This is a genomic window from Vibrio sp. 2433-A1, assembly GCF_056726085.1.
Window position 1 is genome coordinate 115,344 of record NZ_JBRESC010000012.1, and the last position, 47,689, is coordinate 163,032.

The window sequence follows — 47,689 nt, forward strand, 5'->3', positions numbered from 1 at the left end:
TTTAGTTTAGTTAATAACTCCTCACCTATAGCACTAAATATGTAACAAGTGGCTAATTACGTTTGCGTCTCCAGCCCAGTAAACCTAGAGCAGATAAAACCAGTACGCCCACAGAACCTCCGCCGCCACCGCCACCAGTGCTAGGGTTAAGAGCTGCATTACGCAGGCTGTCTGTTACCGTCACTTTTGGCGTTTCATTGCCATTAAGCACAGAGTTTATCCAAGCTTCATGGTGGGATACTTCAGTAAATATTGAGTTAGCCCTAATATTAACATCAGTGTCTCCACAGACCTGAGGACCAAAGCTCGTTATACCCACTTGTTTCGAATTCCAATATAACGGCCCACCGGAATCCCCCTGACACGTCGCATTTTCGTAAACAACTGTTGCTGCGCCGTTCATGCATAAGTTGTCACTGATATCTACATCTTGATAAATGCCGGCACAATCATCATTCGTAACATATCTAAGTAACGTTCTTTGCAGCTCTTCCGTTGAGTCAAGATTAGTTTCAGTATTACCATGCCCAACCGCATAAAAGTCTTGTACAGGGCTAGTTAGACGATAACTTGGTTCATCGGTAGGAACAGCACGTTCAGCATAACTTGATACTGCCGTGATTGGCTGAGCAAGTTTCAAGATAGCGATATCATTAGCCAGCGTCGTATTGTTGTAATCACTTGGATAATAGAACTCACTAACCATAACACGCTGTAACACTGAATTAGGAAAGTCGCTCTCGTTTTGTAATTGAGGCACCACAGAGGTAAACAATTGATAATTTGAATCACCGTAGATACAGTGGGCGGCGGTCAAAATGTAGTTTGCCGAAAGCAGCGTGCCACCACAATACGGCCCTTGACCGTACACCCCGTCATAATCAATGCGGTCATAAAAAAGGCTTACAAAGCTAGGATGTGTCGACGCACTGATATCCGTTCCGTTAACGATATAGGGGGTTACTTCTGCACTATGAGCACTAAATGCTAATAACAAAGAAGAAACTAAAACAGAAATACTTCTCATAATTACTACCTTTCACAAAATCCGTTTTATTGTACGAGAAAATTCATACAAAAAAACCTCTCCTAAGAGAGGTTTTAGCACACAAAGCAATGGTTCGTCACATTTGATTAACCGCGATAATATCTCTGCGGTACAAATGGCATTTTCTCAACTGTCATTGCGAGCTTTTTACCACGAACATCGGCAAAGACTTCTGTACCAATTGCCGCGAGATCTGCACGGACATAAGCCATTGAAACTGGTTTGCCGGCATTAGGGCCCGCAGTACCGCTGGTTACAACACCAATTTTGTTGTCATCAGCGTCAAATAGCTCAGCACCTTCTCGTACTGGCGCTTTAGTTTGGCCGACTAGACCAACACGCTTACGAGAAACATCTTTGGTTTCGATCTGCTTTAGAATGACATCTGCACCAGGGAAGCCACCTTCACGTTCACCGCCAATACGACGAATCTTTTGAATGCCCCAAAGTAGGCTCGCTTCAACGGGTGTTGTGGTGGTATCCAGATCGTGACCATATAGACAAAGACCACACTCTAGACGCAAAGAATCACGTGCTCCTAAGCCAATCCACTCAACTTCCTCTTCTGCAGTTAACTTTTGCGCTAGCTCTTCAGCGTGCGTGTTTGGTACAGAGATCTCATAGCCGTCTTCACCCGTGTAACCACTGCGGCTCACGATACATTCAACGCCAAGAATATTGAGCTTCTTCACATCCATAAAGACCATGTCAGCCACTTGAGCATTAAAGCGCTTAAGTACCTCTACCGCTTTAGGGCCTTGCAGTGCTAATAGCGCACGATCATCAATGATTTCCAGTTCCACACCTGAAGGCAAGTGCGCTTCTAAATGATTGATATCTTGCTCTTTACATGCCGCGTTAACCACCACAAACAAGTGATCATCAAGGTTAGCTACCATTAGGTCGTCCATTATGCCGCCCTCTTCATTAGTGAAGAACGCATAGCGCTGGTTGCCTTTTGGTAGATCAATAATGTCGACAGGAACTAATGATTCAAGAAACGCAGCCGCACCCTCACCGTGTAGACGAAGCTGACCCATGTGGGAAACGTCAAAAAGGCCCGCAGCATCACGAGTATGCAAGTGCTCCTTTTTCACGCCGAGTTTGTATTGAACAGGCATATCGTAGCCGGCAAATGGAACCATCTTTGCGCCAGCCTCTACATGAAGAGCATGTAAAGGTGTTTTCAGTAATTCTTGAGTCATCGTTGTCTCCGTTTAATCAGGTTCGTTTTCCATACAGGAAACCTTGTTTCCAATAATAAACACGAGTGGAGAGGTTTTGCACTATTAACAAGGGGAGAACAGTTTAAAATGTGACATTTAACATCATATTCACATCGGACAGATAAAGTAATAGCGCCTTCTTGAACGGTTAATCGTCAAGATGGCGCTATTGTACTCTTCTAAAAACCAAAAGCAAACGTTTGCTTTTGCTGTAAGGCATTTACATCATCATTCTTATTTGGCCGTAACCCAAAGGATATGAGCATCTTGTTCACTAGTTGAAATAAGCATATGACCCATATTGGCATCATAGTAAACGCTATCGCCTTCACTCAATTCAACTGGTTCATAGAACTCAGAATAGAACATCACCGAACCGGAAAGTATCAATAAGAACTCTTCACCGTCATGGCGCACCCAATCTCCATACTCTTCAAAATTACGCGCATGAACCTGGCTCTTGAACGGCATCATTTTCTTATTGGAAAGCTGAGTCGCTAAAAGTTCATGTTCATAAGTGGGCGTTGGGTGCGGTTTACCTTGATTGGCTTTAGTGATGTCACGACGCCCTGTCGCCACTTTTTTTCTAGGCGGTTCAAATAGTTGAGGCATATCTATTTGAAGTCCCATTGCCAACTTTTGCATCGCTTGGAAGGTTGGAGAGATCTGTTCGTTCTCGATTTTGCTTAGGGTTGAACGCGCTAACCCGGTACGCTGACTCGCTTCTTCGAGAGTGATCCCAAGCTTGCCACGAATGGTTTTAATTCGCTCGCCTAGCTTAAGTGGCTCAATATTTTCATCGACTGACTCTTTAGATAACGTCAGTGATGGATACTCATCATAGATATCTTCGGGCATGCTTCCCTCTTAGTGCATTTACTACTTCCTGTGTCATTTTTTATTGTGCCCGAAGCGTTTAATTGAGGAAAGGTGCGAACAAGAAATAAACCGTGCTCTTGTTAGCAAAAATAGAAACCTTGTTTCCAATAGGAAATTTTTGGTTGATTGTTCCTTCGACAACCGCTATGTTACCAGCTTGTTAGTTGTAGAGATGTTATTTCCGAATTCAACGATTGATAGTTTTAACAATTGAATTCGTTTTTCCCCACTATTTAGGGGTTGGAAATTCGCCCTGCTCTCACGTAAGAGAAGAGCAACAATAAATTAGAACTGATGAGAACAATTACCCTACTAAAAGTCTCGTCGGCACGAATGGAAGGTCATCTACCATGAACAAACCGTTTCAAAACCACAGCCTAGAGAACTTTTTCTCTACTAACCTTGCTGCTACAGACGATGCCGTATTTGCTGGAATCCAAGCAGAAAACACACGTCAAAACGAACAAATTGAGCTTATCGCTTCTGAGAACATCGTTTCTAAAGCGGTAATGCAGGCACAAGGCACTTGCCTAACCAACAAGTATGCAGAAGGCTATCCAGGTCGCCGTTACTACGGTGGTTGTGAACATGTTGATACAGTAGAGGCGATTGCTATCGAGCGTGCGAAACAATTGTTTAAGTGCGAATACGCAAACGTTCAACCCCATTCTGGCGCTCAGGCTAACGGCGCGGTTAAGCTGGCTCTACTTCAACCTGGCGATACCATTCTTGGTATGTCTCTTGATGCAGGTGGCCACCTTACTCACGGTGCTCGCCCAGCGCTTTCTGGTAAATGGTTCAACGCAGTTCAATACGGCGTTGATCGCGAAACACTCGAAATCAACTACGACGACGTTCGCGAACTAGCACTAGAACATAAGCCTAAAATGATCATTGCAGGCGGTAGCGCGATTCCACGTACTATCGATTTTGCTAAATTCCGTGAAATTGCGGATGAAGTCGACGCTATCCTAATGGTTGATATGGCGCACATTGCTGGCCTTATCGCAACAGGTGCACACCCTAGCCCACTACCACACGCACATGTCGTGACAACGACAACGCACAAAACACTACGTGGCCCACGTGGCGGTATGATCCTGACCAACCACGAAGAGATCATCAAGAAAATTAATTCAGCAGTATTCCCTGGCCTACAAGGTGGCCCGCTGATGCACGTAATCGCAGCGAAAGCGGTAGCATTTGGCGAAGCTTTAGGCCCAGAATTTTCAACTTATATCGATTCAGTGATCGATAACGCAAAAGTTCTAGCAGAAGTATTGCAAACTCGCGGTTGTGACATTGTGACTGGCGGTACTGATACGCACTTAATGCTGGTTGACCTTCGCCCTAAGGGCTTGAAAGGTAACAAAGCAGAAGAAGCTCTAGAACGTGCCGGCATCACATGTAACAAAAACGGCATCCCATTCGATTCAGAGAAGCCTATGATTACATCGGGCATCCGTTTGGGAACCCCTGCGGGGACAAGCCGCGGCTTTGGCGCAGAAGAATTCAAACTCATCGGTAATTGGATCGGCGATGTACTCGACGGGTTGGTTGAAAACCCAGAAGGTAACGCTGAAGTGGAACAACGTGTACGCAAAGAAGTGAAAGCACTTTGTGGCCGTTTCCCTCTTTACCAATAAACAATTTTTATCAAATTCATATTTGGAGATTAAGCAATGGATAAGACACTGAAGTTTGCAGAAAGCCACGAGTGGGTACGTGACAACGGTGACGGTACAGTAACTATCGGTATTTCTGACCACGCACAAGGTTTGCTAGGTGACGTAGTATTCGTAGACCTACCAGAAGTAGAAGCTGAAATCGAAGCAGGTGAATCTTTCTCTCTTGTTGAGTCTGTAAAAGCAGCGTCTGATATCTACGCGCCTATCACTGGTGAAATCGTTGAAATCAACGAAGAGCTAGAAGACAGCCCTGAGCTTATCAACGAAGAACCGTACGAAGGCGGTTGGATCGTGAAAGTGAAAATGTCTGACGCGTCAGAGCTAGAAAATCTGAAAGATGCAGAAGAGTACGAAAACTCAGTCGAAGACGAGTAATTAGGACACATTAAGAAGCTGCCTCCGCCTCGGATGGCAGCTTTTTTTCTAAGTTCGGGCATATAATTAAATGTATCAGTAATGGTACCCATTACCCGAACTCCGGAGTAGGTAAAGGACAATGACTGAATTACTTCAAAGCCTCAGCACACAAAATGAGTTCGTTGCACGCCACAACGGCCCAAACAAATCTGACCAACAAAAAATGTTGGGCGCAATCAATGTTGCAAACCTTGACGCATTGATCGACGAAACCGTTCCTGCGCAAATTCGCCTAGAACAGCCAATGACACTTGCGGAAGCGAAAAGCGAAGCAGATATGTTGGCTGCAATGCGCGAGTTCGCCAACCAAAACCAAGTAAAACGCACGTTCATCGGCCAAGGTTACTACAACACCTTCACGCCAAACGTCATCCTACGTAACGTGCTTGAAAATCCAGGTTGGTACACAGCGTACACACCTTACCAACCAGAAATCTCTCAAGGCCGCCTAGAAGCGCTGCTTAACTATCAACAGATGGTGATGGACCTGACAGCAATGGATATTGCTAACGCGTCACTACTGGATGAAGCAACCGCTGCCGGCGAAGCAATGACACTGTGTAAGCGTGCGGGTAAGAGCAAGAGCAAGGTCTTCTTTGTTGCTGACGATGTTCATCCACAAACACTAGAAGTGGTTAAGACTCGTGCAAAATACATCGGCTTTGATGTACAAGTTGGTTCTTTAGAGTCTCTACCTGAACAAGACGCATTTGGTGCACTAGTACAGTACCCTGGTACAACCGGTGAAGTACGTGATCTAACTGATATCATCGCTAAAGCGCAAGCAAACAAGACACTAGTAACGGTTGCTACAGACTTACTTGCGTCGACTCTACTTAAGCCAGCAGGCGAAATGGGCGCAGACGTTGTTATTGGCTCTGCTCAACGTTTCGGCGTTCCTATGGGTTACGGTGGCCCACACGCAGCATTTATGGCGACGCGTGACAAACACAAGCGTACTATGCCAGGCCGTGTGATCGGGGTATCTATCGATACCAACGGTAACCAAGCGCTTCGCATGGCAATGCAAACTCGTGAGCAGCACATCCGCCGTGAGAAAGCGACGTCAAACATCTGTACGGCTCAGGCTCTACTAGCAAACATGGCCTCTTTCTACGCTGTTTACCACGGTGCTGAAGGTCTACGCACGATTGCTCGTCGTACTCACCACATGACAGCGATCCTTGCTGCTGGTCTAACTAAATCTGGCTTCGAACTGGCTCACAATAGCTTCTTCGATACCATCACAATCAACACTGCTGGTAACACTGAAGAGCTATACGCAAAAGCACAAGCTGCTGACCTCAACCTACGTAAGCTAGATGGCAAACTAGGTATCAGCTGTGACGAAACAACAACAACTGCTGATATCGAAGCACTATTCGCAGTATTTGGCGTAAAAGATGAAGTGAACGCACTATCATCTGAAATCGCGGATAACGAATTTGCGGCAATTCCAGAAGCACTGCGTCGTACTTCTGAGTATCTGACTCACCCAGTATTCAACACGCACCACAGTGAAACGCAGATGATGCGTTACCTAAAGCAGCTGGAGAACAAAGACTTCTCACTGACTCACGGTATGATCCCATTAGGCAGCTGTACGATGAAGCTAAACGCAGCCGCTGAAATGATCCCTGTGACATGGCCAGAGTTTGGTTCTATCCACCCATTTGCTCCAGTAGAGCAAGCAGCGGGTTACGCAGCACTAGCGAAAGACTTAAAAGAGAAGCTATGTGAAATCACAGGCTACGACGCATTCTCACTACAGCCAAACTCTGGCGCATCGGGTGAGTACGCAGGTCTAATCGCAATTCAACGCTACCACGATAGCCGTGGTGAAGGTCACCGTAACGTATGTTTGATCCCAAGCTCAGCGCACGGTACTAACCCTGCAACAGCGTCAATGGTTTCAATGAAAGTGGTTGTGGTGAAGTGTGATGACGATGGCAACATCGACATGGCTGACCTAGCAGCGAAAATTGAAAAGCACGCTGAAAACCTATCAAGCATCATGATCACTTACCCTTCTACGCACGGCGTATATGAAGAGCAAGTAAAAGAAGTGTGTGAGATGGTACACGCAGCAGGCGGTCAGGTTTACCTAGACGGCGCGAACATGAACGCACAGGTTGGTCTAACGTCTCCAGGCTTTATTGGCTCTGACGTTTCTCACCTAAATCTACACAAAACGTTCTGCATCCCACACGGTGGCGGCGGTCCGGGTATGGGTCCTATCGGTGTTAAATCGCACCTAGCACCTTTCCTACCAGGTCACATTGAAAACGGTGTAGAAGGCGACGATTACGCTATCTCAGCAGCAGACCTAGGTAGTGCTTCTATCCTGCCAATCTCGTGGGCTTACATCGCGATGATGGGCGAAGCTGGCCTAACAGACGCAACAAAAGTCGCAATCCTAAACGCGAACTACGTGATGGAGCGTCTACGCCCGCACTACCCTGTTCTTTACCGTGGTACGAACGGCCGTGTAGCTCACGAATGTATTATCGATATTCGTCCACTGAAAGAAGAGACAGGCATCAGCGAAGAAGATATCGCGAAGCGTCTAATGGACTACGGTTTCCACGCACCAACCATGTCGTTCCCTGTTGCGGGTACGCTAATGGTTGAACCAACAGAATCTGAAGATTTAGAAGAGCTAGACCGCTTCTGTGATGCGATGATCGCAATCCGTGAAGAGATGGCTAAAGTGAAGAACGGTGAATGGCCACTAGAGAACAACCCTCTAGTCAACGCACCTCACACTCAAGTGGATCTTTCTGCGGCAGAGTGGGATCGTCCATACTCACGTGAGCTAGGTTGCTTCCCATCACCAGCAACTAAGTCTTGGAAATACTGGCCAACAGTAAACCGCGTAGACAACGTATACGGTGACCGTAACCTAATCTGTTCATGCCCAAGCATCGACAACTACGAAGATTAATTTTTGTAGGCTCTAAATAGAAAAAGGCGAACCAGTTGGTTCGCCTTTTTGTTTTTGGGGTTAGTTAGACTTAACTAGTTATTGGACAGAAATGAGTTTTGGAAAATCAAACATTAGCAAATGACTAATAACTTCAGGTATGACAAGTAGCTAAACCCGATAGAAAAACCGCCACCAAAAAGCAAAAGACAAGACCTGACCTTATTGGTTTTTACTCTGGAATATGCAACCACATTGACTTAAATTATTTTATATGAATCAGATGTATAGTAAGCTACAAAAAATTACAACAGATAAAACGGAAGCATGTCAGAGAATACCCCCGCTAGTCCTAGCATCTACAAGACAATCTTTTTTGTAAGCTTAATCACATGCTCACTTTTTTGCATTGTGCTACTGGCGTTACTCGTATGTTTACCTTCCCCATCACTGCTCTCTTACCTTGGCTATGCCGACTCAGTTGCACTTGCTAATGCTGATAATATCAACGATCCATTCACATCTCACATTATTGGTGAATTAGTCAAGAGTGGGACATTAATTAGTCTTAAAGATGTCTGGTCATTTCAAACTGGCTTTTATCAAACAATAATCACCGTCCTTATAGCTATTAACGGTTTGATCGCTGCAATATCCGTGATTTACATCAAAAGCACATCAGAAGAAAAAGCTGAAGAAATCACAAAAAAATATATGCATAGTGATACGTTCAATCACGTACTCAATGCAAAAGTCGAGAATGAAGCAGAATCACGGCTTCGAGTTGTACAAAGCGATCTAAATGCTACTGCTGGTGATTTTGAAAGGTCATTAGGAACTGTCGATGAAGCTCTAGAACGATTGCAACTTTTAGAAACAGAAAACCAAAGCCTACGCCAACAAATAAAGGTCATTTCGGAACGTGTAGCTCAGTTAGATATATCCGAATCTGAAGGCAAAGAATCCCTACTTGTCAAAAAGGAACAATAGATGGCATTCGTTAGAAAATCTGGTAGAAAAACTCAAACAACTACAGAATTTGAAGATTTGTCTACACCTGAACATCTAATAGCACTTGCTGAAGACAAGGGCTTAGAAACTGACCCTGTCAATGTATCTGAATTAGCCAAACATCTAGGGATTACCGTTAGATACGAGCCGATGCAAGATGAAGAATCAGGCTCGCTTAAAAAAGAGAAAAAGTCAGGTAGTTGGGTAATGACCGTTAATTCATTACACCATCCGCATAGGCAAAGGTTTACAATAGCCCACGAAATTGCACATCGCATTCGCCATGCTGCTAACAATGATTGCTTTGAAGATACAACTTTCTTTAGAAATGGGGAAACAAACTGGATGGAAGCTGAGGCCAATGATTTTGCAGCCTCACTATTGATGCCTAAAGATGCTTTCGATAATTTTATAGCCAACGTATCATCAAAGGTTGAAGATGTTGCTATGCACTTCCAAGTATCTTCTCATGCAGTTCGAATTAGAGCCAAAGTTCTTGGTTATGACGGACATAATCTATGAGTGAATTTGTCTATTTCCCGATCATAAAAACTAGAGATGGCGAACTCCGCTGTTTTGAACACATCAATGATGATGATTTTTCAAAGATTTTGCCAATTTACGAACTAACCAAATCGAGAAAAACAAAAAAAGCACCTGATGGTGATATATATCGCCGTATGAAGCAAATTGCTGAAATTCAGAAGAAGCGACCATTTATACTTGATTTGAGTACAAACGAAAAATATATCAACCCTCAGATTGAGCAATTGTTATCAGAACACAACGGCTTTAAAGAGTGGCAGTATTTTCTGTTTGATCTACATTGCGACTTAAACATCATCCCGATGGTTCACTTGTATGAAGATGATGACGGTAAGTTCGAAGACGTTGAAGAATTCGTAAGAAGTGCTTCTGCAAGAACTAATTGTCTTGCGGTTAGATTGCCATATGACTTAAGTGACGAAGAAATTGAATATTATCTAACTCCTATAACAAGTAACCTGAACGAAAATTGTAAACTCTACGTAATTCTAGATGCTGAATTCGTAAGAAAGAAAGCCATTAATGATGTAGTTGATACTTTCCTTGAGGCTTGCTCGGGTACGGAGTCTTTCGCTGATAAAATAGAAGACGTTGTAATGCTCTGCTCTAGTTTCCCATCGAATGTTGCTCAAACTGGTGGCGAAGATATTGCAGGTGAGTTTAGAATCTGTGAAGAAGATATCTATCAGGGTATTAGTGAAGAGTTCCCAATCAAATATGGCGACTACGTTTCAATTAACACCGAACAAATTGAAATGAAAGGCGGTACTTTTGTACCTAGGATTGATATTGCATCTTTAGACGGAAAATCATTCACCTATAAAAGATACCGTCGAAACAATGGTGGGTATGTTAGAGCCGCAGAGCACACCGTCAGAGATACAACATCATATAAGCCGCTTGGAGTGTGGGCTGATGAAGAGATCCAAGCAGCAGCAAATGATAATCCATCAGGTATTAGCCCTGCATTTTGGATATCAGTTCGCTTGAACTACTACATTAAAAGTCGAATTTTACTCAGAGAATCAGACGATTCTTCGTTTTAGTAATGACGGAGCTTTCTTTGTAATTGTGTAAATGTCATCCGACGTCAGATGAAGGGTGGTTTCTTGTTTCAACAGTTTTGAAGCCACCTCATATCTTTCATTAAAATCGTTTCTTGATAACTGTCTTAATGACTCTAACGTATTGTTTTTTGATACGTAGTCGCATAATTCGTGCTTCGACCTTAAATTGCTTCCTTTCGATATAGCACTCAACTTTTGCACACTTAACGCACTGGCTAACACTCTTTTATCGTGTCGTTTGAACTGTTTTGATTGGCGAACATGAGTAATTTTGCCATTTTCGACCAGAAAGATGCCAACATCTCTTGAAATCGTTGCTCGTACTTCAGCCAGATTGCTTGGTTCACACACAACAAAGCAAAAATCAAAAAACTTTTTATAACTTTCAATTTGATAATTCAACCTAGATACAGTGTCACGAGCACCTTTTATTTCAAAGGCAGTTAAGTAGCCATCATCCAGCAATACTAGATCCGCTCGTCTTTCACCAAATTGAAATGAAAATTCAGAACCAACAACAAAATTTTCATACTTTTCTAGAAAGTACCTTACTATTAGTTTTTTAATTTCTAGCTCTGTCATCTATGCCACTTGAACTGTATATACAAACAGCATTATCGTATATCACTAGACTATCAGCAAGCATATTGTTGACACCCTTTTTATTGTTATTTCTCCCGAGTTTCAGGGGCAGGCCTTGTCTTTTGACTCTTATTACTTTTTGTATATCAAAGTTTGACTGAGTATCATTGTGTGATTCGAAGGCGTAACTTACTTTGGGGCAAAGGCGATTTACCAAAACAGCTCAGGTGTACCCTAGCCTTAAATAGGCAAGTGTTAATCGTCCTGTTTTTGGGGTAGACATTAGCCTTCAGGCTTTATATCAAAACAAGTAAAACAAAGTCTCAGGTTTCCACCACAAACTCAAATCACCTTCTTTGATGACCGCGCTCGTGATTTTGCTGAGTATCGTAACTGATTTGCTTACCTACGTTCTTTAGTTGGACCCCAACTTTATTAAACGCTTTTTGGATAGTTGTTGAGACATGCTGTTGGCCTTCTCCCTCCAAAAAACTTGCTCTATCTTGGTTCGTTTCGAATACACAGACTATTTCTAAGCTTTGTGAAAAAGAGGAGTATTTTACCGTATGAGTCACCCAAAGAAAACCATCGTAGCCTTTTAACGTATCTTCACAAACTTCGGTTAAAACGTCTCGAATTTGATTTTCAATCTTCTTGTCTGTTTTACGCATAGGGCTAACTTCCTATTAACACTTTTAAAATGCCCACTGTATAGCCCTAATGCAACTCACTAAAGAACGAGTGGTATTACTCAATTTGATCACTTTGTTTAATGAAAGCTTAACGACTCGCCTAGCAGCAAAGCCTTGCAGCAAGCAACAACATTAATTCGCTTTTGATTCTGCGTGCTGCTTTACCATGAACTCAATGACTTCTTCATTTAAGCAAGATTTGCTGACGTATTGACGCTGTTTACCCAAATGAAGGATGAAGCCTAAATCGGTTTGCTCCAGTTGGTCTATTTCACTCCAAGCGATTTTGCGGTCGATTTTGCCGTTTTTATAGCTCACGCCGTCGGCATTGATTTGAAACACCACTTTGCTGCCACGGCTGGAGCTGATCGTTTGTCGCCATAGCCACCAGGTTCGCTTGCAATAGACACTGAACGCTTCAATAACACTCAATACAATAAAGAACCAACCGACGTAACCATTAGGTAGCAGCTCAAATTCCAATAAAACCACACCAAAAGTGAGAAAGAGTATCCCCTTCCAATAAGCTTGAGGAAACTTAGCAGGCTGGCTAGTTTGATCATAGCACTCAGCAAAGAAAGGCTTGTCGAGTGTGTATTCTGTGGTGAAATCGAAATCTTTAGACATGTATGATTACTTTGAGGTTTCTGTGAATGAGAAGTTCATGTAGCGATCTTGCAACGCGAGCATTGTATCGCTTCTCGGGAGTTATCTTTAGCAGTTTTGATTCTGTTTTGTAAATCAATACTACTGAAGAAAGAAGCCCCTACTCCTATCACCATCTCTCCTAGAGGAAGGCGTGCGCAACACCAATTATTGGTAGCTATCATGGACATAAGCGCAAAAATGCATGCTGTAAGTACGAATGGCTAAACGGCTTTTATATCAACGGGGCTGCAAAGTGAGACGAAAACGATGTGGTGTGCCGCTGCTCAAATTGTGGCAGCGAACACCCAAATAAGAAGTAAAAATGAAGTTCTATTTCAGTGGATCGTTATCAGGTAACGCTTTATGAATCCATAGTGCCAATCGGTGTTTAATATTAGCTCCATCAAGTTTACTCTCTGGGAGTGGAGCAATTTGCTTAGCATCGACCAAAAATAGATAGATGGCTTTCACTCTGACTGGCTGGGGAGAATCCGGCAAATCAAACCCTTGCATTTTGGCCATCTTACCGCCAATTTCTAACGCTTTTTTGGCTAACTTATCTTCGTTATGGAGCTTTGCTGTTTTTGACATATCATCACACTCTCTTGTCGATCCTCTTGGTGAGTATACCAAGCTGAACAATTATCTTAGTCACTAGGCTCTCAAATTGAGAAACGGTATAAAGAAAAAAGCCAGTCAATGGGGTTGACTGGCTTTCACTGTTCTAAGTTATTGCTGCTGTTGGCTTTGCAGCTTCTGCTTGGCTTCTTCTACTTTAGAAAAATCTAGCCCAAGCTCTTCAACGGCATCTTTGATCAGTGCTGGGTTTTGCATCACCTGGCCCATAAGTAGTTGCAGTTTATCTTGAGGTAAACCAAGCTGGCCGATCGTTGCCATCGCCGCTAATGGGTTTTGAGTTAACGTTTGAAAAAGCTCGTTGATTTGCTCATCACTGATGTTGTTCTCTTTCAAAAGCGCAAGAATTGGGTTCATCACAATACCTAATTTAAATTAATGGGCTCATTATAGAGCAAGCGGTTACTATTGATGTGGTGTTAAGACGCCGTCATTTCAAGTAGTTCGGCAAAGAAATCACATAGCACATCGTCACTGATCGCTTGTAAGTTATCGCCTACATACCATTCCACTTTGCAGTGATTCGGGTGATCCATTCTTTGAGGATTACCAAACCAGATTCCCTTTTCCATCGCCATCCGTTTTTGCACTTCTAACGCTTTGTCATAACTGCAAGGCAAAATCAGATGAAACATATTGGCTTGAGGCTGCGCTGGATTCACCGCCAATGACGGAAATGCCTCAAGCAGTCGATAGATTTGCTGAGTTCGCTCAAACAAACTTGATAGATTTGCCAACCTGTCATCAAATTGCATCGCTGCGGAGACAATATAAGGCGTGCGGTGATAAAGATTGCCACCTTGTCGCTTCATCCAAATTGAAGCTTCTTCAATGAATGCTTTTGACCCCAACAACATCGAGCCACCCAACCCGCCGACACCTTTATATAAAGAGACGTAAGCAGTATCGAACCCGTGGGCAATTTGCTGATATGTCTTTTGATAGTAAGCCGCACATTCCCATAAACGAGCACCATCCATATGAAGGTGAATCCCCTTGCTACCGCAGTAAGACTTTATCTCTTCAAGCTCTTCCCACTTAGGCAGCTGACCACCGATCTCGCGCATCGGTAACTCATACAAAACCGCGGCAATTTCATCATGCCATGCTTGCAGATCTTTCAGCGTCCATGGCTGAAATGAGTTTCCAATCGGCAATATTTTAAATCGATCTTGCAGCTGATAGTTTTGCTTTTCATGCAAACAAATATGGCTAGAGGAATGCATCGCCACTATCGGGTTTCTTTTCTTACGCGCAACCATATCAAGCACCGTTGGTTGAGTCATTGTGCCCGTTACAACGAACAACCCAGCCTCATAGCCCAACAAATCTGCGACTTTTTTCTCAAACGCTTGAATCGTTTCGCCATCACCATAAACATCATGGCTGACATTGTGCTCGGCGCACCAAGCTGCCATTTGAGTAAAATGTTCGGCAGGAGAGTAATCACGGTTTCCTGGTAGATGAATATGGCATTGCTGCTTAAGCTCGACGCTCATTATTCGCTCCTTAGATAGAGGTTTTGATTTCAATTTATCTGCTTAATCCGTTGGAGTAAATAACCCCATTTAAGTAGCGATAGACTGGTACCTGTTGCAGAAGAGCCATTGAACCTTAGTAGCGCAAATGACATGATTGTCGTTACGTTCGTTTAAATAAGTCCACTCATGCCGTTATCTCGCTTTTCTTTCGACCAAGTGCCTGTTGGCATACGCTACATGATCCTCTCAGCGCTTGGTTTCGCCTTGATGTCTGCATGCGTTAAATATGTCAGCACTTACGGCATTCCTGTGTTTGAGATTGTCGCCGCTCGTGCGCTTGTTTCTCTGATCATTAGCTACTTAGATGTAAAACGTAAACGCATTTCCGTTTGGGGTAACAATAAGCCATTACTCATGGTTCGCGGGACTGTAGGTACACTGGCTCTGATGTGCGTCTATTATTCGGTGACGACGCTTCCCCTAGCTGAAGCCACTATTTTGCAATACGTACATCCTGTCTTTACCGCACTATTGGGTGTGCTGTTGTTAAAAGAGCGCGTTCAGTCATCCACCATGGTTTGTATCGCATTTTGTTTGGCGGGATTAATGGTCATGGTACAACCGAGCATGAGCAGCAGTGTCGCCTATGAACTACCGTTATTTAGTGTGATGACGGCACTGATTGGTGCGATGGGAAGCTCGATTGCTTACGTCATTGTGCGCAAGCTGAGCCAAACTGAAGACAGCTCAGTGATCATCTTCTATTTTCCTTTAGTCGCTCTACCGACATCGGTGTTTTTAATGTGGGATGAGTTTGTATGGCCAAGCCTATACCTAACGCTGATACTTGTTCTGGTGGGCGTATTTACTCAAATGGGACAATATGGTTTGACTAAAGCTATGCAAACGCAAGCGGCTGGGAAAGCATCAGCCTATTCCTATATTCAAATCGTGTTTTCAGCGCTACTTGGCGTCTGGCTATTCAATGAAATTCCTTCCTTTTGGACTTATCTAGGCGGAAGTTTGATTGTCACCGGTGCTCTCATCAACGTGTTCGGAAACAAAATGCTCAAACCATTTAAACGAGCAGCGTAATTTCGCCACATACTTGCTCCCTGCTCCTCACAATGTTGCTTAGCTTAGGTAAAGAGTTGCTCGCTCGTTAAGCAGTAAAAATATAAATGACTGATTATTAAAGAAATTTAAATTAGGCATAGCAGTTGCTCTTTAGTAAACGCATTTAATTGTTATTTGAACTTACTAAAGAAGGAAGGAATGCTATGCCAACTCCATGTTATATCTCTATTGATGGTGAAACTCAGGGCCTAATCACTGCAGGTGCTTGTACTGCTGATTCTATCGGTGATTCATTTGTTGAAGGCCATGAAGATGAAATGCTAGTACAAAAGTTTGACCACACTGTGACAGTTCCAACTGACCCACAATCTGGTCAGCCTTCAGGTCAACGCGTTCATAAGCCGTTCCAATTCACTGTTTCACTAAACAAAGCAGTACCTCTACTTTACAACGCACTTTCATCTGGTGAGAAGATGAAGACTGTTGAGCTCAAATGGTACCGTACGTCTATCGAAGGTAAGCAAGAAAACTTCTTTACGACAAAACTAGAAAACGCTTCGATTGTTGATATCAACTGTGAGATGCCTCACTGTCAAGATCCATCAATGTCTGATTTCACTCAAAACCTTACTGTTTCAATGTCTTACCGTAAGATTACTTGGGATCACGTTAACGCGGGTACGTCTGGTTCTGACGACTGGCGTAAACCTGTCGAAGCTTAATCGCTACGAGATCAATGGCCTACCCTATGGTGGGCCATTTATTGCTCTAATCAAGAGGTGATCCGCATTGTCTCTTGATTAGGGTTTTAGTCATTTTGTAGGACCGTGCCAATGACCACTTTGAACTTTACAATCTCCGTAGATGGACTGAATTCTGATACCTTCGTGGTCAGAGAGTTTCAAGGCAGAGAAACACTCTCTCACCTCCAGTTAGAAAGTGGCGATATCTGCAACGGATACCATTACGATATTGAGTTAGCGAGTCGTCGACCTGACTTGTGGGCACCGGACGTTGTCGATAAACCTGTCCAGTTAACCTTGTATCGTAACGGCGAAGTTTCTCGCCGAGTTCATGGCATCGCAAGAAGCTTTAGTAAAGGCAACACCGGTCATCACCACACTTTTTATCGCCTGACCTTAGTTCCTGCATTAGAACGACTATCACTTAGACATAACTGCCGCATCTTTCAGTTAAAAACGGTTCCCGAAATTATCTCTATCCTGCTTCAAGAGATGAAAATCGAAGACTTCGCTTTCTCGCTTAAAAAGGACTACAGCCAACGAGAATTCTGTGTCCAATACAGAGAAACCGACCTTGCATTTTTGCAACGCTTAGCAGCTGAAGAAGGACTGAACTACAGTTTTGCATTTAAAAATGGTCAGCACACTCTACTATTTAGCGATGACAGTTCCACTCTGCCGAACCTAACAGTACCTGTATCTTTCAACTCTCTTGGTGGCGGTACAAGCGATACCCCTTATGTCTCTAACTTTGAAGTATCAGCATCTGTCCAATCCAGTCATGTCGAAACACAAGATCGAAGCTTTATAAAGCCTCGCTACTCTTTCCAACAACATGCAAGCACCTCTGATCCTCATCAGCAAGACTCAATCTATGAACATTTTGATGCTCCTGGGCGATTTAAAGACGATCAGTCTGGGCAGAAATTTACTCAAACACGGCTAGAATACCTGCGCCGAGATGCTCATTTAGCTAAAGGCGCGAGTAATGTGCCAATGCTTCAAGCAGGTTTTCAGTTTGAGCTACAAGACCACTTTGACGACGCTGTAAATCAAACTTGGGTCATTGTTTCAGTCCACCACGTAGGCTCACAACCACAAGCACTCGAAGAAGAGGCTGGCTCGGGCGCAACCACCTACTCAAATACATTTTCTGTTATACCAAGCCAATATAACTGGCAGCCTGAACCAGAGCTAAAACCACTAATCCACGGACCGATGATGGCCACTGTTGTTGGCCCAGAGAATGAAGAAATTTATTGTGATAAGTACGGGCGAGTAAAAGTTCAATTCCCTTGGGATCGCTACTCAAACGGAGATGAACACAGCTCTTGCTGGGTGCGTGTTTCACAATCTTGGGCAGGCAGTCAATATGGCTCAATCGCCATCCCACGTATCGGTCATGAAGTGATTGTTGAGTTTCTTAACGGTGACCCTGACCAACCTATTATTACCGGTCGAACTTATCACTTCACCAATACGCTGCCTTACCCGCTTCCCGAGCATAAAAGCAAAACAGTAATCCGCACTGAAACCCATCAAGGTGAAGGGTTCAATGAGCTGAGTTTTGAAGATCAATCAGGACAAGAGCAAATTTATCTTCACGCCCAAAAAGACTGGGACAGTGAAGTGAACAATGACAGTACCTTGCACATTAAGCACGATAAGCATCTTACCATTCAAGGCACCCAAAGAACTCAGGTTCTAGGCAATCAGCACCAAACTGTCGAAGGGGATGAAAGAAGCAAAGTTACAGAAGATCAAACACTCATTGTTGAAGGCAGTCTGCATCTAAAAACAGGCAGTGTATGGGTCAACGATTCAGGTTCTGAAATTCATGTAAAAGCAGGCAACAAAGTCGTCATTGAAGCAGGTAGCGAAATCACCCTAAAAGCGGCAGGAAGCTTTGTTAAAGTCGATCCCGCTGGCGTGCATTTAGTTGGTGCTGGTGTGAATCTAAACTCAGGCGGCAGTGCAGGCTCAGGTAGTGGGTACTCAGGAAAGCTAGCAGAACTACCGAAAACGCATACCAATAATACCGTCGTCAACGAACTTGAAAAAAATGCAGTCACCGCGACCAAACAAGCTGCCGATGCGAACGTTGTGACTGAGTTGGGGCAAACAGCGCAGGCAGCAACGACAAGTGCGCAGTTGAGCAATTCAAGCACTAACGAAACAACTCCATCACCTGCTGAAGCTGCTAATGAAGACGAGCAAGCTCTGCGGCTTAAGTCCCCACTACTAAAACAATCTTTAACGTTAGATAAGCTCGCGAATCGTGATGCCCCTCCATATAAAAAAGGCGCAAATGGGCAAGAAGTAGCATACATTCAACAAGCTCTGATAAAACTAGGTTTTGATCTGGGTAAGTTTGGCGCAGACGGCGACTATGGCTCTACGACTGAGCATCAAATTAAGCTGTTCCAAGAGCACTATACACCGACCAATCAAACTCATCTTGCTTATGACGTTGGTGCCGTTGATGGCATCACTGGGCAAGGGACAATTCTTGGACTAGATGAGGCGCTGGTTGAGGGTTGGGAGTATGAGACTACTTGTGAGTTGATGATTGACCACCAGTTTATTCAAAAACTGGAGGGTAGTAAAACCATCGGATATGTACCAGACCCAGAGACCAGTCAAAGTGGCGTAACTATCGCTACAGGCTTTGACTTAGGGGCTCGCTCGGCGACGGACCTTAAGACATTGGGTCTACCTGAAGATTTAATTAACAAGTTCTCGCCTTATTTAGGATTAAAGAAGTCGGTTGCTGTAGAAAAACTAAATACTCTACCATTGTCCATTACGACTGAAGAGTTAGAAGTGGTCAACGAACTAGTTAAAAAGTCAGAAACAGACAAATTAGTGAAAATGTACAATTCTTCTACAAGCACAATTAAGTTTGAGTGCTTACCCAAAGAAGCGCAAACTGTGATTGCTTCTGTAGCTTATCAATATGGTTATTTGCCACGAAGAACGACCGCCTTTTGGAAACAATCAATAACCCAAGATTGGCTATCAATGTATAACAACTTGATGGATTTTAAGGATGGCTATCCTACTAGAAGAAAGAGAGAAGCTGCTTTAATTAAGGAATTAATATGAGATCATTTATTTTTATAATCGGAATCTTTTTTGCGAGTTTATCTTGGTCTTCGGATCTGCAGAATATCTATAACAAGTTGGATATTACTACTTTCAATAGCTCTCTAATGCCTATGCGGTCTGACAATGAGACGTTTTTTCCCGAGTTCGAACAACTGCCTGCTCCAGTATACACAGAACGTGAAATCCGATTGGAAGATGAATACTGGTTATATTCCATCAAGTTGCTCAAGACACAGGGAGATAGCTTGTACATTTGTTTTCTAGATAAGGCAAAGCAAGGTAACTACCATTCGCAAACACCGCTAGTCTTGAGACCATATGGGGAAAAGCTGGTTGCCATAGCTCTCAAATCAGACGTATGCGAATCATATGTGAAGTAATCGGTATCCCGAACACCACCAAACTATGAGTAATCCCAAACAAGATAAAAAGCCCCTCAAACTGCGGGGCTTCGTTTTACTCCTAACTCAACTATTTAGTCGGCATTGGTAAGATTTCAAACAGACCATCAAACTTATCGAGTGAACCACCTAGCTGCTTGATAAGAGACGCATCGCCTTTAATACCTGCTTGGCCTGACTTTACTAGCTCATCTAGTGTTGTTTCACCTAGAACGACTCGCGTAAAGTCTGACTTGTGGATGATTAGCTCAACATCAACCGCTGGGATTTTCTCTACCTCAATGTTAGACATATTCGCGTTTGATACTTCGCCGTAGTAGCGCTCTTCAATGTCTGGGTGGTAAACACCAAAGTTAAAGTTTAGCTCTGCTGCTTCGGCTTTAGGCGCATTTAAGCTTACCGCGATAAAGTCTAAGAACATACCTGTTGGCGTATTGGCAATCACGTCTGCTGAAGCCAGTTTAATTGACGGTTGAATATCACCAGTACGTAGCTCTACTGCGCCTTGTAGGTAGCTGTTACGCCATGCCATGGTTTCTGACTGATAGCCTTGCTGCTCAAAGCTGTCCGCTAATGCGAAACGGTAGTCGATGTTATTCGGGTCACACTGCACTAAGTCATTAAATAGCTGAGACGCTTCTTGGTATTCACCTTGGTTAAAGTGATTCATACCTGCTTTATACAAGGTGTCCGCACCTGCTGCATTAACATAAACACATGACTTTTCAGTCGTTTGTAACGGGTTAGTGTTCACTGGGTTCATATCGTGGTAGCCCAAGTATAAGTTTACGACTGCGCGAGCATTGTGACTGTATGAACCGTGGTAACCATTGGTGTGCCAAGTATCGATTTGTGATTGAGGAACAATCTTCTCAATCTCACGGCCAACATCATTAATCGTTACACCGTGATTCGCTAAACGCATCGCTTGGTTATGAATAAAACCATAGTTATCGCGCTGCAGCGTCATGTATTCAGAGATTTCATTAACGTCAGTATTGGCGTTGTTCCAAACTGGCGCCGAGTGAGCTGCATGAATATTGTCGACTAAACCGCTGTCAACATAGCGCATTTTTAGCTCAGTTAAGTACTTAGTCCAAATTAAAGAATCACGAACTTTTGCACCGCGGAATGTATAGATGTTGTGCATGCCATCGTAGGTAAGTTCAGCCGTATTGAGTGAGCGATACTCAGGAACGTAAAGTACAATCTCTGCTGGTGCTTCTGCACCAGGCATATTGATCGCGTGGAACTCCAAACCATCAATGGTAATCACTTTTTCACGCTCTTGAATTTCATCTGTTGGCGCAACTAAGGTCACTTCACCACGCGAGGTACCCAAGCCTAGTGCATTATCAACAATACCTTTAGTGTTGTTATCTAGGGTTGTGCCGTATTGGTAGTTTGCGCGTCGACCCATCGCAGTACCTGCGATCACGTTTTCATCTGCTAACTCTTTAATAAAGTCTTTTGGCGCATAGATTTTTGCATCTTCTGCGAAGTCACCTGACTCAACAATGCCGCGAGAGCCACCAAAGTGATCAGCATGCATGTGTGAGTAGATAAGACCTGTGATTTTGTGCTCACCATTAATTGCAGGAAGGTGCTGCTTGGCAAATTCCCAAGATGCCGCTGCCGCTTGTTTTGATAACAGAGGATCATGAACCACATAGCCGTTATCAGTGCGGTATATGGTCATGTTTGAAAGATCTGCTCCGCGAATTTGATATACGCCATCGGTCACTTCATACAGGCCACCAGCGGCATAGTTGAGCATTCCTTGACGCCAAATTGAGGGATTCACCGTTGGTGGTAGATCTTCAACTGACATATCCGTCATATATTCGAAGCGATTCTTAAGTTCGCCAGCTTCATGCGTGCCGAACTCAGCAATCAGACCACGAGTTGTACGCTCAAATGCCGACGTATCTTCCCATGGTAGGATTTTAGTCATCGCTGCATTCGCGTTCACTGTATGCTCGGTTGCAGGCTTACCTTCATAGGTATCAATGGATGCATAGTCATTGGCTGAAGCGCCAAATGACATAACAACTGCGAGAGAAAGAATTGAAGGAGCAAATCGAGTTTTCATGATGAACCTCTTGGGGTTTGATATCGGGTATGAAGCTAATTTACTCCGTTGACACATAGCAATACATGCATAAAAATGTATTTAAGACATCACAAATCATTATGTTTAGGCCGTTATGCTCAATGACTTAGATCTGAATTTACTTAAAGTCTTTATCGCCGTTTATAGACATCAATCTATTACGCTTGCAGCCGAAGAGATGGGGATGACTCAACCTGGGGTCAGCGGTTTACTCAAAAGGTTACAACAGCAAGTCGGTAGCCAATTGTTTGTTCGTTCTGGCAGAGGTATCGCCCCCACACATCACGCCCAAGAACTGATTCGTCATGTAGAACCCGCGCTGATTCAAATCAGCAATGCACTAGAAAGCCTCAATGGATTCAGCGCCGACCGGCCGCATAAGTTCGTGATTTATACCTCAGAGCCCGTGATGTTAATGTTGCTGCCTAAAATTGAAGCTGACAAAACGCTCGGCCATGTCACGATTGAGCTCCACCCCACCCACTCAAACGAAGAAAGGCTTCTGCATGGCTTAAATCAGCATCAGGCAGATTTAGCCATCGAGTTCACTGAGCACGCGACCAATGCTTTTTTCACTGAAGCTTTGTTTGAAGACCAAATTTGTGTCATCGCCCGCAAAGGCCACCCTAGAGTGTCGCAAAGCATCACTCGTGAGCAGTTCTATAAAGAGAAACACATTACGTTGAAACTGCGCCGTGAAGATGCCTATCTGGCGGATTATTTTACTGAAGAAAGCCTCCATGAACGCATTGTAGCGGCAGAATGCACATCGTTGGTGTCGCAGATGTCGATGGTCTCGACCAGTGATTGTATTGCCACTATGACAGCCAGCATTGCCAAGCTGTTCGCCGATAAGTTAGATATCCAAGTACTCAAACTACCGTTTACTGACATCCCAATTAAATATCGTTTAATGGCCCATAACCGAGTACGTAAAAGCCCATCCAATATCTGGTTAAGAGACAAATTGAAATCGTATTTCGAGGACGTTAACTAAGGCTTATAATCAATCATTGTGATTAAGTACCTAACTATATTTCTTAATTAAGCTAACCCAAGTGTGATTTTGCTGTGTTAGACCGCTATGATAAGAACATCACACACAGAGCACATATGGAAATGATGTTCAAACTCCCTCTTATTACCGCACTAAGTTTGTTACTTATTGGCTGTGGTCAACTCATGTCACTGCGTTCTGATCTGAAGACGGTTGATAATATCTACGAAGAGTTTGGTATTAGTGTTCCAGAGGCAGATAAGGACCAACGCCATATCATCGTCCAACTTAGCTCGCTTGATAAACAAGAGCGCATTGGCCGCGTAATAACCTTAAACAACCCTGCACTTTCCAATAACGCCAAAGAAATGGGAATGTGGCAGCCGATGAATTTTATCGAGCAAGACTATGCTGGCATTTTCTTCTTGGAAGAGTACAACCCAGACAAAAACAGCCTACGCCCACCACACTTATTAATTTTTGGATATAACAAAGGCACAGGCGATATTGGGGCGAGCAGCGATGGAACCATCTTATTGAGCAGTCAATTGAGGCAAGAAGCACAGCAGCAAGCACAAGTCATTTATGGGTTTAACTATAGTCATAGCGATATTCTCCGACAGGCCGAGGTATACACTAAAATCAATAGCTTTTGGCAGCAAGTGGAAGACAAGCAGTAACAGTACTAGGGGATTCAGTTTAATAAGAGGGCCTACATTGACTTCAAGCGTCCTTTAAAGTGGGCGTAAACATCATCATTATTAAAACCATCCACGTTTTGGCTGGAAAAAATCAGTGGTTCTACGCCCTGCTCTAACGCTATTTTTTGCGCCTCTGTACAAATTGTATTGATGAGAGCCATGCCAGAAATGCTCGAAAACGCTCCCGTTGTGCGTTTATTTATTTCACACAAGCCATCCCCGCTCGGAACCTTGTTATCCAATACGATATCGGCGATATCCATCAGTTTCTTGCCACTAACGTGACGACTCGGGTACTGGCTAGATTGCTCAACAGAGGTGATTGCAATCACCTTATGCCCCTGCTGTTTGGCAAGTTGAGCAAATTCGACGGGCAGTGCGTTTCTCCCTGAGTTAGAGACCACCACAATCACATCATCAGCACCAATAGACTGCTCTTGCCATAAAATTTCAGCGAGTCCGTTCAGCTTTTCAAGCTTTGAGCCACGCAATGCTCCATCAGAAGTGAGAACTGTCGAGTCTAATATCGCATTAATATTGCCTAAGCCACCAGCACGAATGAAACCTTCTAAACCAACCATATGCGAATGCCCAGTCCCAAGCACTTGAATCATATTGTCATGAATGATCGCCTCGGCAAACAGTTGAGAGGCTTGCTGGATTGCCTGTTGGTTATCGACAAAAAGTTGCTCTAGCGCTTGGATGAGTTTACTGCTGTATTCAAACATCGTGGCTACCTTATAAGAGTGAAAAAAACACCATAAAAAAGATAGTTCTATCAGTCCAATAAACACATCACATTAAGAAAATGCCACCAGCGAAACTGTCACAATTCACCGCGCTAATGACCAACACTGAGCCTTAAAAGCATTACACTTAATCATCTCGATTGTGGTAAAGTCCGCGCCTGCGTTTTACCACACCGTAATTGTTTCCAACGCTGCTAATAAAAAGGCCTCGCAAATGCCATTTTCTATATTTTCATTTAGCCCTGAGCTTACCCACGCACTGCCACAAGACTTCAAAAAGCCAACGGATATTCAAACATTGGCGATCCCTGAACTGATGGCGGGTAAAGACGTATTGGCATTGGCAAATACTGGCAGCGGCAAAACACTGGCTTATGGACTGCCATTGCTGGAAAAATTAAGCGCAAACCCTCAACAGCAAGCGCTGATTTTAGTGCCAACACGTGAATTGGCGACTCAGGTTAGCGAAGCAATCAACCAAGTCGGCAAAGCGATCGACTTAAATGCGATTTGTTTATGTGGTGGCACCGATAAAGAGTTACAGCAGCAGGCACTTGCGAACAATCCCAACATACTCGTTGCAACAACGGGTCGCTTAATTGATCTTGCCAATAGTGGTTTGGACTTAAGCAATATCCATTACCTGGTGTTGGATGAAGCTGACCGTCTACTCGACATGGGCTTTTGGCCAGATGTACAAACGATTGCATCGAAAACATCAACTAAACGCCAGACTGCGATGTTCTCGGCAACGTTTTCTGATGAACTGAAGCAAAAGACCAAGCTACTTATGCACGCTGCGAAACAGGTGGCGGCGCACCAAGAAAACAGTACCAACCAAGATATTGTTGAAACGCTGTATCTAGTCAACAAAGGCAGCAAAACCAAGGCTTTGACTGAGCTAGTTAAGCAGAATGCGTGGACGCAGGTGTTGGTGTTTATTGGAGCAAAAGAAAATGCCGATGGCTTAGCGAAAAAGCTCAACAAAGCCGGTGTTTCAACCAGCGCTTTGCACGGCAATAAGAGCCAAGAAGAACGTGAAGAAGCTCTGACTCAGTTTAAATCTGGGCAAACAAACGTATTGATTGCGACTGATTTGCTCGCGCGCGGTATCCACATCGAACTGCTCCCTGTCGTGATTAACTTTGAACTGCCAACGCATGCCGAGACTTACGTTCATCGTGTCGGACGAACTGCCCGTGCAGGTAAACAAGGCATCGCGATGTCTCTAGTTTGCCATGGCGAGACTGAAGCGTTAAATGCCATTCGCCAACTGACTCAGCGTGAACTACCAACACAAGACCTTGAAGGCTTCCCGGTCACAGACAAACCTTCGACAGGTGAAAGCAAACGCGCTCCACGTGATAAAAAAGCCAACCGCCGAACCAATGCTAAAAAGAGCATTAAGCAGTTCCAAGGTAAACCTAAACGCCATTAAGCCTGCTGCCATCACATCATGACGCCTGGACACGACTGGATAAGTTGACGGCCTGCTTATTTCAGGAATTACATATGGGAGGAAAGTCAGAAAGTCACGCCCTAACAACATCAGATGCGTGACCTAAAAATTGAACATTTGAAGAGAGTCGATATTATCCAGCAGTTGGACCAACCAAGCGTCGCTGCCATTCTTCAACTTCCCCTGTTTCTAGGCGACGTTCGATCAATGCTCCCCAAGATTCGACCAGTGGAAGTTTAGCCAATTGATTCAGCTCCTGAGTGTCTAGGTTACCAGTAAATACGGCACTCATAATTCGAGATAACGGCCAGTCAGGGTATGGCCTTTCAACCAGAATAATCTCATCACCTGAACCGATATCACCCTCTTCTAATACTCGAAAATACCAACCTGTTCGAAGTGTGTCTTGCACTCTTTTTGCCATATCGTTTTGATCAAATCGCACATTGAGTTTCCAACAAGGCATACGTCCCTGAGAGACTTCCAATAGCGCCGAGCCAATGTGTACCTTATCTTTCAAGCATATGGACTCTTCTGTCACACCACTTGAACTTAGGTTCTCACCAAATGCACCAGCAGATTTAAAAATGGCTTTGTCGCCAATATCTTGCTGCCAGACAGAGTAGTGTTCACTCGGGTAGATATGAAGGGCTTTTTGAATGCCGCCATGAAAGCGAGGATCACCTTGCTCGTCATTAGTGAAACCAAGTTCTGTCGCGAGCTGACGGTGCGATAAAACCTGCTTGTTAATCGCACTGTTCGCGCCATGTGCGAAAGCAACGGTTTTACCTGCTAATACGCTGTTAACTACGCCTAACTTCTTCATATCCCTTCCCTATTGCCAGCAACCTGATAGCGCATGCTGACTTCATTCACGTTGTTGAACATGATAGACGCTTAAAGCTGATATTCGAAGCACTAACTGAAACGCCAGCATTAGAGAGGGCACTCAAAGAGTCGGGAGAGAAGGTCGGCGCATCAAAACGAACATTATCACGCTTGTTCTCCAAAGAGTTCAATACATCGTTTCAGCTGTGGCGGCAGCAAATTAGGCTGAACAACTCTTCTTACGTCAAGGCGTTTAAAGTCTGATATCACTCCGCCGCAATTCCGCGTTAATGGCAGGTGTTGACGTTACGCGCGATCGCGATTAGGAGTTTAAGAGAATACGACCATTGCGCTCAACTAGGGACTTGGTAAACCCCTATCAATTCCATTCGCTTAAAACGACGAAAGCCCGCAATAAATGCGGGCTTTCTGAATGTGGCGGAGAGATAGTCATCTAAACCGACACCTTGAATACCTTGTCTTACTTAGTGTTATGGAGTGTTTCGCTCCAACCACTTTCAAGTAAATGTACCTACACGTGTACCAAAAGTCAAACGCTACCTTCATCACTACTTTACTAACCTCGTGACCCCTTGTAGGTAAGGGCAGTAAGATATGACCTCTAGATAACAAACGAAGCACAATGACACTTGGCTTCAAAAAGCTATGGCTGTACTTAACACAAACAATCTTAACTGGATACTGTGAACCTTGTAACCTACATGTTGGTAGTCATAACGGTCTCCCCAGCGTAACCTAGCTTAAGCTATAAAACTCTGAGTGGTTTCTTTTTCAAAAAACATAGTCATTCATAACGAAACGGCTATTTTATCTAATACCATCGCCCTATATTTTATGTTATTTAAAACCATCACTCGATAACATCATCACCGTAGACTCCATTCTGCTGGCAATAAGCATGAAACGCTTTAACAACCGTCGAAAACTCATGCAATTCACGACTATACACACCTTTAGGAACCTCGGCTTGGTCACTCATTATTTGCCTCATTTCCGATAATAAATAAGACACACCGTCTTGAAGTCGCATCTTACGACACTCCGATTCTCGAAACTCTTGAGTCAATTTCTTACGCTCTTCAGAAATGCTCTGCTCAAGTTTATCAAAGCGCTCAGCAATCGAAGGCTCGTGCTCCTGAGCAGCCGCTTCAGCAATAAGGCTAAACACCACCGAGTTTTTGCTTGTTTTTCTCTTCTTAGCTAAGCCCTCAAGCTTTCTATGGATCTCTATAGGCATAGATGCACTGAAAGGTTTTTTATTTTGAGGGAAGGCTCTTCCCCAACGCTGTTGAATACTGTTTAGGTGCTTCTGTCCATCAGGGCTGTCAAGCCATTCAGCAACCTCAAGGCTTGCACGGTAATCTTGATCTCGCAAATGACACCTTGCTTCTACTGATATAGTAAAAACTCTCTCTATCTCAGTGAGCCAATCTTGATGTTTATGCTTGTCTACATCAAACCCTATTAAGTATTTCTCCAAAGGTGTAAATCGTTTTGAACGCCCCATTGTCTGCTACCTGTTGTTCAAATGCCAAACTCTCATTTTATTACAAATGCAAAACACACTCAATGTATAACGTATATTTAATGCGCATTACAGTACATGTTAAAAAATTAAACAACTTAAAACACACCACGTATAAAACAGACTGCAACACGTGAAACACATGCTCTATATTTTTCTTTGAATGCTATATACACCCCTAGATATAATGGCTCTCACCCCACTTTAGTCCATAAGAGTCCTTGATTTGCGCTCATCAACCTTAGCAGGCATACTGAACTAATATTTTACAAACACTTTCATTCTATGTCATCAAAGCTAAAGCATTTAAAAGGAAGCATCAACATAATTAACACTGTGATACCCAGTAAACGATACGCGGTTTTTTACCAGTCAAAACTAGGTGAGGCGCATTGCTCTTTATGGTCAACCTCCGCTCATGCGCAAGAAAAACCTCAAGACTTCTATAACAAATGGCTTGAGCAAACTGCTGATGGCATTTTCGACGATGAGCTTGATATGGTGTGCATTATCCCGGAAAAAGTGAATTACCCTTTGGCACTTATCGCACTGATGGATAATGACACTTACCTTCGATACGAGAAAATATTGCACCCTGAGGATCGATACTGGCAGCAGAGCGGCATTTCCTCTAAAGTGATTATCGATAAGCTCGTCCAACTAGAAATACCATTGAGTGACCTTCCATGCGCACATCGGCTGATTGTCCATATTCTCAAGCATGTTTGGTTGCCATTTGGTTTGGTCTCAATCTCCAGCGCGAAGATGTCACACAATCTGTCGATGAAAGAAGAAAAGGTCGAACGGTTACTTTTGTGGCTATACCAACTCAATCTTATCGAGCCTAACTGGAATAAATGTCTGTGTGTTAATCGTAGATTCCTAAAGCAGTTCACCAATTACCCTAAAGTGAAAAGCAACATTGCTAGGCATTATCAGGAACTCATATACCCATTAAACCGCCAGCTTGCTAAAGTACTACTCACACTCTGGAAGCACTTATTACAGCTAAGCCATATCTACCCACCAGCAGAGCATGAAAGGCGGATTAAAATCATCACCCAATTCATCCTACATAATTACCCCGTACTCAAAGGGCCGCTTAAGAGGAACTTTGAGTACCTATTTTTGGCGAATTATCGACATGCACCACTCCCTTTGCCTCTCTATCACTCGCAACGCCCCACTTCAAATGTTCATTCGAATGAAACGAAGCCCTAAGGTTATACACACCTTTAGTGCTGAAGCGTTTACGCCTCCACCATTTGAATTGCTTTTTAGGGAAAGGGGGTACAGTACTTACACCACCGAAATCAGAGAGCAACTTCAAAGACTTGGACGACAATACGTACATCAGTGCATCCAGAGTGGTCAAATCAAAAGAAAGAAGATAAACGGCTCTATTGTAGTAGAAAACTACATTGATGAGATGGCTATCATCATCCCTGCGCCTATTCAGCTTCATTCGAATTACAACAACCAAGCAATGACGCTGGCTTCACGTCAACAGGTAAAGTGCTTCCCTAAATGGGCTTACCTTAACATGCCCATAATCCCTCAAATCATCGATGACAAAGCACTGTCATTAACGACAAAGAAGATCCTCCATATTGTCGCCAGAAACACCAATTTAGTTTCTGGCGAATGTTGCCTCACCTGCACCCATCTCTATCGCATAGCAGGCATCCCAAGAGCGACCATCGATAAAGTGATGAGATCAAAGGAAATGCAGAGCGTATTGGTTAAACAGAAGTTCGGCGGCTGCAAAGAGATGGGGTTTTATTGGACCGAAAAAGGGAAGGCACTCATACTGGCGAAGCTTTCAACATCTGATGCTAAAAAACAATCGGAAGGCTTCACCACCGACTGGCCCATATATTCATTCAGAACTCACACCGCTCTCATTAAACAGTTAAGTGATGAATATAAGAAGCAACTACAAAATAGCCAAATCCCAATTGTGCGAAGAGAAGCAGCGATTTCCTTAGCCTTATTAGACGCATACTAACCCAATACAGTCATGAGTATTGCTTTGTAAGCATTAACTACAGAGTAATACATCATGACCACATCCCCTCAATCCGACCTTAGACTCATCCGCATTAATGACCTTGCCAACATGATTGGCTACCACCGCAGCTCTATTAATCACATGGTTGCTGAAGGTCGATTCCCTCAGAGAATTAAAATAGGTGCTAGGGCCAGTGGCTGGCTTCTTCCTGAAATCAAAGCATGGATAAACCAAACGTGGCAATTGGGCCACTCATATAGCCCAGCTCTACTTGCCGAGCCTCGCCTATTAAATAGAAAACAAGTGCTCGGCATTTTGGGAGTCAAGAGAGATTCCTTGTATCGAATGATAGAAAGAGAAGAGTTCCCTAAAGGGAAAGTATTAAGCCACCGAGAGCAGCGCTGGAATTACAACGATGTCATGACTTGGCTGGCAGGCAAAATTCAGGAACGAGATAACAAGGCGGATTAATACTTAAACGCTCTAACCAAGTAACTACCCCAACCACCAGCAATATTCCTAAGAAGATTGCATATACGATATTTGCTCGTTTCATTTTCTTACCTCTTAGTTTCTAGATGAATATCCTATCGGGCTCTCTGCTTAATCAACGCGGAGCGATTCATGGTGGGTGATTAACTCCTTTCAACAAACAAGAATTGAATGAAGCGAGTGCCTACTTTGGAGCACTCTCATGTCCACACTATCGATTGTCTCGCCGTGCACTGCCGTATTATTTGACGATACCTTATTACATCGAGTTCGTGACGCATTAGCCAAACTCACCACGTTACCTTTTCGACAACACTGTCAGAGCCTTTGTTTGAGGTTTAGCGTTACCCACGAAGAGGCGGTGAATATCACCTTATGCAAACTGAAAACAGACGAATGGAAGGTTGTGCGCTTCGAGCAGTGGAAAAAGCTTGATACTAGCCAACCTGCCATTGCGCATTTGTTCGACTTTAAGAAGCGCCTTTTTCAAGGTGCCGAAGCACGCCGTTACTCAATGAATCTCGTGCAACACGAATCAAGATTGCAAACCAGCTTCGAGCAGTGGCAGTCTACATTTCTTGACTCACCCATACTTGATGTTCAGTTAAGAGCGTTACCTTAAGGCTTGCCAAAAAAGCCTTAAAAGTAGGAAGGACAATGTAACACCCTTCCTACTACCACCCCAAGTTATAAGCTGCTATCCCACGGGATGTTTCAGTGTTATGAATACATTCGCGTCACATGGACTTTGGAGGTTACAATACCTGTCTATATCAATAACACAGGGTTCTTACATGGCTTTTTCTGAATTTGAACACGCTCGCTATAGCAAAGTACTCAACACGTTTATTCACAGTGTCCGCCCACCTACACATAGTCGCCAGAGCGTCGACATTGAGGGTAAGCTAACTAATCAAACCATCGAAATTATCGAGAGCCGAGCTAGGTGGGACAGACCTACAGAAACACTGAGTCACCCCATAGCTAAAATCACCTACATTCGAACACAACAGTGTTGGCGTCTGTCATGGATGCGAGCCAATGGTAAATGGGAAAAGTACGATGAATTTGACCATCTAGAGTATGCTCTAGAGGCGGTAAAAAAAGACCAATATGGTTGTTTTTGGGGATAAAAACATCCTCAAAATTTGTTACTCTGGGAATCGCTAACTTCCGAGTAGTATTGACAGCCTAAGCACGAGAAAAAGGTGACCTCCCGCCTTATCTGGTAAGGGTTTTGACCTCGACATAACCCTAGCTTATTTTCTGAATGCATACGGATGTATTAATACTACCTATCAGTACTCCTCTAGTTAAATCAATATAAGAATACCTAATCAATAGTATCAGTAGTGATACTCATATCTAGTCATAGAATCATATTCAGTCATACAACATCGATATCAATCGTTCCCCACACAGTGGTAAGCCTATTAGCAGCATCATTGAAATATCATAGTATTAGCCAAAGATAGGGGTTATTGAGTTGATTCTGTGAAAATGAGTGGATCAATTGTCACACTAGTTAACAGGTAAGCATACCGAAGATTGAGAGTGTTGCTAATAAACTTGGTAACAGGCGCGCTTAGGATGGTTAGAACTACAATTGAAGGTTGTCGTGCTGGCATTGATAATGCCCTTATGGTTGCTGGCAATGCGATCAACTCGATAGAGACACTAAAGCATCAGTGATGGCTTGCGCTTCGAAAACTGATGCTTTACTTGTAAAGCACTTAGGTTAAGTGGTATTTCAACGAATAGGTGTCACTTAACTCTGATAGTGCTACCGATAAGCAACCGCTTAGGGTTCAATATCTGTGGGTTAAGTTGCATTAAAGCGTCGATAGTCATCTGGTACTCTTTCGCAATGCTATACAGAGTGTCGTTTTCTTTTATCACGTAATGTCTACTCTCTTGCTCCTTTATCGCAGCTTGCTCTGCCAAGGCTGCATGAGCTTTCTGGTTAGCTGACTGAATAGCTTGCTCTTGCTGTTGTGTCTTTTGTTCAACTCTTTCGATTTGAGATTGAAGTTGGGTAATTTGTTGCTGTTGTTGTTCTTGTGTTGCTATGAGTTCATCATTAGATGCACATCCGGCTATAGAAACCAATGACAGCACTGCCATTGACAAAGTGATACGCTTAAAATTCATTGTATAACCTCAGTTGTTTTTAAGTGATGAGTATTATTTGGGAGGATGGGGAAGTATGTAAACAAACGCGGTCATTGATGTGTATATTTGGACAGTATGTCACGATTATAACGCCAATGGTCATTAGATGGATATAAATTCAAGTCATCACAATTAAGTAATAGGCAATACTGAGAAGAGAAGCTATAGCGAGACAGATACAGAGTTTTAGTCTTGGGTCGATAATAACATCTGAGCTTGGGCTCATGACCTTTACATTGAGATATCAACAACATCAAGGCTTTTCATCTTTGCCGTAAGCGTTAAATACTGACCAAATACAACGATTGAGTTTGTTATGAAATCCATTCATAACGAGATTCAATCATGACTCAACACTATTCTAGTCATCACTATAACCCCAATCACCTTCAAGACATTGAGCACGTACTGCATCAAGCGTTAAGCCAATTTAAACGAGTCAGCGTGTTTAGGTTTGATGTGCATTACCCTGCTTTTCATCCTGATGACCCTACGCCTTATCGTACCCATGAGTTTACGAAGAAATTTCTCGGCTCTCTGTCAGCGAAGTTAGAGTTTCTCACGGGTCAAAAAGTAACGTTCTATTACCTTTGGTGCAAAGAGCACAACATTGAGAAAGGCACAGCCCTACCGCACTACCACTTTGCATTGATTTTGAATGGTAATCAATTTAGGCGCTGGGGGAATTATGAATACCAAGGCCCCTGCTTAAAAGCGTGCGTTGAACAAGCATGCTTAAGCGCAATGGGATTACCTTCAGAATACGTGTCTAGTGTACTCCAATACGGCGACATCAAAACCATCTGCACGTACGCAGGCAAAGATTATCAACCTCAATGGCATGAAGCGGTGAGGATGCTCAGCTACTTAGCTAAGAGAAAGGGCAAGATACCTAGGCAACGTTGCTGGGGAAAAAGCAACGTATAGCGAGAGCGAATCAAACCAACCATTAACCTCATTTTCAAAACGTAGGGTAGGCACTTTGAACCGCATCGCCTTACGTCTTTTAAATCACAACACTCAAGGACACAATTATCATGACCTATTTACATTCAGTTACCCCATGCGCTATCTACGTCGATGGTGCAGCGCCCAATAATCAACACAGCTGTCTAAAAGGCGGCATTGGCATAGCGATTTACAATTCAGAGCAGCAGCTTATCCATACTGACTCGATAACCGTTAATCGACCTACTGACAATGCTGAATTAGAGCTTATCGCTTTAATCGAAGGGTTAGAATTTGCCAATGATGGCGATACCCTTTATTCAGACAGTGAGTATTGTGTAAAAGGCCACAATGAATGGTTAGAGGGGTGGAAGGCCAGAGGCTGGCGCAAAGCCAACGGTAAACCCATTGCCAATCGTGAACTTTGGCAACAGGTCGATAGGTTACGCGCCATGAAGTACGTACAGGTTATGAAAGTAAAAGCACACGCTGGCATTGAAGGAAACGAAAAGGCCGATAAGTTAGCCACGCTCGCAGCAAGAAATTAAGTCAACACACAACACAGAGGAGCCTTTGCTTGGCTCCCTTTTCTATAAACACCTTTACTCTTTCAGGAGACTCGACCATGAGCCAATTTCAATACGCCGAACTCACCCATCCAAATCCTTCTTATCATGTTGAATTAAAGGCATACAAGAAGTACTCAATCTTGCCTTATCGCGTTATAAGCGCCTTTCCATACTGCTTATCGAGTTGGCTGTTCCACCAGATTGTAATCCTTATTGCAATGACGATGGCGAGTCACTGATGCATGCATTGATGGACACATTACAGAAATCGATTGACCACTTTGCTGATGGTTTTCACAAGGAGGGACAATTGCATGGTGCATGGAAGCTAGACACAACGGATAAGGGGAGTATGTATGCCTTCGTATTAATGGTCAGTTTAGATTGGATGCATTCACACCCTGAGAGTCACCAGCGTCTCAATCATCAAATCCAGAAGCATTGGCAACAGGTTTTATCGTTATCACCCATGCACGAGTATCACGATGCAACTTTTTTGATGACAGCGCCCACACGAGATGAGTTGGTGATAGATCAAAAACGCTCATTTTTGATTGCCCAAAAGCAGGTCAACATGGCATACAAACGCATATTGAATCATTTAGGGTTAGATAGCTAATGACAACCTTGATGACACGTGGCAAGGTAATTCGATGCGCTAAGCAAGAGCTGACGGGGGGCAGATAAAAAACATGCTAAACCCGATCTGAGCTATTTAATGCTTGAATTGAGATTTGCACTTGTGGAAACACTTTTACTTCATACCCGAGGCAACCAAGCTCATGCTGCAAGGATGCTTGGGATTAGCCGCTGTACATTACGGAAAATTTACAACCAACGCCATAAATGATAGTGCCGCTCTATCTGACTTAAGGCTTCTAACGTTATGCTCTAATCTTCTCTTGCTATCATGCATAGAGATAAATGTGATCTTGCTTCGGGCAGCTTTTTGCCTAACTTTCCTTTTTAAGTCAAAAGCTTATCAATTTGCGATTGTCCTATTGCTCACCTATTGGGAGTTCGTTATTCTCGGCTCAAAGTGGAAGAAATATGTCTACGTCAGGCTAGAGTAATACGCAATGAAACCGTCATTTGAATTGTCAAAATCAGAGCAACTGTTCCTTTTGGTTGAAGGAGCCAGCATTCCTGATCTAGCGCAACAGCTCTATCAGCTATCAGGGGGAATTGAACAAGAACCGCTATTTTTGTATCCCCCCTATGATGAGTTAGTGAGCGTTTCTCCAAGATTGGTGAAAGCAACCCCGGAGGTTCAACAATGGTTTTTAAGGCTTAACCAATATCAGCGTGGGTACTTTTTCTCTTCAAACGGCTCGTTAAGCGACATTGCTGAATCCCTAAGGCGACTGATTATGGCAGAGTTGCCAGTGGGCAATACGGGCTTTTTGCGCTTTGCGGATAGCCATGTTGCTTATGTTTTATTGGATACTCAATGTGCCATGCTATGGCAGCCAATGAGCAGAGTTTGGCTTCATCAAGCGGGTGAGTGGCAAACACTTGAAAACCCTTTTGTGATACCGCCAGAAACACACAACCAAACTCTGAAAATTACCGATGAACAGTGGCGAAGACTCTCGCTTATTCCATGGCAGAACGCACTGCCCGATACATTGGTTGCTCACATGCAGCGCTGGTATCCAGAGCGCAGCCATCAGATTCACGATTTAAGAGACTGGGTTTGTACTCATATGGAGGCGGCTCACGCCAAAGGTTTTGAGACCGAGCAAGACCTATTCTATTACTTCAATATCCTTGGGTATGTCGGCGAAGAGGCTTTGCTCAATAATACCTACCCAAGCCTGACTCAACTCATTGAGCAACCGTCATTACACACTCCATCACAACGTATTGCACAAGCGGCGAGTTTAGCCGAGCAAATTGCAAACCAATCAAGGGAGAGCTAAGCATGAGTACCCCCAATAAAGCCGCTAAATGCGCGTCCACCCGCAATGCAAAAAGTGGGGTTGGTTTATGCCCTTTTCGACGTAATGACGTGGGGATTATTCCTGTGCGTTACGCCTTGGATGATATCAATGAACAAGGTCAACCACTCCACCCACTGCCTACGACCGATACACAGTGGCAAGGTCGATTTGCCCCAAAGCAGCGTCAATATACGTTAAGGCAATTACGTGATGGTTGGTTGTATGTCTATGACGAGACGGATAAGACCTTTCATGAGTATCAGGTGGAAGGGTACGAGTTCACTAAAATTGATTGGTCTAGCGATGAAGCAGAGAAACCTGCGAATGAGCGTGGCAGCAAAGGCGAAACGAAAAGCTGCTTGGTCTACCCGGCGAAAAATACACTCTATATGACGTTTGCCCATCAACGCTGGACATGGCGACTGTGTGAGCACATACGCTCTCACGCCCCTAATCGTTCGATATGGATGCGGAAGGTCAACTTACAACAGTTCCATTCAACACTGAGTCATCCTCATGCTGGTCTTTCCTCCCAACTTGGCAAGTATGTGGCGGATGTTGGCTCTGATGGTGCGCCGACAGGTGTGTTTGACGCGACTTGTACACCATTAACACCCATTGAAGGCGGAGTTGATGACTTCAAACATGTGGCAGACAAGGCTGGGTGTTGGGACTTAGATTATCGAGCTGACTTGCCCGCCCAAGATTGCGGGATGTTTATTGCGCTCGATGACCCTCTAGCGGATGTGAGCGACTTGTTCTTACCTCTCTCCGAACAGGTTGCGGCGCGCAGCACTGCCTACCAAGATGAAGACAACCTTCACAAGCTGCAAATGGCCGAACTGACTCGCACGCTGGGGCGAGTAAAAGTCGACTATGATGAATTACCAGTGCAAGTAAAAGTTGACCCCATCAAGGTGATGGAGTTTGAACGTCAACTTACTGAATATGTCGCCACTCAATATCTGGCAGATAAAGAGCGTACAGCCCTAGAAGCTAACCCTAATGTCGGCAACGCCCCATTTACTCAACTTCAAGAAGAAGCGCTTGAGAAGCTTTCTGAGCTAGAAGAGACTTATCGCTTTACTCCTACTGATAAGCAGCAAGAACATTGGCAACGTAATACTGTTTTTAGCGACGAAGTGAACTGGGATGAACTCGATGCTTTTCTTACTCAGTATTACACTCAGGTTAAAGGTCTAGATGAGCGTATCGACGTGCTTTATCAAGACTTTATGACGGCATTTGAGCAACTGGGTACTGACCCGCTAGTCATTGGTTTGGATAATCAAGACGAGGTTCATCTAGCTTATCTACTTAGCTTAACTAGCCAGTATCTAGCGGTGGTTAAACAAGCGGTAAATACTGAACAAGCGAATGAGCAGTTGAAGCAGGCGCTTTCACTGGATTCACCTAAAACGCTTTTCGCCCTAGCTTCTCTCGGTTTTAAGTTGGAAAACTGGCAAGCACTGAACGCTTACGTCGATGAACTTGGCAACAGTCTGCTCTCAATGGAGAACTCCAGTGACATGGTCACTGTATCAGGTGCGATTGCGAACTGGGGTGGGTTCACTGGTGATATGCGCATGCATGATAAGGCGTGGTTTAAAGCATTAGCAGAGCCTGTTCAGCTAAGCTTCACTGCGCTACAAAATGTTGTTTCAGGGCAAGCCCATAACAGTTGGCGTGCAGCCACTAATTTTCTGTTCCCTAGCCAGATGAATACCACCGCAACACCGGAAGGCTTAGTCAGTAACTTGCGGCTGGTTATCTTAGAGGCCATCGTGAACCCAGAAGCTATCGTGGTTCATAATCCTGACTATCCGGCACAAATTGCGGCATGGCAAAAAAAACTCCGTACAGAATCAGAAATTGTTCGTCGCGTCAACCAGCTTCCATCAGGGAGTGTAACGCCAAAGAACCATCAGGTACAAACCATGCGCAGTGCTCAGCAGAAAATGCAGAAGCTATTAAGTAGTGAATTACCGATGATGGTGATGCTTAAGCATGAAGCGGTCAATAACACCGCCAAGCAAATGCTAAACGATGCGGTAGAGCGGAGTTGGCAACAAGGCAAGCAAGTGACTCAAGCGTCATGGGATAAACTGGGGAACATGGGGGGTATAGTCGCTATCCTTAACCTTTGGAATGTCTCGGTGGTTCTACAAGACATCCGCCATAAAGTCGCGCAACACCCGAATACTAGCTTGTGGGCTAACCCTGCAATTAGAGAAGCGACCTATGCGACTAGTTATGCGATCTCAGCGGTTACCGCTGTGTGGCGAGATGCGAAATGGGAAATACTAGCTAAGGATTCAGAATTACTTAAAAAAAGCCTTAACAGAGCAATAGCGACATCTAGTGCTTCAGAGGTGGCTACACTCAAAACCTTTGCGAAAACCACGGCGGCGGTCTCTTTGTTTGGCTTGATTGCCACAGGCTTAGAGACATGGGAAAGTGGTGAAAAAGCTTGGGATTCTAGTAATTCTCCAATGGAACGGTTGGGTTATGGGTTAAAAGGGGCATCGACGGCCGCTCAAGCTTTCGTGTTTTCCATGCAAATTAGAGCAACTTCTTACAACTTAATAGGTACAAGGGTTATAGGCACAATGCTATCTTCGTGGATGCTGGCTACGTTGATGGTTGCTGGTCTTGTGTATTTGATTGCTGTCATCATCATCAATGTATTTAAACGCTCTGAGCTTGAGAAGTGGCTGCTTCACTCCACATGGGGTAAAGAGTCAAAACAGTGGGATGCTATTAAGGAATTAACGGTCTTAGATCACATTATTCATAAGCCTCAGGCTCATCTTAACTCAGTTCCTAACCGCAAGCCTTCACAGTGGATGGATTCAGGCTCCAACCAATGGCAATTGGAATTAACACTGCCTGCGTTTATAAAGGGTCAATCAATAGGCTTACAAGTTACTCGTAAGACTAAAGATAGAGTCTACAGTTATGCCCCTACTGAAGCTAAGCCAGCGATGATGATTAACGAGCAGAATGGCACATGGATCCAAGCTCAAGAGGAAGGTAGCCCTGTCATTTACCGATTAGACTTGGGCGGCAGCACGGACGATATCATCACCGTGCTCGTTACCCTGCCATTTAACTGGCAAGCGGATGAAGAGCAGCGACTTGGCTATGTAGCAACAGGTAGTAGCCAAGGTGACTTAACTGTAGAACCAGCCCCGAAAGAATTTGCCACTCGTATTATTGAAGTGAGAATCGACTAATGAATAACGATCAAAGCATAGAGTCTCTTAAGGAGCAACTTTACAACGCTAAGATAGCGTACTCTTGGGAGTATAAGGGGGCAGGGCTCAAGTATAATAATCTTTTCGATTGGGCTTGGTCTGTCATATTTGGTGCTCTTTTTTTATTGTTCCTTTGGTATGTTATTGATGAACTTACTGTAAATACTCCCGCTTTTTGGGGGCTATTTTTTTTCATGACAATAATGGTATTGGTCTCAAGATATCTTTTTTCCCCGGATAAACATCGCTGCTATCAATTAACTGCACTGGGTATTCATTATACAGAGCAAGATATGATCCCAGAGGTGGCCTATAAAATCGTGCGCGGCTTTGCGTGGGGGGGAATTGTGGTGTGTTTTATTGCTGTTTTCTTACTTGGTCCGTTGGCGCTCGTCGGTGCGGGGGCGTTTGCGTTGATGTCATTTGGAATGACAAATTTTAAACCAACCGTTGATAAGTGCTGTCTGTTAATTGATGATCGCAGTGTCGCCTTTAATCTAATTAACGATGGCGTAATGTCATTTGCGGTTCCTGAGAAAGGTGCGCATGCTTTCTCGGGTGATATCTATATCTCACCTGAACAAAAAGAAGTTCTACTTTCTCATCTACGATCAATTTTTCTCAACATTGAGATCGTAAAAATAAAAAGACTTAATGACCAATATAAACACCCTGTTTATCAGCAAGATGAAGAGACGGCTACGGAGTAGTTCTATAAGGAGTCCGTTTCTGAGGTATTTCTGTTAGACGGCATCACAATCGAGTTGTGTTGCGAACAACGAAGAAGTAAGGGGGGACAATTTGATTGAGACAATAACGTTGATTGTTTTGGTGTTTAGACTTGAGTTCGGGCACGTCTGACTAATGAGTTGGCGAAACTGGCTTTGCTGCTTTAGCTTTTTATAAATGATTAATACGGATTAGTTCCAAACGCTTCCATCAAAGGAAAAAGCAAGTGTTCAGCTAATAACGACAGATACAAACCTGTCACCATAAACTTAATCACAACGATATCACGAGCGACAATGTTCAATAGCTCGTCTTCTGCTGGCGATACTCTTGCATCAGATTTACGTGTCATATAGAGAAAAGTGTCGATATTCGTTTATGCATTAATACAACCTCTGGATGAAAGGGTGAAGATGAACAATCTATCAAAGATAAAGAGTTCGGCCAAGGCAGGATTGGAAAAATTGGAGTGAACGGTAGTGTTATCCATTACCCTGTTGGTCTGAGTTCCGTAACTCAATGAAGCGAGCCCACTCTCAGGCAGTGATAACGCTCAATGACATTGAATACATAGTGTGTTTATATATCTGATAAATACATAACGTGATCATTACCCTTATGAAATCAGACTTTCAGTTTACTCTGGCTCTCGTTGAAGATTTTTTCCAGCAATCTGCAATACAAAGCCGCTTACAGCTTATCACTCAACACCAGATTACGGGTTGGGAAATTTGGCTTCAAGTAGAATTTGCTTGCTTTATTGATACTTATCCTGAAATTGGTAATTGGTATCGGGAATGTCAATATGATATCGATAAGCGCCGATCAAATACTCGTAAATCCATGGCGATAGACTTTGCCTTTCGCCGTAAACATACCAACAAAGACAAGTACATTGCGTTAGAGATAAAACAAAGCCTAAGTACAACTCAGTGTATTCATAACATGTTCAAAGATGTTGAGAAGGTATGGCACATGAAATCTTCTGAAGATGACCTTCGAAGTATGTGGTGCTTAGGTATCCACCCTAGTTCGAGCCAAGTCGAAGTGCGTGATACTGTAATGAAATACGCAAAGAAATATAATTTTGAATTAGATAACGGTTGCATTGAGTACCAGCTCATAGAAGGCACAGACTGGGGCTTTACTCTGTTTTAACCATGAGCTTTCTCAGCTTTATCTAGCTATCTGGTCATCCACCAACTGATTGGTATAATACTGAGTCTATTATCTTAGTCAAAGCGTCCACTCTCATGAATGTACTGATTTATAATGATTTAAAACACAAGAAAATCCCCCACCTCGCTAAATTCATACAATCCATGGAGCTGGGCCACCTTGCTCAGGTAGAAGCAAAGAAACTACGACCTAACCTTTATCGAGCTAAATTAGGCCAAGCTGCTCGGCTCATCTTTTCTCTTTATCGTTATCAAGGTAAAACGTATTGCTTGGTCTTGGAATACCTCCCTAATCACGAGTATGAAAAATCTCGATTTTTAGCGGGTGCGAGCATTGATGAGAGTAAAATCCCAACGATCACTCAAGAGCAGGCACTTGAACCGATTGATGCCGTTTACCTAAACACTCAGAGCCCACACTTTTATTACCTTAACAAAGCCATCTCTTTTGATGAGGAGCAGCAACTCGTCTACGACACGCCGCCCCCTTTAGTTATCGTAGGCTCTGCCGGAAGCGGAAAGACCGCCTTACTCCTTGAAAAAATGAAACAAGCTGTTGGGGATATTCTGTACATCAGTCACTCACCTTATTTAGTACAGAATGCTCGTGAGCAGTATTACAGCAACCACTATGACAATGATCTTCAAGAGCAGGTCGACTTTTTATCATTTACCGAATACTTAGAAACCATCGAGGTGCCACATGGACGAGAAGTCACCCGTTATGACTTTCACACTTGGTACTTAAGATCGGGCAGCAAAAAACTCATTGCTCAAAAAGTGTATGAAGAATTTAAGGGCGTGCTAACAGGACCATCCACTGACTCACCTTGGTTGGATAAGGCCGCTTATCTAGCCCTTGGGGTAAAGCAGTCCTTATTTGATCAACAAGAGCGTGAGCAGGTCTATACGCTCTTTGAAAAGTACTTACGTTTTTTAAAAGAACACGCTTTATTTGACGTCAACATCATCAGCCAGCAGTATCTCGATAAAGTGGTAGCAAGGTATGATTTTATCGTCATTGATGAGGTGCAGGATTTAACCAACACTCAACTCATGCTGATTTTAAACGCCTTGTACCAACCTAATGATTTTCTGCTTTGCGGAGATGCAAACCAGATTGTCCATCCTAATTTTTTCTCATGGTCAAAGCTCAAATCTCTCTTTTTCACTGATGCCACGTTCAAAAACAGTCACCAAGCCCTGAATATTCTTCAGGCTAATTACCGCAACTCCTCACTGGTTACCGACGTTGCCAACCGCATACTGAAGCTCAAACACGCTCGATTTGGTAGTGTCGATAAAGAGAGCAACTTTCTAGTCAATTGTGTCGGAAACAATGTGGGTAATATCCAACTGCTTGATGACAGTGACAGTGTTAAAGGAACGCTCAACGCCAACACCGCTCGCTCCACGAAGTTTGCTGTACTTGTCATGCACTCAGAGCAAAAAGCGCAGGCTTCAAAAGTGTTTGATACCCCTTTGGTATTCTCTATCGAAGAGGCCAAAGGGTTAGAGTATGAAAACATTGTCCTTTTCAACTTTATTCATGATGAAAGTCAAATTTTTCAACAAATCAGTCAGGGCGTCAGCTTAGAAGATTTAGAAGTAGAGTCTTTAGCGTATGCGAGAGCAAAAGATAAAGCAGACAAATCACTGGAAACGTATAAGTTTTATATTAATGCCCTATACGTAGCGGTCACCCGTGCCATCACCAATCTCTACATCGTAGAGAGCAAGCACACTCACCCACTGTTGACCCTGTTGGATATCGAGCGATTTAGCGGTGAGCTTCACATTGAAAAACAAACCTCATCGACTGAAGAGTGGCAAAAAGAGGCCATCAGGCTGGAGCAACAAGGTAAGTTAGAGCAAGCTGAAAATATTCGCCAATCCATTTTAAGCGAGCAAGCCGTGCCTTGGGAGTCACTTGAAGGAGAAGCCCTAGCCGCACTGCATCATGAAGCGTTTACGGAGAAAAATAAGAAAGCTCAACTGCTACTCCTTGAATACTGCTTACTCAATCAATCACATAAAACCACACAAGAACTGATTGAACTGGGTGTTAAAGCGGCATTACAAGCACAAAGTCACCCTTTGAAAGCGTTGAAAAATCTCTATAAGAAGCATCATGTCATTTATGACTTCAAACACGTTAAAGGATTGGAACGAGAAGTCAGCAAATACGGTGTCAATCATCGTACTCGCTTTAATCTTACGCCACTGATGACAGCAACGATGAACAACAATGAGCCTCAAGTAGAAGCACTTATCGACATGGGGGCAAATAAAACCTTAGTCGCCAATAATGGATTGAATGCTTGGCAAATGTACTTAGGCCGATATTTGCAATCAGAAAAGACAATCAGCAAGGAAATGAGTCAATTGCATTCTTTGCTTACCCCTCCGGCGACATCCATTCAAGTAGACGGAAAGCTCGAAAAATTAGACAGCCATACCATGTATGACTTCCTACTCAACGTCTTCCTTAGCTTATGGTACGACTACCTCCCCGACCAGTTAGTGAATCATTCAAGTGGATTAACGGCCGCGAACCTAGCGGTCATGTTAGGGACATTACCTGATAATGTTTTACCGCCAATGAAGAAAAAACAAGCGTACATCAGTCGCTACTTATCCAGTAATGAATGTTCAAAAGAGGGCGTACGAAACAAAAAACTGTTCTACCGCATCAAGCGTGGGCATTACGTGCTCAACCCGAACCTCACGTTCAAGCTCGGCAGTCAATGGGTTAGTTTAAAAGAGCGGTTGGATGTGATGCAATGGTCGCCAACAGCACCGGAGTTTTACGCTCAATATAGCCAAGAATATCAACGACAGTGGCGACGTTACACAGAAGGAAACTTACGACGCTATCAACAATTATTCTTACGTGAAGCAGACCAAGTCACGGCTGATAGCCTCGTAACCAGAGAAAAAGAAAGCGTCACACCTCTGTTTTGATTACGACGCTATCCATTTAGCACATCCATAATCACGTTCATGGAATGGCCTCGGTACTGTAAATAACGCACAACCTTGGCCTTTTCTTTTGCATCTTGCGGAGCATCATCGGCAAACTTTTTTTCTTTTACTTTCAAACACAACTCAAACCAATCCACATCTAAGTCTTCGATGGCTTGTTCAACCAAAAGGGAGTCGAGTCCCTTTTGTCTGAGCTCTTGCTTTATCCGGCTAGGACCATAACCTTTATTGATTTGCTTATTGAGCTCTCGTTCAATCAGGCGATGGTCATCTACGTAATGATGTGACAACAATCGCTCCATCACGCCCTCCACACTCTCCTCATTGCTCGCCTCACGTTTTAAGCGTCGTCTTAACTCACCCGAAGGGTAATCCCGTTTTGCGAGCAAGGCGATAGCAAAGTCATACAGTTCAATATTATTCATAGTGTTATGCTCAGTAAAAGTGAATCATGCAGAAAGCAAACACCTTCCACATGATAGGTTTACAATTATGAATTGCATGCATCTTTCAATGCTTTGCCAGCTTTAAAGCTTGGCGATTTGCTGGCGGCGATTTGAATGGTTTCACCTGTGCTTGGGTTACGTCCTGTGCGTGCACCGCGCTCAGTGATTTTAAATGTCCCAAAGCCAATAAGAGCGACTTCTTCACCTTGTGCTAAGGATTGTGTAATCCCTTGAGTGATAGCATCCAGAGCTTCACTCGCTTGCTTTTTGGTGATATCTGCTTGAGCGAAGATGAGCTCTGTCAGTTGCGTTTTATTCATGTGATGTATTTTCCTTAGGTTATATTTGATTTAAAGCTCGAACTGTTTATCAAATTCTCGCTGCTCTTTCCACTGTTCAATTTTTTTACGTGCTTGATGGGCAGCAACATCCCCTTTGACACGTTTCAGTGTGGGATTGCTTTCTACGTACTTTTTGGTTTTCGTGTTCTTAGTCTTAGCTTTCTTAGTCATAGTTCCTTTCCCTGAAATCATGATAATATCATGCAATGGTTTGTTTTACTTAATTTGACACTAGGAATACCTCGCTATGACCAGCACCGAACAACGAGCAGAGTTACAACGCCAAATTTGGCAAATCGCCAATGAGGTCAGAGGCTCTGTTGATGGTTGGGATTTTAAACAATACGTCCTAGGATCTCTTTTCTATCGTTTTATCAGTGAAAACTTCACTAACTATATTGAAGCTGGCGACGCAAGTATTCAATACGCAGGCTTTAAGGATGATGATCCAAGAATTGAGTTGATCCGTGACGATGCCACCAAAACCAAAGGCTACTTTATCTACCCTAGCGAGCTTTTTTGCAATGTAGTCCATGGTGCGAGTACGAATGACAACTTGAACACCGATCTTGCAAAGGTATTTTCATCCATAGAAAGCTCGGCAAATGGTTATCCTTCAGAGCAAGACATTAAAGGGTTATTTGCTGATTTTGATACCACCAGCAACCGCCTTGGCAATACAGTATCAGACAAGAACGCTCGACTGGTATCGGTGCTCAAAGGAGTAGCAAAACTCCAACTAGGGGATTTTCAAGATAATCAGATTGATTTGTTTGGTGACGCTTATGAGTACTTGATCTCAAACTATGCGGCCAATGCGGGAAAATCAGGCGGGGAGTTCTTCACACCGCAAAGTGTGTCTAAGCTGCTGGCTCAATTAGCGATGCATAAACAAACCTCGGTGAATAAAATCTATGATCCGGCAGCAGGCTCAGGGTCTTTGTTGCTACAAGCCAAAAAGCACTTTGATAACCACATTATTGAGGAAGGCTTCTTTGGTCAAGAGATCAACCATACGACTTATAACCTAGCTCGTATGAACATGTTTTTGCACAATATCAACTACGATAAATTTGATATTGCGTTAGGTAATACACTCATCCACCCTCAATTTGGTGATGAAAAACCATTTGATGCCATCGTGTCCAATCCGCCCTACTCAGTTAAGTGGGTAGGAAGTGACGATCCAACACTCATTAATGATGAACGTTTTGCTCCTGCGGGGGTATTGGCACCGAAATCCAAGGCAGACTTTGCTTTCGTTCTTCACGCGCTGAATTATCTCTCCTCTAAAGGCAGAGCTGCCATAGTTTGCTTCCCTGGCATTTTTTATCGTGGTGGCGCTGAGAAGAAAATCCGACAGTATTTAGTTGACAATAACTACGTCGAAACCGTGATATCACTTGCGCCTAATCTGTTCTTTGGCACGTCAATCGCCGTCAACATCTTAGTGCTTTCAAAAAACAAAAAAGAGAATTCCATTCAATTTATTGACGCCAGTGGTGAGGATTTCTTCGATAAAGCTACGAATAACAACGTGCTTTTGAATGAGCATATCGATCAAATTATGACGATCTTCGACGGTAAAGGGGAGATTGAACATGTCGCTAAAAACATGGATATCGGTGACATTGAAAAAAATGACTATAACCTTTCGGTGAGTGCTTATGTTGAGCCTAAAGACACCCGTGAGGCCATTGACATCACAAAGCTTAACGAAGAGCTAAAAACAACCGTTGCAAACATTACTCAATTACGCACGGATATTGACGCCATTGTCGCAGAGATAGAATCAGCGGAGAATCATGCATGATCTTAGACAATAAACTCAATATCACAAACCAAGTTGACCTTTCAAAAGTGGAAGAAAAGCTTAGCAAAAAAAAGGCGCGTGAGCTGTTTGACTCAGGTGAACTTCACAATGTAGAAGTCGGGACATTTGCAGGGCTGAGCTTTATCCATAAGTATTTGTTTGAAGACATTTACTCTTTTGCGGGGAAAATAAGGGAAGTGAATATAGCCAAAAGCAACTTCCGCTTCGCCCCTTTGATG

Annotated in this window: 46 protein-coding genes and 2 pseudogenes; 30 read left to right on the plus strand and 18 right to left on the minus strand. The window is 43.5% G+C overall.

Features of this window, described 5'->3' with window-relative positions:
• Positions 1-52: 52 nt before the first annotated feature.
• From ACU01J_RS13670 to ACU01J_RS13680, 3 genes are all read right to left on the minus strand, one after another.
• The gene (locus ACU01J_RS13670; RefSeq protein ID WP_481086200.1) at positions 53-1,027 is read right to left on the minus strand and encodes a S1 family peptidase; all 975 of its coding nucleotides are present in this window, start codon (positions 1,025-1,027) and stop codon (positions 53-55) included.
• 107 nt (positions 1,028-1,134) lie between these two features.
• The gene (gcvT, locus tag ACU01J_RS13675; protein ID WP_481086201.1) at positions 1,135-2,253 is read right to left on the minus strand and encodes a glycine cleavage system aminomethyltransferase GcvT; all 1,119 of its coding nucleotides are present in this window, start codon (positions 2,251-2,253) and stop codon (positions 1,135-1,137) included.
• Between the two features lie 255 nt (positions 2,254-2,508).
• Entirely contained in the window at positions 2,509-3,132 is a 624-nt protein-coding gene (locus ACU01J_RS13680; RefSeq protein ID WP_004411311.1) for a helix-turn-helix domain-containing protein, read from the minus strand.
• A 371-nt stretch (positions 3,133-3,503) separates the two neighbouring features.
• Between ACU01J_RS13680 and ACU01J_RS13685 the strand changes: the two genes are divergently transcribed.
• From ACU01J_RS13685 to ACU01J_RS13710, 6 genes are all read left to right on the plus strand, one after another.
• Positions 3,504-4,799 (plus strand): serine hydroxymethyltransferase, encoded by a 1,296-nt coding sequence (locus tag ACU01J_RS13685; protein WP_481086202.1) that lies wholly within the window; start codon positions 3,504-3,506, stop codon positions 4,797-4,799.
• Between the two features lie 36 nt (positions 4,800-4,835).
• Positions 4,836-5,216 carry a glycine cleavage system protein GcvH gene (gcvH, locus tag ACU01J_RS13690; RefSeq protein WP_481086203.1) on the plus strand — a complete coding sequence of 127 codons (381 nt, stop codon included), beginning with the start codon at positions 4,836-4,838 and terminating at the stop codon, positions 5,214-5,216.
• Between the two features lie 121 nt (positions 5,217-5,337).
• On the plus strand, positions 5,338-8,202 hold the full coding sequence (gene gcvP, locus ACU01J_RS13695; protein ID WP_481086204.1) for an aminomethyl-transferring glycine dehydrogenase: 2,865 nt from the start codon (positions 5,338-5,340) through the stop codon (positions 8,200-8,202).
• 306 nt (positions 8,203-8,508) lie between these two features.
• The gene (locus ACU01J_RS13700; RefSeq protein ID WP_045625851.1) at positions 8,509-9,171 is read left to right on the plus strand and encodes a hypothetical protein; all 663 of its coding nucleotides are present in this window, start codon (positions 8,509-8,511) and stop codon (positions 9,169-9,171) included.
• Positions 9,172-9,714 carry an ImmA/IrrE family metallo-endopeptidase gene (locus tag ACU01J_RS13705; protein ID WP_011078487.1) on the plus strand — a complete coding sequence of 181 codons (543 nt, stop codon included), beginning with the start codon at positions 9,172-9,174 and terminating at the stop codon, positions 9,712-9,714.
• Complete coding sequence (locus tag ACU01J_RS13710) at positions 9,711-10,784, plus strand: beta family protein (protein WP_481086205.1); 1,074 nt, start codon at positions 9,711-9,713, stop codon at positions 10,782-10,784. The genes ACU01J_RS13705 and ACU01J_RS13710 overlap by 4 nt, the downstream gene beginning before the upstream one ends.
• On the opposite strand, the gene ACU01J_RS13715 is transcribed toward ACU01J_RS13710, so the two are convergent.
• From ACU01J_RS13715 to ACU01J_RS13740, 6 genes are all read right to left on the minus strand, one after another.
• On the minus strand, positions 10,764-11,387 hold the full coding sequence (locus tag ACU01J_RS13715) for a sce7726 family protein (RefSeq protein ID WP_481086206.1): 624 nt from the start codon (positions 11,385-11,387) through the stop codon (positions 10,764-10,766). The genes ACU01J_RS13710 and ACU01J_RS13715 overlap by 21 nt on opposite strands.
• A gap of 347 nt (positions 11,388-11,734) precedes the next feature.
• Entirely contained in the window at positions 11,735-12,058 is a 324-nt protein-coding gene (locus ACU01J_RS13720; protein ID WP_481086207.1) for a Fis family transcriptional regulator, read from the minus strand.
• Positions 12,059-12,211: 153 nt separating this feature from the next.
• Positions 12,212-12,706, minus strand: coding sequence for a YcxB family protein (locus tag ACU01J_RS13725; protein WP_481086208.1), 495 nt, complete (start codon positions 12,704-12,706; stop codon positions 12,212-12,214).
• A gap of 351 nt (positions 12,707-13,057) precedes the next feature.
• The gene (locus ACU01J_RS13730; protein ID WP_481086209.1) at positions 13,058-13,318 is read right to left on the minus strand and encodes a DUF5062 family protein; all 261 of its coding nucleotides are present in this window, start codon (positions 13,316-13,318) and stop codon (positions 13,058-13,060) included.
• A gap of 138 nt (positions 13,319-13,456) precedes the next feature.
• Positions 13,457-13,720 (minus strand): DUF2999 family protein, encoded by a 264-nt coding sequence (locus ACU01J_RS13735; protein ID WP_481086210.1) that lies wholly within the window; start codon positions 13,718-13,720, stop codon positions 13,457-13,459.
• A 62-nt stretch (positions 13,721-13,782) separates the two neighbouring features.
• Positions 13,783-14,862: a threonine aldolase family protein gene (locus ACU01J_RS13740; protein ID WP_481086211.1), complete on the minus strand. Its 1,080-nt coding sequence runs from the start codon at positions 14,860-14,862 to the stop codon at positions 13,783-13,785.
• A gap of 168 nt (positions 14,863-15,030) precedes the next feature.
• Between ACU01J_RS13740 and ACU01J_RS13745 the strand changes: the two genes are divergently transcribed.
• The 3 genes from ACU01J_RS13745 to tssI all read left to right on the plus strand — a co-directional run bounded on the left by ACU01J_RS13745 (position 15,031) and on the right by tssI (position 19,769).
• Positions 15,031-15,939 (plus strand): DMT family transporter, encoded by a 909-nt coding sequence (locus ACU01J_RS13745; RefSeq protein WP_481086212.1) that lies wholly within the window; start codon positions 15,031-15,033, stop codon positions 15,937-15,939.
• 185 nt (positions 15,940-16,124) lie between these two features.
• The gene (locus ACU01J_RS13750) at positions 16,125-16,643 is read left to right on the plus strand and encodes an Hcp family type VI secretion system effector (RefSeq protein WP_134837299.1); all 519 of its coding nucleotides are present in this window, start codon (positions 16,125-16,127) and stop codon (positions 16,641-16,643) included.
• A gap of 111 nt (positions 16,644-16,754) precedes the next feature.
• Positions 16,755-19,769 carry a type VI secretion system tip protein TssI/VgrG gene (gene tssI / locus ACU01J_RS13755; RefSeq protein WP_481086213.1) on the plus strand — a complete coding sequence of 1,005 codons (3,015 nt, stop codon included), beginning with the start codon at positions 16,755-16,757 and terminating at the stop codon, positions 19,767-19,769.
• A gap of 474 nt (positions 19,770-20,243) precedes the next feature.
• Here tssI and ACU01J_RS13760 read toward each other — a convergent pair whose 3' ends face one another.
• Positions 20,244-22,265 carry an alkyl/aryl-sulfatase gene (locus ACU01J_RS13760; protein ID WP_481086214.1) on the minus strand — a complete coding sequence of 674 codons (2,022 nt, stop codon included), beginning with the start codon at positions 22,263-22,265 and terminating at the stop codon, positions 20,244-20,246.
• 115 nt (positions 22,266-22,380) lie between these two features.
• Between ACU01J_RS13760 and ACU01J_RS13765 the strand changes: the two genes are divergently transcribed.
• Both ACU01J_RS13765 and ACU01J_RS13770 read left to right on the plus strand, forming a co-directional pair.
• The gene (locus tag ACU01J_RS13765; RefSeq protein ID WP_481086215.1) at positions 22,381-23,283 is read left to right on the plus strand and encodes a LysR family transcriptional regulator; all 903 of its coding nucleotides are present in this window, start codon (positions 22,381-22,383) and stop codon (positions 23,281-23,283) included.
• 116 nt (positions 23,284-23,399) lie between these two features.
• Complete coding sequence (locus ACU01J_RS13770; RefSeq protein ID WP_481086216.1) at positions 23,400-23,963, plus strand: hypothetical protein; 564 nt, start codon at positions 23,400-23,402, stop codon at positions 23,961-23,963.
• Between the two features lie 32 nt (positions 23,964-23,995).
• Here the strand turns inward: ACU01J_RS13770 and ACU01J_RS13775 are convergent, their stop codons facing one another.
• Positions 23,996-24,712 (minus strand): sugar isomerase domain-containing protein, encoded by a 717-nt coding sequence (locus ACU01J_RS13775; RefSeq protein WP_481086217.1) that lies wholly within the window; start codon positions 24,710-24,712, stop codon positions 23,996-23,998.
• 235 nt (positions 24,713-24,947) lie between these two features.
• Here ACU01J_RS13775 and ACU01J_RS13780 point away from each other — a divergent pair, with 235 nt between their 5' ends.
• Positions 24,948-26,171 carry a DEAD/DEAH box helicase gene (locus ACU01J_RS13780; protein ID WP_481086218.1) on the plus strand — a complete coding sequence of 408 codons (1,224 nt, stop codon included), beginning with the start codon at positions 24,948-24,950 and terminating at the stop codon, positions 26,169-26,171.
• Positions 26,172-26,325: 154 nt separating this feature from the next.
• Here the strand turns inward: ACU01J_RS13780 and ACU01J_RS13785 are convergent, their stop codons facing one another.
• On the minus strand, positions 26,326-27,018 hold the full coding sequence (locus ACU01J_RS13785) for an MOSC domain-containing protein (RefSeq protein ID WP_481086219.1): 693 nt from the start codon (positions 27,016-27,018) through the stop codon (positions 26,326-26,328).
• Positions 27,019-27,068: 50 nt separating this feature from the next.
• Here ACU01J_RS13785 and ACU01J_RS13790 point away from each other — a divergent pair.
• Positions 27,069-27,324, plus strand: a pseudogene (locus ACU01J_RS13790) (AraC family transcriptional regulator); the annotation flags it as partial.
• A gap of 567 nt (positions 27,325-27,891) precedes the next feature.
• On the opposite strand, the gene ACU01J_RS13795 reads toward ACU01J_RS13790, so the two are convergent.
• A complete protein-coding gene (locus tag ACU01J_RS13795; RefSeq protein ID WP_481086220.1) occupies positions 27,892-28,416 on the minus strand; it encodes a hypothetical protein in 525 nt (174 codons plus the stop codon).
• A gap of 435 nt (positions 28,417-28,851) precedes the next feature.
• Between ACU01J_RS13795 and ACU01J_RS13800 the strand changes: the two genes are divergently transcribed.
• From ACU01J_RS13800 to ACU01J_RS13820, 5 genes are all read left to right on the plus strand, one after another.
• On the plus strand, positions 28,852-29,787 hold the full coding sequence (locus tag ACU01J_RS13800) for a hypothetical protein (protein WP_481086221.1): 936 nt from the start codon (positions 28,852-28,854) through the stop codon (positions 29,785-29,787).
• Positions 29,771-30,574 carry a hypothetical protein gene (locus tag ACU01J_RS13805; protein WP_481086222.1) on the plus strand — a complete coding sequence of 268 codons (804 nt, stop codon included), beginning with the start codon at positions 29,771-29,773 and terminating at the stop codon, positions 30,572-30,574. Before ACU01J_RS13800 ends, ACU01J_RS13805 begins: the two co-directional genes overlap by 17 nt.
• Before the next feature lie 54 nt (positions 30,575-30,628).
• Positions 30,629-31,048 carry a helix-turn-helix transcriptional regulator gene (locus tag ACU01J_RS13810; RefSeq protein WP_481086223.1) on the plus strand — a complete coding sequence of 140 codons (420 nt, stop codon included), beginning with the start codon at positions 30,629-30,631 and terminating at the stop codon, positions 31,046-31,048.
• A 223-nt stretch (positions 31,049-31,271) separates the two neighbouring features.
• Positions 31,272-31,691, plus strand: a complete 420-nt coding sequence (locus ACU01J_RS13815) for a hypothetical protein (RefSeq protein WP_481086224.1) — start codon at positions 31,272-31,274, stop codon at positions 31,689-31,691.
• A gap of 172 nt (positions 31,692-31,863) precedes the next feature.
• Positions 31,864-32,202 carry a DUF3024 domain-containing protein gene (locus ACU01J_RS13820; RefSeq protein WP_481086225.1) on the plus strand — a complete coding sequence of 113 codons (339 nt, stop codon included), beginning with the start codon at positions 31,864-31,866 and terminating at the stop codon, positions 32,200-32,202.
• Positions 32,203-32,833: 631 nt separating this feature from the next.
• On the opposite strand, the gene ACU01J_RS13825 is transcribed toward ACU01J_RS13820, so the two are convergent.
• Positions 32,834-33,220 (minus strand): LysM peptidoglycan-binding domain-containing protein, encoded by a 387-nt coding sequence (locus tag ACU01J_RS13825; protein WP_481086226.1) that lies wholly within the window; start codon positions 33,218-33,220, stop codon positions 32,834-32,836.
• Positions 33,221-33,586: 366 nt separating this feature from the next.
• Here ACU01J_RS13825 and ACU01J_RS13830 point away from each other — a divergent pair, with 366 nt between their 5' ends.
• The 8 genes from ACU01J_RS13830 to ACU01J_RS13865 all read left to right on the plus strand — a co-directional run bounded on the left by ACU01J_RS13830 (position 33,587) and on the right by ACU01J_RS13865 (position 40,668).
• Entirely contained in the window at positions 33,587-34,168 is a 582-nt protein-coding gene (locus ACU01J_RS13830) for a YagK/YfjJ domain-containing protein (RefSeq protein WP_481086227.1), read from the plus strand.
• A 110-nt stretch (positions 34,169-34,278) separates the two neighbouring features.
• Positions 34,279-34,737 (plus strand): RNase H family protein, encoded by a 459-nt coding sequence (locus ACU01J_RS13835; RefSeq protein ID WP_481086228.1) that lies wholly within the window; start codon positions 34,279-34,281, stop codon positions 34,735-34,737.
• Between the two features lie 77 nt (positions 34,738-34,814).
• On the plus strand, positions 34,815-34,997 hold the full coding sequence (locus tag ACU01J_RS13840) for a hypothetical protein (RefSeq protein ID WP_481086229.1): 183 nt from the start codon (positions 34,815-34,817) through the stop codon (positions 34,995-34,997).
• Entirely contained in the window at positions 34,997-35,377 is a 381-nt protein-coding gene (locus tag ACU01J_RS13845) for a hypothetical protein (protein ID WP_481086230.1), read from the plus strand. The genes ACU01J_RS13840 and ACU01J_RS13845 overlap by 1 nt, the downstream gene beginning before the upstream one ends.
• A 99-nt stretch (positions 35,378-35,476) precedes the next feature.
• Positions 35,477-35,608: a helix-turn-helix domain-containing protein gene (locus ACU01J_RS13850; protein WP_481086231.1), complete on the plus strand. Its 132-nt coding sequence runs from the start codon at positions 35,477-35,479 to the stop codon at positions 35,606-35,608.
• 229 nt (positions 35,609-35,837) lie between these two features.
• Positions 35,838-36,680, plus strand: coding sequence for a DUF4123 domain-containing protein (locus ACU01J_RS13855; protein WP_481086232.1), 843 nt, complete (start codon positions 35,838-35,840; stop codon positions 36,678-36,680).
• Positions 36,681-36,682: 2 nt separating this feature from the next.
• Complete coding sequence (locus tag ACU01J_RS13860) at positions 36,683-39,937, plus strand: T6SS effector BTH_I2691 family protein (protein WP_481086233.1); 3,255 nt, start codon at positions 36,683-36,685, stop codon at positions 39,935-39,937.
• Positions 39,937-40,668 (plus strand): hypothetical protein, encoded by a 732-nt coding sequence (locus ACU01J_RS13865; RefSeq protein ID WP_481086234.1) that lies wholly within the window; start codon positions 39,937-39,939, stop codon positions 40,666-40,668. The genes ACU01J_RS13860 and ACU01J_RS13865 overlap by 1 nt, the downstream gene beginning before the upstream one ends.
• Positions 40,669-40,868: 200 nt before the next feature.
• Here ACU01J_RS13865 and ACU01J_RS13870 read toward each other — a convergent pair whose 3' ends face one another.
• Positions 40,869-41,039, minus strand: coding sequence for a hypothetical protein (locus tag ACU01J_RS13870; RefSeq protein WP_481086235.1), 171 nt, complete (start codon positions 41,037-41,039; stop codon positions 40,869-40,871).
• Positions 41,040-41,305: 266 nt separating this feature from the next.
• Here ACU01J_RS13870 and ACU01J_RS13875 point away from each other — a divergent pair, with 266 nt between their 5' ends.
• Both ACU01J_RS13875 and ACU01J_RS13880 read left to right on the plus strand, forming a co-directional pair.
• Positions 41,306-41,845, plus strand: coding sequence for a hypothetical protein (locus ACU01J_RS13875; RefSeq protein WP_481086236.1), 540 nt, complete (start codon positions 41,306-41,308; stop codon positions 41,843-41,845).
• 95 nt (positions 41,846-41,940) lie between these two features.
• Positions 41,941-44,829, plus strand: a complete 2,889-nt coding sequence (locus tag ACU01J_RS13880; RefSeq protein WP_481086237.1) for a UvrD-helicase domain-containing protein — start codon at positions 41,941-41,943, stop codon at positions 44,827-44,829.
• A gap of 8 nt (positions 44,830-44,837) precedes the next feature.
• On the opposite strand, the gene ACU01J_RS13885 is transcribed toward ACU01J_RS13880, so the two are convergent.
• The 3 genes from ACU01J_RS13885 to ACU01J_RS13895 all read right to left on the minus strand — a co-directional run bounded on the left by ACU01J_RS13885 (position 44,838) and on the right by ACU01J_RS13895 (position 45,808).
• Positions 44,838-45,275 (minus strand): regulatory protein RecX, encoded by a 438-nt coding sequence (locus ACU01J_RS13885; RefSeq protein ID WP_481086238.1) that lies wholly within the window; start codon positions 45,273-45,275, stop codon positions 44,838-44,840.
• 65 nt (positions 45,276-45,340) lie between these two features.
• A complete protein-coding gene (locus ACU01J_RS13890) occupies positions 45,341-45,616 on the minus strand; it encodes an HU family DNA-binding protein (RefSeq protein WP_481086239.1) in 276 nt (91 codons plus the stop codon).
• 30 nt (positions 45,617-45,646) lie between these two features.
• Positions 45,647-45,808, minus strand: a complete 162-nt coding sequence (locus ACU01J_RS13895) for a hypothetical protein (protein ID WP_268664447.1) — start codon at positions 45,806-45,808, stop codon at positions 45,647-45,649.
• A gap of 76 nt (positions 45,809-45,884) precedes the next feature.
• Between ACU01J_RS13895 and ACU01J_RS13900 the strand changes: the two genes are divergently transcribed.
• A complete protein-coding gene (locus tag ACU01J_RS13900; RefSeq protein WP_268664446.1) occupies positions 45,885-47,450 on the plus strand; it encodes a type I restriction-modification system subunit M in 1,566 nt (521 codons plus the stop codon).
• Positions 47,447-47,689, plus strand: a pseudogene (locus tag ACU01J_RS13905) (hypothetical protein); the annotation flags it as partial. The gene ACU01J_RS13900 and the pseudogene ACU01J_RS13905, both read left to right, overlap by 4 nt.

Bases quoted from the DNA above. Each gene is read 5' to 3' on its own strand.
- ACU01J_RS13725 (WP_481086208.1), bottom strand. From the start codon at position 12,706: ATGTCTAAAGATTTCGATTTCACCACAGAATACACACTCGACAAGCCT.
- ACU01J_RS13735 (WP_481086210.1), bottom strand. From the start codon at position 13,720: ATGAACCCAATTCTTGCGCTTTTGAAAGAGAACAACATCAGTGATGAG.
- ACU01J_RS13820 (WP_481086225.1), top strand. From the start codon at position 31,864: ATGGCTTTTTCTGAATTTGAACACGCTCGCTATAGCAAAGTACTCAAC.
- ACU01J_RS13680 (WP_004411311.1), bottom strand. From the start codon at position 3,132: ATGCCCGAAGATATCTATGATGAGTATCCATCACTGACGTTATCTAAA.
- ACU01J_RS13780 (WP_481086218.1), top strand. From the start codon at position 24,948: ATGCCATTTTCTATATTTTCATTTAGCCCTGAGCTTACCCACGCACTG.
- ACU01J_RS13720 (WP_481086207.1), bottom strand. From the start codon at position 12,058: ATGCGTAAAACAGACAAGAAGATTGAAAATCAAATTCGAGACGTTTTA.
- ACU01J_RS13865 (WP_481086234.1), top strand. From the start codon at position 39,937: ATGAATAACGATCAAAGCATAGAGTCTCTTAAGGAGCAACTTTACAAC.
- ACU01J_RS13670 (WP_481086200.1), bottom strand. From the start codon at position 1,027: ATGAGAAGTATTTCTGTTTTAGTTTCTTCTTTGTTATTAGCATTTAGT.
- ACU01J_RS13895 (WP_268664447.1), bottom strand. From the start codon at position 45,808: ATGACTAAGAAAGCTAAGACTAAGAACACGAAAACCAAAAAGTACGTA.
- ACU01J_RS13890 (WP_481086239.1), bottom strand. From the start codon at position 45,616: ATGAATAAAACGCAACTGACAGAGCTCATCTTCGCTCAAGCAGATATC.
- ACU01J_RS13770 (WP_481086216.1), top strand. From the start codon at position 23,400: ATGGAAATGATGTTCAAACTCCCTCTTATTACCGCACTAAGTTTGTTA.
- ACU01J_RS13775 (WP_481086217.1), bottom strand. From the start codon at position 24,712: ATGTTTGAATACAGCAGTAAACTCATCCAAGCGCTAGAGCAACTTTTT.
- ACU01J_RS13885 (WP_481086238.1), bottom strand. From the start codon at position 45,275: ATGAATAATATTGAACTGTATGACTTTGCTATCGCCTTGCTCGCAAAA.
- ACU01J_RS13715 (WP_481086206.1), bottom strand. From the start codon at position 11,387: ATGACAGAGCTAGAAATTAAAAAACTAATAGTAAGGTACTTTCTAGAA.
- ACU01J_RS13845 (WP_481086230.1), top strand. From the start codon at position 34,997: ATGCATGCATTGATGGACACATTACAGAAATCGATTGACCACTTTGCT.
- ACU01J_RS13855 (WP_481086232.1), top strand. From the start codon at position 35,838: ATGAAACCGTCATTTGAATTGTCAAAATCAGAGCAACTGTTCCTTTTG.
- ACU01J_RS13685 (WP_481086202.1), top strand. From the start codon at position 3,504: ATGAACAAACCGTTTCAAAACCACAGCCTAGAGAACTTTTTCTCTACT.
- ACU01J_RS13785 (WP_481086219.1), bottom strand. From the start codon at position 27,018: ATGAAGAAGTTAGGCGTAGTTAACAGCGTATTAGCAGGTAAAACCGTT.
- ACU01J_RS13880 (WP_481086237.1), top strand. From the start codon at position 41,941: ATGAATGTACTGATTTATAATGATTTAAAACACAAGAAAATCCCCCAC.
- ACU01J_RS13740 (WP_481086211.1), bottom strand. From the start codon at position 14,862: ATGAGCGTCGAGCTTAAGCAGCAATGCCATATTCATCTACCAGGAAAC.
- ACU01J_RS13750 (WP_134837299.1), top strand. From the start codon at position 16,125: ATGCCAACTCCATGTTATATCTCTATTGATGGTGAAACTCAGGGCCTA.
- ACU01J_RS13860 (WP_481086233.1), top strand. From the start codon at position 36,683: ATGAGTACCCCCAATAAAGCCGCTAAATGCGCGTCCACCCGCAATGCA.
- ACU01J_RS13765 (WP_481086215.1), top strand. From the start codon at position 22,381: ATGCTCAATGACTTAGATCTGAATTTACTTAAAGTCTTTATCGCCGTT.
- ACU01J_RS13710 (WP_481086205.1), top strand. From the start codon at position 9,711: ATGAGTGAATTTGTCTATTTCCCGATCATAAAAACTAGAGATGGCGAA.
- ACU01J_RS13815 (WP_481086224.1), top strand. From the start codon at position 31,272: ATGTCCACACTATCGATTGTCTCGCCGTGCACTGCCGTATTATTTGAC.
- ACU01J_RS13825 (WP_481086226.1), bottom strand. From the start codon at position 33,220: ATGAATTTTAAGCGTATCACTTTGTCAATGGCAGTGCTGTCATTGGTT.
- ACU01J_RS13810 (WP_481086223.1), top strand. From the start codon at position 30,629: ATGACCACATCCCCTCAATCCGACCTTAGACTCATCCGCATTAATGAC.
- ACU01J_RS13870 (WP_481086235.1), bottom strand. From the start codon at position 41,039: ATGACACGTAAATCTGATGCAAGAGTATCGCCAGCAGAAGACGAGCTA.
- gcvT (WP_481086201.1), bottom strand. From the start codon at position 2,253: ATGACTCAAGAATTACTGAAAACACCTTTACATGCTCTTCATGTAGAG.
- ACU01J_RS13805 (WP_481086222.1), top strand. From the start codon at position 29,771: ATGAAACGAAGCCCTAAGGTTATACACACCTTTAGTGCTGAAGCGTTT.
- ACU01J_RS13875 (WP_481086236.1), top strand. From the start codon at position 41,306: ATGAAATCAGACTTTCAGTTTACTCTGGCTCTCGTTGAAGATTTTTTC.
- gcvP (WP_481086204.1), top strand. From the start codon at position 5,338: ATGACTGAATTACTTCAAAGCCTCAGCACACAAAATGAGTTCGTTGCA.
- ACU01J_RS13745 (WP_481086212.1), top strand. From the start codon at position 15,031: ATGCCGTTATCTCGCTTTTCTTTCGACCAAGTGCCTGTTGGCATACGC.
- ACU01J_RS13835 (WP_481086228.1), top strand. From the start codon at position 34,279: ATGACCTATTTACATTCAGTTACCCCATGCGCTATCTACGTCGATGGT.
- ACU01J_RS13900 (WP_268664446.1), top strand. From the start codon at position 45,885: ATGACCAGCACCGAACAACGAGCAGAGTTACAACGCCAAATTTGGCAA.
- ACU01J_RS13705 (WP_011078487.1), top strand. From the start codon at position 9,172: ATGGCATTCGTTAGAAAATCTGGTAGAAAAACTCAAACAACTACAGAA.
- ACU01J_RS13840 (WP_481086229.1), top strand. From the start codon at position 34,815: ATGAGCCAATTTCAATACGCCGAACTCACCCATCCAAATCCTTCTTAT.
- ACU01J_RS13830 (WP_481086227.1), top strand. From the start codon at position 33,587: ATGACTCAACACTATTCTAGTCATCACTATAACCCCAATCACCTTCAA.
- ACU01J_RS13800 (WP_481086221.1), top strand. From the start codon at position 28,852: ATGTCATCAAAGCTAAAGCATTTAAAAGGAAGCATCAACATAATTAAC.
- ACU01J_RS13730 (WP_481086209.1), bottom strand. From the start codon at position 13,318: ATGTCAAAAACAGCAAAGCTCCATAACGAAGATAAGTTAGCCAAAAAA.
- gcvH (WP_481086203.1), top strand. From the start codon at position 4,836: ATGGATAAGACACTGAAGTTTGCAGAAAGCCACGAGTGGGTACGTGAC.
- ACU01J_RS13700 (WP_045625851.1), top strand. From the start codon at position 8,509: ATGTCAGAGAATACCCCCGCTAGTCCTAGCATCTACAAGACAATCTTT.
- ACU01J_RS13850 (WP_481086231.1), top strand. From the start codon at position 35,477: ATGCTTGAATTGAGATTTGCACTTGTGGAAACACTTTTACTTCATACC.
- ACU01J_RS13760 (WP_481086214.1), bottom strand. From the start codon at position 22,265: ATGAAAACTCGATTTGCTCCTTCAATTCTTTCTCTCGCAGTTGTTATG.
- tssI (WP_481086213.1), top strand. From the start codon at position 16,755: ATGACCACTTTGAACTTTACAATCTCCGTAGATGGACTGAATTCTGAT.